The sequence below is a fragment of the Streptomyces sp. NPDC032745 genome (assembly GCF_055579465.1).
Genome location: NZ_JBVING010000001.1, coordinates 1 through 41,282, shown reverse-complemented (window position 1 = coordinate 41,282; position 41,282 = coordinate 1). Strand labels below are relative to the sequence as shown.

The following is a 41,282-nucleotide window of genomic DNA, read 5'->3' as shown; positions in this document are numbered from 1 at the left end:
CGCGGACAGCCCTTAGCTCACGGCGAGCTTGGCGGCGAAGCCGAGGAACAGCACGCCCGCCGCGGAGGTGGCCCCGGCCGAGAGCCGCTTGCGGCGCCGGAAGGCGGCGGACAGCCGGGTGCCGCCGAAGATCAGCAGGGTCAGGTACAGGAAGCTGCCGAGCTGGAGCAGCACGCCCAGCAGGAGGAACGAGAGCGCCGGGTAGGCGTACGAGGGATCCACGAACTGCACGAAGAAGGAGACGAGGAACAGGATCGCCTTGGGGTTGAACAGGCTGATCAGCAGCGCCCGCCGGTACGGCCGCTCACCCTCGGCCGGGGCTGCGTCCGGGGCCGACGCCTCGGCCCGCTCGGCCCGCTCGGCCCGCGAACGCCACAGCGCCCACGCACCGCGCATCATCCCGACGGCGAGCCAGGTCAGGTACCCGGCGCCGAGCAGCTTGACGATGCCGAAGGCCACCGGACTGGCCTGGAGCAGCGCCCCCGCCCCGGCGGCGGCGAGCACCATCAGCACGGCGTCGCCGGTGAACACCCCGGCGGCGGCCTTGTAGCCGGTCCGCACGCCGCGGCGCGCCGCGACGGACAGCACGTACAGCGAGTTCGGCCCCGGCAGCAAAATGATCAGTATGAGCCCGACGAGATAGGTCGGCAGATCGGTGACACCCAGCATGAGCAGGAGTGTCCCATAGGGATGCACCTGTCGTGGCTCGATTTCACCATGTGGAATCCGCCGGTTCGTACGTCCCCCACACCTCCCGCAGGGCGTTGCAGACCTCGCCCACCGTGGCGCGGGCGCGCAGGGCCTCCTTCATCGGGTAGAGGACGTTCGCCGTGCCGGCCGCCGCCTCGCGGAGCGCGGCCAACGCCGTCGACAACGCCTCCGCGTCGCGGCCCGCGCGCAGGGCGGCCAGCGCCTGCCGCTGGCGGTTCTCGATCGCCGGGTCGACGCGGAGCGGCTCGTACCGCTCCTCCTGCTCCAGCGTGAACCGGTTGACCCCGACCACCACGCGCTCGCCGTCGTCCGTCTCCCGCGCGATGCGGTACGCGTTCCGCTCGATCTCCCCCTTCTGGAAGCCGGCCTCGATCGCGGCCACCGCCCCGCCCAGGTCCTCGACGCGTCGCATCAGCGCGAGCGCCGCCGCCTCGACCTCGTCCGTCATCCGCTCCACCGCGTACGACCCGGCGAAGGGGTCGACGGTGTGCGGCACGTCCGTCTCGTACGCCAGCACCTGCTGCGTCCGCAGCGCCAGCCGCGCCGATTTCTCCGTCGGCAGGGCGATCGCCTCGTCGAAGGAGTTGGTGTGCAGCGACTGCGTGCCGCCCAGCACCGCCCCGAGCGCCTGCACGGCCACCCGGACGAGATTCAGCTCCGGCTGCTGCGCCGTCAGCTGGACCCCCGCCGTCTGGGTGTGGAAGCGCAGCATCAGCGACTTCGGGTTCCGGGCCCCGAACTCCTCGCGCATGACCCGGGCCCAGATCCGCCGTGCGGCCCGGAACTTCGCGACCTCCTCCAGCAGCGTGGTGCGGGCGACGAAGAAGAAGGAGAGGCGCGGGGCAAATTCGTCGACCTCCATCCCGGCGGCCAGCGCGGTCCGTACGTACGCGATGCCGTCCGCCAGCGTGAAGCCGATCTCCTGCGCGGGCGAGGCCCCGGCCTCGGCCATGTGGTAGCCGGAGATGGAGATGGTGTTCCAGCGGGGGATCTCGGCCTTGCAGTACCGGAAGGTGTCGGCCGTCAGCCGCAGCGAGGGTTCGGGCGGGAAGATGTACGTGCCGCGCGCGATGTACTCCTTGAGCACGTCGTTCTGGACGGTCCCGGTCAGCTGCCCGCCGTCGATGCCGTGCTCCTCGGCGACCAGCTGGTACATCAGCAGCAGCAGCGCCGCGGGGGCGTTGATCGTCATGGACGTGGAGACCCGGTCGAGCGGGATCCCGTCGAACAGCACCCGCATGTCCTCGACCGAGTCGATCGCGACGCCGACCTTGCCGACCTCCCCGTGCGCGAGCGGCGCGTCGGAGTCGTGCCCCATCTGCGTCGGCAGGTCGAACGCGACGGACAGTCCGGTGCCGCCGCCGGCGATGAGCTGCCGGTACCGGGCGTTGGATTCGGCCGCGGTCCCGAACCCGGCGTACTGCCGCATCGTCCACGGCTTGCCGGTGTACATCGTCGGGTAGACCCCTCGCGTGTACGGATACGCCCCTGGTTCACCCAGTTTGCCCTCAGGATCCCACCCCGTCAGATCGCCGGGCCCGTAGACGGGTTCGATCGGAAATCCGCTCTCAGTACTCGCCATGTGACGAAGCCCTCCATAGAGCAAACGGCCCCGGGGCTGATAAAACCTCCCCGCGACGGCCCCGGCCGTCCCCTGACGGCCGCTGGTCACAATGGCGCAACATCCCTGGATCGTCTGCAACTCTCCACGCCCGCCAGGCATCACCTAGATACACGACGCATGAATCGGGGGACAACGATGCACCGCCAGAGAGTCATAGTCCGCACGCTCGGGGTGGCCACCGCCGTCGCGCTCGCCGCGACCGCCTGCGGGCCCCAGAAGACGGAGCCGGCCGGCTCCGCCTCTTCGGTTCCGTCCGCGTCCGCGGCGGGTTCCACCCCCGAGAGCTCCCCGTCGACGGACAACAAGCCCGCCGACGCCTCGCCCTCGCCTTCCGCCTCGCAGTCGGCCTCGCCGTCCGCGTCCCCCTCGCCCACGGTCAAGGCCGTCATGGCGAACGGCGACGAGAGCGAGCAGGTGCGCGAGCTCCAGGCCCGCCTGAAGCAGCTCAAGTACATGACGGTCGCACCCACCGGCTTCTACGGTTCGAAGACGACCACCGCGGTCAAGGCCTTCCAGGCGAAGAACGGCCTGACGGCGTCCGGTGCGGTCGACGAGGCCACCTGGAAGAAGATCCAGAGCCTCAGCAAGAAGCCCACCGACGACGAGCTGCGCCCGCCGACCGTCAACGAGGTCGACGCGCCGGACCCGCGCTGTATGACGGGCCGCGTCATGTGCATCAGCAAGGAGAGCCGCACGCTCGCCTGGATGATCGACGGCAAGATCGTCTCCACCATGGACGTCCGCTTCGGCTCCGAGAACACCCCGACCCGTGAGGGCGAGTTCAAGGTGGAGTGGAAGGCCAAGGACTGGACGTCGACCATCTACCACACGCCGATGCCGTACTCGATGTTCTTCAGCCAGGGTCAGGCGGTGCACTACTCCGCCGACTTCGCGGCCCGCGGGTACGCCGGCGCCTCGCACGGCTGCGTGAACGTCCGGGACAAGGGCAAGCTCGCGTCGCTGTTCGAGCAGGTGCACGTCGGCGACAAGGTCGTCGTCTATTGGTGATCCGGGTGACGCCGGTGGTCCCTGGGCGATTCCGGGGATCCCTGTCATCCCGGTGATCCCGGTGATCCGGTCGAAGAAGTAGAGGGCGCGGGCAGGGCCGGGGGAACGAACCCCGCCCGCGCCGGGTGCGCAGAGCCCAGGGGTACGGGGGGAACCCCGGCTCATGCGCGGCCGATGACCAGTCGGCTCGTTATGTACTGCGCCGCAGGTTCGAAAAGTGTTACAGCCCGTTCACGCCGCCGCTCGGAACCCGCTCGAGGAGTGTTCGCGGACCACCCGAAGGAACGCCTGACAGCTGTGGCGGCAGCCGTCAGCGCGGCGTGCGGGCCGATGCGGACGCGACCGGGCTCGCCGGGACGAACGTCGGGGCCTTGAGTGCGGGGCTCCCGTCGTCGGCCGTGCGCGGAACGGTCGGCGCGCCGCTCCGGATGGGCCCGTCGAGCAGCGCCTCGCAGAAGTGCGGGATGCGGGAGAGCCCTTGCGCCAGCTTCGAGAGCCGGTCCCGGCGGTCGGAGGTCATGTGACCCGACCGGTAGGCCTCGCACAGGTCCACCGCCTTGAGGCGGCTCTGCTTGTCCGTGTCCTTCAGCGAGGTGGTCCCGCCGGCGAAGGTGTCCTTGCCGTCCTTCGTGCCCGTGCCGCCCGCGTCTTCCTTGCCGGCGCTGCCGCCGGACGAGGTGCCGGGTCCGGTTCCGAATCCCTGTATCGCGCCCGCGCCCGCGTCCGCGCCCGGCGTCTGCGCCGTACCCGGGCTGGGCGCCGAGCCGTCGGTGCCGCGGAGCGGGGTGGGGCGCAGCTGCGGTGCGAGGGTCGGGCCCGCGGTGTCGCCGGCCGTCGTCGGGTTCTCGTCGGCGCTGAGGGAGACCGCCGGTGCGGGCCCCGCCGTGTCGTTCGTGTCCCGGTCCAGCAGACCGGCCCCGGCGGCGACCGCCAGGCTGCCGACGGCGACGCCCGCCAGGACGGCGACCAGGGCGAAGCGCCCCGGGCGGCCGCGCCGGGGCGCGGCGACGGTGAGGGGGAGGGCGGCCGTGCCGAGTTCCACGAGGGGCGTGGTGTCGGCGCCGACCGGTACGGACGTCCCGGCCATTGCGGACACCCCGGGCGCCGAAAGTCCCGCGGACACCCCGGGCGCCGAAGCCACCCCGGACGTCCCGCCCGCGACGGCCCCGCCGCGCGCCGCGCGGAAGGCGGCCACGGCGGCGGCCTCGCCGGGCAGTTCCACCCCGGCGTGCTGCTGCGGCGCGGCCAGCATCTCGAGAGCGGCCCGCAGCCGGGCCTCCGCTTCGCGGGCGCGCGGGTCGGCGCCAGGTGCGGCCGGGCCGCCGCGCAGCACTCGTTCCGCCGCGGCCTTGTCCAGCCACCTGTTGCGCTCGTCGGCCATCACATGTCCTTCTGCGTCCGCCAACGTGAATGCGTCACACCGGTTTGCTCTACGAGGCCACTGCCCCGGCCACGCTGAGCGGGTACGGCGTCGAGATCCCTCCCGCCCCTGCCGTCCCGCGCCTGGCCACCGGCATTATGGCCGACCGGGCCCGCCGGATCCGACCCCGGATCCAGGTCCGGCTCGAAGCCGCCCTCCTGGCCGAGCAGCTCGGCCAGTTTCTTCAGGCCCCGATGGGCTGCCGTGCGTACCGCGCCGGGGCGCTTGCCCAGGGTCTCGGCCGCGCTCTTGGCGTCCAGGCCGACCACGACGCGGAGCACCACGGCCTCGGCCTGGTCCTGCGGAAGCTGTGCGATCAGCGCCATGGTCCGGCCGGTCGACAGGGCCTCCATCGCCTCGCCGGCGGTGTCGCTGTCGGCGGCACGGCCCGTCAGTTCGGTCTCGTCACCGCCGATGGCGGGGCGGCGCCCGCGCATGCGGATGTGGTCGAGGGCCCGGTTGCGGCCGATCCGGGCGGCCCAGCCGCGGAAGCGGTCGGCGTCGCCGGTGAAGGAGTCGAGGTCGCGGGCGATCTGCAGCCAGGCCTCGGAGGTCACGTCCTCGGCGTCGGCGTCCCCGACGAGCGTGCGTACGTAACCGAGCAGGCGTGGGTGCACGGCGCGGTACACAGCACGGAATCCGCTCTCGTCGCCGCCCTGCGCCGCGAGCACCGCGGCGGTCAGCTCCGCGTCGTCCCCCAGCAAAGTCCCCAACCCGTTCACTGTCCTGTACGTGTGGCGCAAATCAGCACGTTACGGCTTTCAAGTACCTTCGTCCACGTGGTGTACGGGGAGCAACCAATCGTGCGCGAAGCGGGGTGTGACACAAAACGCACTCGCGGCGCTGACAGAGGTACGGGCTTGTCGCACGAGCCCGTACGGACGGCGACCGGGGCCTCTCCTGTGGGGGGTGGCGGCCTCGGTCGCCTTCCTCATCTCCCGCCGCCCCTTCCTGCACCGCCGCTGCTCCCGGCCTTCCGGCGCGCCGCCCGTCATCACGTCATCCTTTCGGCTCACTTCCGGGTGAAAACCTCGGATGGGTACGACACACCCGGCCCGGCGTCGCTAGCGTGGCGGTACACCCGCGCCACGCCCCGAGGAGCCCCCCGCTGTCCAGCCACCTTCCGGCACAGGCCCGCGGCGGCTCCGATCCTTCTCACGGCTCCGGGCTGGCGCGGTTCAACGCCCTCTCCCCCGAAGCCGCCGAGGCCGTCCTGCTGCACTGCTGCGGGAGCCGGCGCTGGGCCCAGCGGGTGGCGACCCACCGCCCCTATCCGGATCCCGCCGCGCTGCTGGCCGCCGCCGACGAGGCCTCGTACGACCTCTCCCAAGCGGACCTGAGCGAGGCACTGGCCTCGGAGTTCCCGGTGGAGCTGGACCACGGGGCCTCGTACGCCGCGCTCCTGGCGCTCGACGCGGCCCATGCGGAGTACGAACGCAAATTCGGCCACGCCTTCGTGATCTGCCTGGACGGGCATCCGCCGGAGGAGCAGGCGGACCAGCTGCTGACCGCGATCCGGCGGCGGATGGAGCTCGAGGCGGACGAGGAGCGGTCGATCTCGGCGGACGAGCTGCGCCGCCTCGCCCAGGTCCGGCTCGCCGACCTGACACATTGGCTGACCTCGCCGGACGGGGTTTCTGCCGCGGATTCCGGGCTATTCGCCCCTGTGGGATAGTCCGTCCGTGCCTGTTTGATCACACCGATGGACCCGGCGCGAGGGAACCGACAAAGCGTCGCTACGATGTCCGGGGCCGGAGGACCGTACCCGGCCGGGCCCGACCGACAAAGAAGCCGGCTGGCCCCCGCCCCGCTTCCGGAGGGTTTTCCGTGCCGGCTGGAACGTTGTACCGCGGCCGGGAAGGAATGTGGTCCTGGGTGGCTCATCGAGTCACCGGCGTCCTCATCTTCTTCTTCCTGTTCGTACACGTCCTCGACACCGCTCTCGTCCGCGTCTCCCCCGAGGCGTACGACGATGTCGTGGCTACCTACAAGACTCCGATCGTCGCGCTGATGGAGTACGGCCTCGTGGCCGCCATCCTGTTCCACGCGCTCAACGGTCTCCGTGTGATCGCCGTGGACTTCTGGTCCAAGGGTCCCCGTCTCCAGAAGCAGATGCTCTGGGGCGTGATGATCGTCTGGATCATCCTGATGGCCGGGGCCCTGTACCCCGTCCTCGGTCACGCAGCTGCTGAACTGTTCGGGAAGTGACACGCGCCATGTCTTCGAACAACACGGTTTCTGACACTTCTTCCGCCCAGGCCATCGGCGACGTGGAGGGCGTGAGCCTCTACGACGTCGACAACCCGGCGCCGTACATCGAGGCCCCGCGCAAGCGCACGGGCAAGACCCCGCGCTCGACCCGCGGCAACTTCGAGATGGCCGCGTGGCTCTTCATGCGCCTCTCGGGCGTCGTCCTCGTCGTCCTGGTCATCGGCCACCTCCTCATCCAGCTGGTGCTGGACGGCGGCGTCTCCAAGGTCGGCTTCGCCTTCGTGGCCGGCCGCTGGGCGTCCCCGTTCTGGCAGGTCTGGGACCTGCTGATGCTGTGGCTGGCCATGCTGCACGGCGCCAACGGCCTGCGTACCGTCATCAACGACTACGCGGAGCGCGCCAACACGCGGCTGTGGCTGAAGGGCCTGCTCTACACCGCCACGGTGTTCACCATCCTTCTGGGCACGCTGGTGATCTTCACCTTCGACCCGAACATCCGCTAGGCAACGGGGCTGAGGCGAATCCAATGAAGATCCACAAGTACGACACCGTCATCGTCGGCGCAGGTGGCGCCGGCATGCGCGCCGCCATCGAGTCGACGAAGCGCAGCCGCACCGCGGTGCTGACCAAGCTCTACCCCACCCGCTCCCACACGGGTGCCGCGCAGGGCGGCATGGCCGCCGCGCTGGCGAACGTGGAAGAGGACAACTGGGAGTGGCACACCTTCGACACGGTCAAGGGCGGTGACTACCTGGTCGACCAGGACGCCGCCGAGATCCTGGCGAAGGAGGCCATCGACGCGGTCCTCGACCTGGAGAAGATGGGCCTGCCGTTCAACCGCACCCCGGACGGCACCATCGACCAGCGCCGCTTCGGCGGCCACTCGCGCAACCACGGCGAGGCCCCGGTCCGCCGGTCCTGCTACGCCGCGGACCGCACGGGCCACATGATCCTCCAGACGCTGTACCAGAACTGCGTCAAGGAGGGCGTGGAGTTCTTCAACGAGTTCTACGTCCTGGACCAGCTCCTGGTCGAGGAGGACGGCGTCAAGAAGTCGGCCGGTGTGGTCGCGTACGAGCTCGCCACCGGCGAGATCCACGTGTTCCAGGCGAAGGCCGTCATCTACGCCTCCGGCGGCACCGGCAAGTTCTTCAAGGTGACCTCCAACGCGCACACCCTCACGGGTGACGGCCAGGCGGCCTGCTACCGCCGCGGCCTGCCGCTCGAGGACATGGAGTTCTTCCAGTTCCACCCGACGGGCATCTGGCGCATGGGCATCCTGCTGACGGAGGGCGCCCGCGGTGAGGGCGGCATCCTCCGCAACAAGGACGGCGAGCGCTTCATGGAGAAGTACGCGCCGGTCATGAAGGACCTCGCGTCCCGTGACGTCGTCTCGCGCTCCATCTACACGGAGATCCGCGAGGGCCGCGGCTGCGGCCCCGCCGGCGACCACGTGTACCTGGACCTGACGCACCTCCCGCCGGAGCAGCTGGACGCGAAGCTCCCGGACATCACGGAGTTCGCGCGTACGTACCTGGGCATCGAGCCGTACACGGACCCGATCCCGATCCAGCCCACCGCGCACTACGCCATGGGCGGCATCCCGACGAACGTCGAGGGTGAGGTCCTCAGCGACAACACCACCGTCGTCCCGGGCCTGTACGCGGCCGGCGAGGTCGCCTGCGTCTCCGTGCACGGCGCCAACCGCCTCGGCACCAACTCGCTGCTGGACATCAACGTGTTCGGCAAGCGCTCCGGTATCGCCGCGGCGAAGTACTCGCAGGAGAACGACTACGTCGAGCTCCCCGAGAACCCGGCGCAGCAGGTCGTCGACCTGGTCGAGCACCTGCGCAACTCCACGGGCAAGGAGCGGGTCGCCGACCTGCGCCTGGAGCTCCAGGAGACGATGGACGCCTGCGTGATGGTGTTCCGTACGGAGCAGACCATCAAGACCGCGGTCGAGAAGATCGCGGAGCTGCGCGAGCGCTACAAGAACGTGTCCGTCCAGGACAAGGGCAAGCGCTTCAACACGGACCTGCTGGAAGCCATCGAGCTGGGCAACCTGCTCGACCTGGCCGAGGTCATGGCCGTGTCCGCACTGGCGCGCAAGGAGTCCCGCGGCGGTCACTACCGCGAGGACTACCCGAACCGCGACGACGTCAACTTCATGCGCCACACCATGGCGTACCGCGAGGTCGGAGCCGACGGCTCGGACTCGGTCCGGCTCGACTACAAGCCGGTCGTGACGACCCGCTACCAGCCGATGGAGCGTAAGTACTGATGGCTACCCCCACCCTGGACAAGATGGAAGAGGCGGCCGCGGCCTCCCCGTACATCACGGTCACGTTCCGGATCCGCCGCTACAACCCCGAGATCTCGGACGAGGCGCAGTGGCAGGACTTCCAGATCGAGATCGACCCGAAGGAGCGCGTGCTCGACGGTCTCCACAAGATCAAGTGGGACCTCGACGGCACGCTGACCTTCCGCCGGTCGTGCGCGCACGGCATCTGCGGCTCCGACGCGATGCGGATCAACGGCAAGAACAGGCTCGCCTGCAAGACGCTGATCAAGGACATCAACCCGGAGAAGCCGATCACCGTCGAGGCCATCAAGGGCCTCACGGTGATGAAGGACCTCGTCGTCGACATGGACCCCTTCTTCCAGGCGTACCGCGACGTCATGCCGTTCCTGGTCACCAAGGGCAACGAGCCGACGCGTGAGCGTCTGCAGTCGGCCGAGGACCGCGAGCGCTTCGACGACACGACGAAGTGCATCCTGTGCGCGGCGTGCACCTCGTCGTGCCCGGTGTTCTGGAACGACGGCCAGTACTTCGGCCCGGCGGCGATCGTCAACGCCCACCGCTTCATCTTCGACTCGCGTGACGAGGCCGGCGAGCAGCGGCTGGAGATCCTGAACGACAAGGACGGCGTGTGGCGCTGCCGCACGACCTTCAACTGCACCGATGCCTGCCCGCGCGGCATCGAGGTCACGAAGGCGATCCAGGAAGTCAAGCGCGCCCTGATCACGCGCCGCTTCTGACCGCTTCGCGGTCGCCCGTACGAGGGCCCCGCTCCCCGGATTCCGTTCCGGGGAGCGGGGTCCTCGCCGCGTTCACCCCCAGGGGTGGATACCGCCTGGATGAACCTTTCATCACACAGGCCGTCTGGTCCGAAGGCAGTACGGTCGTCGGCGTCGCTTGTACCCGAGTGTCGTCCGCACCCACACTGAGAGAAGGAGGTGCTTTCCATGTCCGCTCTCGCTCATGAGACCCCGTGCGACCCGGGACTCGATGAGGTCCTCTGGCAGGCCTGGAAGGCGATGGACCTTCCGGAGGGCTACCGGGCCGAGATCATCGAAGGGTCCATCGAGGTGTCTCCCACCGGCCGCCGCCGCCACACCGTGCTCGTCCACCGCTTGCGCAGGGCTCTGGAAGGCCGGCTCACAGACAGCGGCCTCGACGTCTACCAGGACGGCAACATCATCCGCGGCCGAAAGGTCTGCATCCCCGACCTGTTCGTGGGCCCGGAAGACCTGGACGAGATCCCTGACGAAGAGGGGCTCGGCGTGGACGCCACCCGCGTCCCCCTGGTCGCAGAAATCGTCTCCCCCGGCAAGGAGGCCCACCGCCGGGACCACATCCGCAAGCGCCGCTGGTACGCCCAGGCCGGGATTCCCGTGTACCTCGTCATCGACGACTTCGACGACGAGGGCACGGTGACCGTGTTCAGCGCCCCGGACCCGGAGAAGGGCACGTACGCCACCAAGACCAGCGTCGGATACGGCACTTCCGTCGTCATCCCCGACGGGCCCGCCAAGGGCCTCACGATCGGCGAGGAGCTGACCCGGGCCTGAGGATCAGGGTATGGGAGCGGGGGCGGCTGTGGAAAGATCGAGCGCATGAGCGACCAGCAGCCGAATCCGTACGCGAGTGACAACGGGGCTCCGGGGAGCCCTGGTTATGGCTATCCGCAGCCCTATCCGGGGGCCCCGGGCGGCGCCGGGTACGGGTATCCGGCCACTCCGCCCGCGCCGGGCTACCAGCCGACCGTCGGCGGCGCGGGCATCCCCGCCCAGGCGCAGCCCCCCGCCATGCCTCCCGTGATGCCGCCGGCGCAGCCCCCGGCCTACCAGGCCGCCCCGCAGGGCGCCGGCGGATCCGGCCTGGCCCTCGGCGACATCACCATCGCCGGGGACCAGATCATCACCCCCTCGGGCGCGATGCCGCTCAAGGGCGCGATGTGGAACGCCTCGGACTTCTCCCGCACCGAGACGAAGATCCCGGCGCACGCCATCGTGCTCGCGATCGTCTTCTTCCTGTTCTGCCTGCTCGGCCTGCTCTTCCTCCTCATGAAGGAGAAGACCACCACCGGCTACATCCAGGTCACCGTCACCAGCGGCGGCCGCCACCACTCCACGATGATCCCGGCGGTCGACGCGGGAACGTTCCCCTGGGTGATGAACCAGATCAACTACGCCCGTTCCCTCAGTATCTGACGGGTGATGGTCGGGTCGGTGATGCCGGCGTCGTCCGCCAGCATCATCGCCTTGCTGAGGATCAGGGCGAGCGTCCGGTCCCCCTCGAAGGGCAGGTAGCCGGTCTCCGTCCCGGGGGCCGCGCGCCCCGCCGGGACGATGCACAGGTACTGGTCGCCCGGGTCCATGAGGATGTTCCCCGACCCGAGGTGGATCCGGTACGTGCGCAGCTCGCCCCGCACGTGCAGGAACCGCCCCTCGATCCGGCACCGGTCGGCGACGGCCAGCCTCGGGACCAGCCGCTCCAGCAGGAGCCGGCGGGTCTCGGCGCTCTGGTTCAGCTCGCCGAAGCCGTACGAGGTCCAGTAGTCCCGGAAGCGGCCCGCGGGGCCGCCGTCCTGCCAGGCCGGGTCGTTGCCGACGCTGGCCACGCCGACGAACAGGTCGACGTCGCGCAGGACTTCGCTGAGTACGAGGGCGGGGACCCCGGCCAGCGGCAGCGGTTCGACCGGGTCCTCGCCGTCCCTGAGCCACATCGTGTACTCGCCGCCGCAGGCGTGCGCCGAGTTCTGCGGGGCGCCGATCGGGTAGAAGCGCACCTGGTCGGTGCGTAGCCGCAGGAAGCTGCCCGAGTCGGTGATGTCCTCGTAGCGGTCGTCCCCGGTGTCGCCCTCGATCCAGTACTCGGCCCGCAGCCCCCACTGCGGCAGCTCGCGCACGGCGGGCGGCGCGGTGTCGTCCACGGCGAGGCGCAGCTTGTTGCGCCAGCCGCGGACGGCGGCCAGCGAGTGGAACTGGTGCTGGCGCAGGAAGTGCGCGGCGAACCGGTTGGAGTACGTTCCCGTGCGGAGCTCGGCGTCGGTGAGCGGGTACACCTCGCGGTGGGCCTGTTTGAACGGCTGGGTGATGCCGTGCCGTTCGAGCCAGTCCTGCCAGGCCGCGACCTCGGCCGGCTCGCGGTCGATGGGATGCCAGAGGGTCACCTCGGCGCCCTCGGTGACGGGTCCGTCGGTGAGGGTGCGCGCCTCCCCGTCGGCGAAGCCGACCGGGGTGCCGTCCACCACCCACAGCAGGCGGCGGGCGAGGGTGCCGACCAGGGGGTGGTCGAGGTAGCGCTCGCGCCACTGCCCGTACGTCCAGGTGCGCCGGGCGAGGAACTGCCGGTCCAGCCGCTCGGCCTGCGCCCCGAGCATCTTGTCGATGTCCTTCACGGCCGCCTTGAGCTCCTTGAGCTCTTCGGCGTGGTCGCGGCGCACGGCCGCCGGCACGCCCTTGACCGCCTTGCCCGTGGCGCTGCGCCAGGAGAGCGCCGCCTTGGAGCCGCAGACCTCCACGAGGGCGGTGGTCCCGCCCAGTGCGTACTCGGCCCGCCCGACGCGCGTCAGCCCGTACGCAGGCACGGCGAGCTCCTCGATCTCCTCCCGGCCCAGCCCGAGCGCGGTGGCCCGCGCCTCCAGGGCGGAGTCCAGCATCTTGAGGGTGCCCTTGAACGTCACGCGGGTGGCGAGCCGGGCCAGTTCGGCGAGGGCGGCCTCGCTGTCGATGCGGGACAGGGCGGTGACTCCGGCGTTGGCCACCTTGGGGCCCCGCGGGCCGAGTCCTGCGACCTTGCGCAGCGAGCTCTCGACGAGCGCGCCGAGCGCCCGCGCGATGTCCGGGTGCGGGGGCAGGAAGGACAGCAGCCAGGCAAGTCCGCGCAGCGCGTTGGCGTTGTACGTGTCCCACACGTCGTTCGGGTTCGGCCCGTACCGCTCCTCGTCCAGGGCGAGGGTGCGGGGCGCGCCGACGAGCCGGAGCCAGCCGAGGAGCTGCTCGCGTACGGCGTCCTCCCCGGCCTCCTCGATCAGGGCCCGGCCGGCCTTCTCCCACTTGCCCGTGGGCTTGGCTGCGGTCGCGGTCACCGCGTGGGCGAGCAGGGCGTGCCAGTGGTTCCCGTCCGCCAGCGCCCGGTCCGCCCATGCCTCGCCGACGTTGAGGACGGGCTCCGTCAGCCGCGGCGCGAGCTCGACGACCGGCCGGTACCCGTACGCGACGAGGGCGCTGCGGCGCAGGGTGGCGACGGCGGCCGGCGGGATCGTGCGGCCCGCGTCGAGCTCGGCGAGGACCAGCTCCGCGGCCCATCCGTAGTAGTGGACCTGTCCCATCCGGCCGAGCTCGTCGAATTTGCCCTGCCGTTCGGCGGGGAGCGGGTCGCCCGCGGGCAGCTGCCGTCCGGCGGCGGCGATGAGGGCCAGCGCGTTCTCCCGGGCCGGGGAGTCCTCCGCGAGGGAGCGGAAGGTGTCGGCCAGCCGGTCCACGAGCCGCTGCCGGAACTCCACCGGCCGGGCGCGGACGGCGCCGATCAGCTCGGCCGCCTCCCCGTTGCCCCAGTGGCCGCTGTAATGGATGGCGGCCTTCAGCAGCGCGGTGGCAAGCTCTGGGGCGTTCTCCTCCTCCAGGGCGCGGTGGACGGCGTCGGCGTAGCCGTTGTTCCGGTTCCGGTTCCCGTTCCCGGCCATGTCAGCCACCCACCAGGGCGACGAGCTTCAGGAACGTGACCTCCGTGCCGAGGGGCAGGTCGACGACCTCGTCGAGATCGGTGACCTGGCGGTCCCCGACGAGTACGAGAAACCCGTTGCGCCCGAAGGCGGTGAGCGCGAGCCCGGCCTGTTCGTGGGCATCGGGCCGGCTTCTCTGCGGTACGAGGGCGGCGGCGCCCCGCTCGGCGACCTCCTGGAACACCCGCCGCCGGATCAGCTCGCGCAGCGCGAGCCGCTCCTCGGCCACCTCGAACTCCCAGCCGTCCCCCCGGCCGCCCGCTGTCGTCTCGTCGACGAAGGTCACCATTCCCATGACCAGGAGCGTAAGGGGGCCCTCTGACAGCGGATCGCCTGCCCGATATCCAGGGGCGGTTGGCCCGCGGGTCGGACAGGATGCCCTCATGACTCCCACGAACCCCGCGAACCCCCTCCTTGCCCATGACGTCGCCGGTCCGGCGGACGGCCCTGCGCTGGTCCTCCTGCACTCCTCCGTCTGCGACCGCCGGATGTGGGAGCCGCAGTGGGGCCCGCTGGCCGAGGCCGGGTACCGGGTCGTCCGGGCCGACTTCCGCACCTGCGGGGACTCGCCGCCGGCCGTCGCGCCCTACCGCGACGCGGACGACGTACTGGACCTGCTGGACTCCCTCGGCATCGAACGGGCCGCCTTCGCCGCGTCCTCGTACGGCGGCCGCGTCGCCCTGGGGATCGCGGCCCTGCACCCGGAGCGGGTGTCCGCACTGGCCCTGCTCTGCTCCGCCGTTCCCGCGCAGCAGCGCGGCCCGGCCCTCCAGAAGGTCTCCGACGCGGAGGACGCGCTGCTCGAGGCGGGGGACATCGCGGGGGCGGTGGAGCTGATGGTGGACACCTGGCTCGGCCCGTCGGCGGACGAGGAGGCCCGCGCGCTCGTACGGACCATGCAGCGCCGCATCTTCGACGTGGCGCTGACCGTGGAGGACGGCCACGAGCTCCCGGAGCACGAGATCGACCTGGCGGCCGTCGCCGCTCCGACCCTCGCGATCGGCGGCGCCCACGACGTCGAGGACTTCCGCGACATCGCCGCCGACCTCGCGCACCGCATCCCCGGCGCCCGCCACCTGGAACTCCCCTGGGCGGGCCACCTCCCGTCCCTGGAACGCCCGCAGGACACCACGGCCCTGCTGCTGGACTTCCTGCGGTGATGCCGGCCTGGATCGCCGAAGTGGCCACCGAGCCGCTCGTACTGGACCCCGCGGACCGGGCGGCGGAACGGGAGACCAACACCTGGTGGCTGGGCCCCGGGCCCGATGACCGGTCCCTCTCCGCCGCGGAGGTGACCGCCGCCTTCGAGCGCACCGCCGCCGCCCTCGGCACCCGGGTCCGCGAGCTCGGCCACCGCGGGCCCGCCACCTTCTACGTCTGGCACGACGAGCAGGCCGGGCAGCTGCGCTGCTCCACCGCATCCCTGCCCGCGCACGCGCTCCCCTTCGGCGGCGCGTACGCACTGACCGACGACCTCGTCCCGATCGTCGAGGCCTACCTGTCCGATGAGACTCCGGGTGTCCTCCCGTGGACCGGACTCCACGAGCCGGAGCCGGACGAAGCCCCGCACCCACCCGCGCCGCCCCTCCTCGTCTGGGCCCGCGCCCTGGGCGCGCGCCCGCAGGGTCCCGGCGCCGGGTGACCGGTCACTGCTGGCAGCGGCCGAACGTCACGACGTAGGTGCCGGCCTGGCTCGCGCCGGCTCCGGCGCGGTCCGCCGCGCCCGGCTGGGCCCAGGCGCCGATCTCCCGCATCGACGGGTCGAGGACGATCTGCCGGTGGCCGTACGTGCTGACGTTCACCCACCAGTTGACCGCGGCGTTCGGGGTCCCCGAGCCGCCCCAGCCCGTGTACGTGATCTCGGCGTAGCCCCACGACCTGGGGTTCGGGCAGTAGCCCGCGGCCGTGATCCGGGTCCCCGGTGTCGAACCGGTCTGCGGGTTGGTGTGCGAATCCCTGCCCGGCCCCCACCACTTCAGCTGCACGGCGGCGGCGGAGTGCTGCTGCGCCGCATTCGTCAGGGCCTGGTTCACGGTGAGGGCCGGCAGCCCCCGCTGCGTGCGCTGGGCGTTGATGAGGCAGATCACCGCGTTCCGCGCGGCGCTGTCGTTGCTGCTGGTCGGGGCCCGGGCGGCGGCCGCGGCGTCGCACGTGGCGGCCGTCGCCGGCGCCGCCGAGACCGGTACGAGTGCGGCCGACAGGATTCCGGCCACGGCCAGGGTCCGTGCGGTTCGGATGAGTGAAGCGTGCCTGTTCAAGGAGGTCCACCTCCCCTTTCGCGCCCCCGCCCCTCCAGGCTGCCACCGGCCCCGCCGTCCCGCCATCCGGGCACCGCCGCAGGCGCACGGCCCGGCGCATCGACACCGGCCCCGCCCGGCGGGACCATACCCCCCGTGACGAGGCACTCGCACTCCAAGAGCACGTATCCGGACCACAGTTCCCACCACCTCGGGCGGCGGACGTTCCTCACCGCCATGGGCACCGCCGCAGCCACCTTCGCCACCGGCATCCCCGCGCACGCCAGCGACCACGCGCGCGACGCCGCCTCCGCCGTCGAGTACGTCGACGTCCAGCTCCTCAACATCACCGACCTGCACGGCTACCTCCAGGCCGCCCCCGGCAGCAACGCCACCATCAGCGGGAACGGGGGCCGTACCTACACCGTCGGCGGCGTCGCCTACATGGGTGCCCACCTCGCCCGCCTCCGCGACGGCCGGCTGAACTCGCTCTTCTTCACCCCCGGAGACGCCTTCTCCGGCTGGGAGTTCGACGCCGCCGCCTTCGCCGACGAGCCGACCGTCGAGGCCCTGGGCCGCATGGGCCTCGACTTCGCGACCGCCGGGAACCACGAGTTCGACAAGTCCCCGGCCTTCCTCCAACGGCACATGGAGCAGGGCGTCCCCTTCCCCGTCGAGGGCCGCGATGCCACCTTCACCGACTCCTCCGGCGCCCGCTTCCACGGCTCCGGCTTCCGCTACTACAGCGCCAACGTCGTCTGGGAGGCCGACCAGCGCACCGTCCTGCCCGCGTACAGCATCGAGAAGGTCCGTACCGCCGCCGGCCAGGAGCTGCAGATCGGCTTCATCCACCTCACCGCCCTCGGCACCGAGCTGTTCCCCGGCTCCTACCAGCCCGGCCTCGCCACCCTCGACGAGGTGGCCACCGCCGACCGGTACGCGGCGCTGCTCAAGGCCCAGGGTGTCAACGCGATCGTGCTGAGCATGCATGACGGGGCGGTCGCGGGCGGCGACTTCAACAGCGGCACCGACCCGTCCGGCCCGGCCCTCGACCTGGCGCTGCGCGTCTCCCCCGACATCGACGCCATCGTCACCGGCCACTGGCACACCCGGTTCAACATGATGGTCCCGGACCCGGACGGCGTCCCCCGCCCCTTCGTCGAGGCCGGCTGCTACGGCCAGCTCATCAACGAGATCAACCTCCGCCTCGACCCGGCCACCGGCAAGGTGATCCGCGAGCTGACCGTCTCGACGAACCACCCCAACACCCGTGACGTCACCCCCGATCCGGCCCTCAAGGAGGTCGTCGACTACTGGGCCGGCCAGGCCGCGGCGCGCGACACCACCCGCATCGGCAAGCAGACCGGATCGTTCGTGCGCACGCGGAACACCGCGGGCGAGAGCACCATGGGCGACCTGGTCGCCGACTGGGCGCTGTGGGCGGGCCGCAGGCCGACCGACCCGGAGAACGACGCCAACGTCCATCCCAACGTCCCGGCCCAGCTCGCCCTGGTGGCGGCGGCACCACGGGTCGGCCAGGCCGTCATCGCGGGCGACCTGGTCCGCGACACGGCCTCGGGTGGCGCCGTCACGTTCGGCCGGGCCTGGAAGGCCGTCGGCTTCGGCGACCCGATCGTCAGCGCGACGGTGACCGGGCAGCAGATCCACGACGCCCTCGAGCAGCAGTGGACGATCGCAGCGAGCGGGGAGCTGCTGTTCGCACCCTTGGCCGTCTCCGGGAACGTCCGCTACACCTTCAACGCCCTGGGCAGGGCCGGCGACCGCGTGAACCCGGCGGACGTGTTCATCGACGGCGCCGCGCTCAGCCTCACCGGCACCTACCGCCTCGCGTCCCCCTCGTACACGTTCCTGGCGAACGACGGCTACGGCGCACTCACCGGCTTCCAGGCGCCGTACCGCCACCAGCGCGACTTCGAGAGCTTCGTCGCGTACGTCCGCGAGACGCAGACCCTGACCCCCGCCCCTCTGAACCGCGTCACCGCCGCCAACACCACCCGCCGCGGCGCCGACGTCGGCATCGTCCTGGAACCCGCCCCCCTCCTCCTCCCCGACGGCACCCCCGTGCCCCGCCCCGAGGCCGCGATCGTCTCGGCGGACCGCCCCCACACCGACCGCAACGGCCTCCGGCCGCCCTGCTGATCCACCCGCGCTCCCCTGAGGCCCCGGATCTGCCGGAAAAGGGGACCGGGGCGTGACGGTCCCGCCGGTAGCGTCGCCCGGATGTACCGAGAGCGACTCACGGCGTACTCCGCCGTCTCCGCCCGCCTGTCCCTGCTGAGCGACCACCGGCTGCGGGCGCTGGCGGCCGCCGCCGCTCCCCTGGGATCCGGTATCGGCGGCCGGACAGCCGAGTTGGACGTCGACGGGACGCGGGTCTTCGTCAAGAGGGTCCCGCTGACGGACATCGAGCTGCTGCCGGGCAACGTGCGGTCCACCGCGAACCTGTTCGGGCTGCCGCTTCACTACCAGTACGGGGTCGGCTCGGCCGGGTTCGGGGCGTGGCGGGAGCTGGCCGTGCACACGATGACCACCGGGTGGGTGATCGAGGGCGCGTACGAGGGGTTTCCGCTGATGTACCACTGGCGGGTGCTGCCCGACTCCCCTCCCGGGGACGAGGGCGTCGAGGCGGCCGTCGCCCGGTGGGAGGGTTCGCAGGCCGTGCGCCGCCGGCTGGAGGCCATCGGGCGGGCCTCGTACAGCCTGGTGCTCTTCCTGGAGCACGTGCCGCACCGGCTCGGCACCTGGCTGGCCGGGCACCCCGCGTACGGCTGGGCGGACGAGGCCCTGCGGCGCGGGGCGGAGTTCATGGCCTCCCGCGGGCTGGTCCACTTCGACGCCCACTTCCACAACGTTCTGACGGACGGCGAGCTGGTCCACTTCGCGGACTTCGGGCTCGCGCTCAGCACCCGCTTCGAGCTGGAGCCCGACGAGGCCCGGTTCCTGTCGGAGCACCTGGGCTACGACCGGGCGTACACGGCGAGCCATCTCCTGCGGTACCACCTGCCCGGCGCCGACGAGCGGGACGACCTGGAGCACGAGGCGTTCCTACGGGGGTGGATCGCCGGGCGCGGGCGCGGCGGGGTGCCGGCGGAGGCGGCCGCGCTGCTCGACCGGCACGCGGCGACGGGGCTCGTGATGGCGGGTTTCCACCGGCGGCTGGTGGGCGAGAGCAAGCGGACGCCGTTCCCGGCCGGGGAGGTCGCGCAGGTCTCGAAGTAACTCTTCCCAGAAAGCTTGAACCTGTTCAAAAAGAGGTCTACAGTCAGTCCTGCCAACAAGTTGAACACGTTCAAGGGGGGCGAGGGCATGGACCTCACCGTCGTCGCATACGTCATCTACCTGCTCATCAGCATCGCGCTGACCGTCTGGGTGGCCCGCACGCTCAGCCGCAACGGGCGCATCTTCATCGCCGACGTCCTGCACGGGAACGAGAAGCTCGCGGACGCCGTGAACCACCTCCTGGTGGTCGGCTTCTACCTCGTGAACATCGGCTTCGTGACGCTCTACCTGCGCTCGGACGTCGGCATCGACACGGCCCGCCAGCTCTTCGAGGCCCTGTCGGTCAAGATCGGTGTCGTCCTGCTCGTCCTCGGCGTCATGCACCTCGGCAACGTCTGGGTGCTGAACAAGATGCGCCGCCGCGGGATCATGGAGCGTCAGCAGACCCCGCCGGTCGCCCCGCAGGGGTGGACCGCTCCGGCCGGGGCCTGACCGATGGCCACGGCAACGACGGCCACGCAGCACCTGACCGTGCTGTACGACGCCGACTGCCCGCTCTGCGTCCACATCCGGCACTGGCTCCTCGGGCAGCGCTGGCTGGTACCGCTCCGGCTGATCCCGGCCGGGTCCTACGAGGCGCAGCGGCGCTACCCGCAGCTCGACCATGCGGCGACGCTCCGCGAGATCACCGTCATCGGGGACTCGGGGCAGGTGTGGACCGGGACCGACGCGTTCATCGTGTGCCTGTGGGCGCTGGTGGAGCACCGGCCGAAGGCGAACTGGCTCGCCACCCCGGCGGGCCGGCCCTTCGCCCGGGCGGCCATGTACACGGCCTCGGCATGGCGGCAGGCCGTACGCACCGGGCCCGGGCCGGAGGGTGAAGTGGAGCCGGAGGCACCGGCCTGTGACGACCACTGCGCCGTACCCGGATAGGCTCGTACACCGTGACTGATCAGAAGGCTCCCAAGAGCGAGCAGACCCGCACGCTCATCCTCGAAACCGCGCTCCGTCTCTTCCAGGAGCGCGGCTTCGACAAGACGACCATGCGGGCCATCGCCAAGGAGGCAGGGGTCTCGGTCGGCAACGCCTACTACTACTTCGCGTCGAAGGAACACCTCGTCCAGGGGTTCTACGACCGGATCGGCGCCGCGCACCAGGCGGCGGTCCGGCCCATCCTGGACAGCGAGACCGATCTGCAGAAGCGGCTCGCGGGCGTGCTGACGAGCTGGCTGGACATCGCGGCGCCGTACCACGAGTTCGCCTCGCAGTTCTTCAAGAACGCGGCGGACCCGGAGAGCCCGCTCAGCCCCTTCTCCCCCGAATCGGAACCTGCGCGCAAGGCGGCGATCGACATGCACCGCGAGGTGCTGGCGGGCGCGAAGACGAAGGTCCCGGACGAGCTGGCCGACGTACTGCCGGAGCTGATGTGGCTCTCGCAGATGGGGCTCGTCCTGTACTGGGTCTTCGACCGGTCCCCGAACAGCGAGAAGACGCGGCGGCTCGCGGAGCGCGGCGCGCAGCTGACGACGCGGGGCATCGTCCTGGCCCGGTTCCGGGTGCTGCGGCCACTGGTTCGCGAGGTCCACGAGCTGTTCGCGGACTTCCTGCCGGGCATGGCGCAGACGGTGGTGTCGAAGAAGAAGCGGGCCTCCGACCCGGACCCCGGGCCGGCGTAGGCGTCGAACGCACCGGTCGCGTAGGCCTTCTGGAAGCCGGCCCATGGAAATCGGGCCCCGGGAAGGCCGGTTCGCGGCGGATCGTTACCGGTTGCGGCCGGTCAGGCCTGGTACGAGGCGAGTTCGACGACCGTGATGTCGGACGGTGCGCCGACCCGGACCGGGGGTCCCCAGGCGCCGGCGCCACGGGAGACGTAGAGCTGCGTGTCGCCGTAGCGCTCGAGGCCGGCGACGGTGGGGTTGGCGAGCTCGGCGAGGTAGTTGCCCGGCCAGAGCTGGCCGCCGTGGGTGTGCCCGGAGAGCTGGAGGTCGACGCCGTGACGGACGGCGTCGTGGATGACCACGGGCTGGTGGGCCATGAGCACGGCGGCGCGGGCCCGGTCGCGGTCGCCGAGGGCGGCGACGAAGTCCGGGCCGTGCCCCTCGGTCTCCCCCTGCACGTCGTTGACCCCCGCGAGGTCGAAGTGCGGCAGCGCCCGGCGGGCGTTCTCCAGGGGCGTGAGGCCGAGCTCGCGGACGTGGTCGATCCACTGCTGGGCGCCCGAGAAGTACTCGTGGTTGCCGGTGACGAAGTACGAGCCGTACCGCGCGCGGAGCAGGCGCAGCGGCTCGGCGGCGCTGCCGAGGTCGTGGACGTTGCCGTCCACGAGGTCGCCGACGACGGCGATGAGGTCGGGCTGCGTGCGGTTGACCGTCTCGACGATGCGGGTGGTGTGGGCCCGGCCGAGGACCGGGCCGAGGTGGATGTCGCTGACGACGGCGATCCGGAAGCCGTGCGCGGCGCGGGGGAGTTTGGCGAGGGGGACCTGGACGCGCTTGACGCGCGGGCCGCGGAGGACTCCGTACGTGCCGGTGGCTACGGTCCCTGTTGCCGCGAGGGCGGCTGCGCCGCCGACCGCTCGGGCCACGAACTGGCGCCGGGTCGCCCCTGCGGGGTCCTGGGCCGCCGGGCTCTGCCTCTCCCCGGGCGGGGGCGGGTCGTCGAGGGCGGTCGCAGGGCCCTGCGGGGCTTCTCCCCCACCCGCCCTTCCGCCGTTCCTCCCCCAGCTGCCGCCGGGGGTGCCCCCAGGGGCTCCGCCCCAGGCCCCGCGCCTCAAACGCCGGCGGGGCCGGGCCGGACGGACGGGCTGGACGTCCCCGGCGGCGGGGTTCGCCCGGCGGAGGATGAGGACCCGGACGGGTTCGGCGACCAGCATCGCCAGCGTCAGGTACAGGAGGACCGCGAGCCACATGTAACCCGGCCAGGCCACGGACTGTTGGAGCCAGAAAGGTGCGCCGGCGCGGCCCGTGGTGAGGGCGGCCAGCGAGAGGAGCGGCAGGGTGAACGCGAGGGTGGTGCCGATCCGGCGGGCCGTGCCGCGCGGGCCCGTCGTATCGCGGACCAGACGGATCCACAGCCAGCGGTGGACCAGCACCAGCAGGGCCAGGACCAGCGCCGCGATCACCGCGAACAGCGCGGTCTTCACGCGTCCGGACCCGCGTCCGGACCCCGGCGTGATTCCCGCCGCAGCGCGAGGACGCCGCGCAACCCGATCACACCAACGGCCGTCCCCAGGAGAAAGGAGGCGATGGCCAGGAGAAGGTGTACCCAGAAGTAGGCCGTCGGCTCGCCCGCCGCGTCGAATGCCAGACCGCTGGCGTCCTTCCACAGGTTCCGGACGAAAGTTGCCCAGATGAACCAGCTCCACACTCCGAAGGCGAGCAGGAACCAGGAGACGGCACGGCTGAGTTTCATGCCCCCAGTATCGGTTCGGTCCCCAGGACGGACGCGCCGGGGTGGGCTGTACCGGCGGTGGTTCGGACAAGTTGGCCGGTCCCGGGCTGCAGACAGCCGATCGGGATGTACTTTCACCTGCGTGTCTGCCAAGAAGACCGCGCTGACGGTCCTTTCCGCCGGGCTGCTGGTCCCCGCGATGCTCGTGGTGCCCGCGCACGCCGCGCCCACCCCGCTGCCGGACGGGAAGGGGCAGCCGCCCAAGGCCCCGGCCGCGGCCGGGCCGCCGGCGTCGATGTCCACCGTCGGCGGAGCCCTGCTCGGCAAGCCGGGGGTCCAGGTGAATCCGCTGGCCGGCGCCCCCGCCCTGCCGACGAACCTGACGGGGCGTTCGTGGATCGTGGCCGACGCCGAGACCGGCGAGGTGCTGGCCGCCAACAACGCGCACTGGCGGCTGCCCCCGGCCTCCACCCTGAAGATGCTCTTCGCGGACACCGTGCTGCCCACCCTCCCGAAGGACCGGGTCCACAAGGTCACCGACCAGGACATGGAGGGCGTCGGCGCGGGCTCCAGCCTGGTCGGGGTCAAGGAGGACCACGAGTACTCCGTGCACGACCTGTGGCTCGGGGTGTTCCTGCGGTCCGGGAACGACGCCGTGCACGTGCTCGCCGCCATGAACGGCGGCATCGACAAGACCGTCAAGGACATGCAGGCGCACGCCGAGGAGCTGCAGGCCCTCGACACCCACGTCGTGTCCCCGGACGGGTACGACGCCCCGGAGCAGGTGTCGAGCGCGTACGACCTCACCCTCATCGCCCGCTCCGGCCTGCAGAAGCAGGACTTCCGCGAGTACTGCGGGACTGCGGAGGCGAAGTTCCCCGGCCTGCAGGGGCCCGGGAAGCCTCGTGAGTACTTCGAGATCCAGAACACCAACCGGCTGATGACGGGTGCGAGCGGCCTCTCCCCGTACAAGGGCATCGCCGGGGTGAAGAACGGCAACACGACCATGGCCGGCTCCACCTTCACCGGCGCGGCGCAGCAGGGCAACAAGAAGCTGCTGGTCACGGTGATGAACCCGAGCGCGGGCGGCCTGAACTCCGTCTACGAGGAGACCGCCGGCCTCTTCGACTGGGGCTTCGCGGCGATCGGGAAGGTCAAGCCGGTGGGCGAGCTGGTCCCGCCGAAGAGCGCGGACACCTCCTCGCTCGGCTCCCCCGCCCAGTCGCACGAGAACAGCCACTCGGCGGCCGGCGAGGGCGCGGGCGGCGGTGTCGGCACCGCGCTCGGCGTCGCGGGCGGGGCGCTGGCCGTGATCGCGGGCGGGGCGTACGCCGTCAACCGCCGCTGGCCGCGCAGCCCGCGCGGCCGCCGCAGCGGCGGCGGGGACCAGGCGTCCTAGCCTCCTGGGTCGTGGTTCGCGGGCTCCTCGGGGTCCGCCGCGCCGTCGCCGGCCGCGGCGGCCCGGGTGGCCGTCCAGGCCGAGCAGTACAGCAGCAGCTTCGCCATCAGGTTGATCCAGATCAGCAGGGCGACCGGCACGCCGAAGGCCCCGTACATGCTCTTCGCGGCGACCCCGCGCATATAGCCGCTGAGCAGCAGTTTCAGCAATTCGAAGCCGGCCGCGCCGAGGAGGGCCGCCTGGATGAGGTGGCGGCGCGGCGGTTCGACGCCCGGCAGCAGGGTGAGCACGTAGAGCAGGAGCAGGAAGGCCGCCACGACGCCGACGAGGAAGGCGCCGGCCCGCAGGAGCGCGCCGCCCGCGCCGTGCTGCGGCACGCCCAGCCAGCTGCCGAATTTGCCGACCGCGCTGGAGCCGAGGATCGAGGCCGCGGCCGAGCACAGGCCCACGGCGCCGAGGCCGACGAGCACGAGCGCGTCCTTGCCCTTGCGGACGACGGGGTTGCCCAGGTCCTCGTCGTCCTTGTCCCACACCGCGCGCAGGCAGTCCCGCATCGAGCCGACAAAGCCGACGCCGGTGACGAGCAGCAGGGCGGAGGCGACGAGCCCGACCGTGCCCGCGTTGGCGACGAGGCCGTTGATGTCGAGCTGCCCGGAGATGCCGGGGACCTGCTCGGCGAGGTTCTTCTGGAGGCGGTCCAGCTGCTCCTGGCTGAGCAGCGCCGCGCCGATGACCGCGGCCACGGTGATCAGCGGGAAGAGCGCGAGGAAGCTGATGAAGGTGATCGCGGCGGCGAGCCGACTCCAGTGGACCCGGTCGAGGCGTTCGTAGGCACACCACGCGTGCGTCCGCATCAGCCGGACCGCGAGTGGCCCGATCACCGGGAGTTTCGTGAGCCAGTCCATGAGGTCACCGTAAAGGAGCCGACGGAAATAGCCGGGATTGCCGCTTTTGGGCACTACGGTCGTCGATTGTGACTTTTCGCGAAGCGCGTCCGATGGACGACCGTCCGTTCCACACCCTGGTCCTGCGCACGCTCCGGTTCCACGCCCGCCAGACGCTCAGGCCGCGCCGTCAGGAGCGCCGTACGGCGGTCTCGGCCGCACCGGCCGCCCCCGCGGCCTCGTCGACCGGTGACCCGAGCTGCGCCGGGACGCCGGTGACCGGGCCGCTGCCGAAGGGGTACTCGCGCAGCTTGCGCCAGACCCCGTCCGAGCCCTGCTCGTAGAGCGCGAACCCCGTGCAGGTCCACTGCGCCGCGTACTCGGCGAGGGTCGTGAACGCCAGGTCCATCGCCTCCTCGGAGATCCCGTGGGCGACCGTGACGTGCGGGTGGTACGGGAACGCCAGCTCCCGGTCGAGCGGCCCGTCCGGGGCGCGGACCAGGCCCTGGAGCCGGGTGCAGCCCGTACCGCCCTCGACGACCCGGACGAAGACGACCGGCGAGAGCGGGCGGAACGTGCCGGTGCTGGCCAGCCGCATCGCGAAGGGGCCGAATGCGGCCGCGACCTCGGTCAGGTGGGCCCTGATCTCCGGCAGCCGGTCCGCCTCCACCTCGGTGGGCGGCAGGAGGGTGACATGCGTGGGGATGCCGTGCGCGGCAACGTCCCCGAAGCCGGCGCGCAGCTCCTGGAGCTGGCTGCCGTACGGCTCCGGGACCGCGATCGAAACGCCGAGCGTTACGGTCCCCACGTATGTCTCCTCCGTCGTCTGGTGCGTACAGGTTGCGTACGGGTCCTGCCGACCCAGTGTGGGGCCAGCACCCCCCGGATTGCCAGAGCCTCTTTCGCTGACCGATTTGTCAGCCCCGGGTCAGTGCTTGGCGGGGACCAGTCCGAGGCGGTCGTAGGCCTGCGCCAGGGTCTCGGCGGCGACCGCGCGGGCCTTCTCCGCGCCCTTGGCGAGGATGGAGTCCAGCGTCTCCGGGTCGTCCAGGTATTCCTGGGTGCGCTGCTTGAACGGTGTGACGAAATCGACCATCACACCGGCCAGGTCCGTCTTCAGCGCGCCGTAGCCCTTGCCCTCGTACTTGGCCTCGAGGGCGGGGACCGACTCCCCCGTGAGGGTGGAGTAGATCGTGAGCAGGTTGCTGACGCCGGGCTTGTGCTCGGCGTCGAAGCGGACCTCGGCCTCGGTGTCGGTGACCGCGCTCTTGATCTTCTTCTCGGTGACCTTGGGCTCGTCGAGGAGGTTGATCAGGCCCTTGGGGGACGACGCGGACTTCGACATCTTGATCGACGGGTCCTGGAGGTCGTAGATCTTCGCGACCTCCTTGACGATGTGCGCGGCGGGGAGGGTGAAGGTCTGGCCGTAGCGCTGGTTGAAGCGCTCGGCCAGGTCGCGGGTCAGCTCGATGTGCTGGCGCTGGTCCTCGCCGACGGGGACGGCGTTCGCCTGGTAGAGCAGGATGTCGGCGACCTGGAGGATCGGGTACGTGAACAGGCCGACGGTGGCGTTGTTGACGCCGCCCTTGGCGGACTTGTCCTTGAACTGGGTCATCCGGCTGGCCTCGCCGAAGCCGGTGATGCAGTTCATGACCCAGCCGAGCTGCGCGTGTTCCGGGACGTGGCTCTGGATGAAGAGCGTGCAGCGCTCGGGGTCGAGACCGGCGGCGAGGAGCTGCGCGGCGGAGAGCCGGGTGTTCGCGCGGAGATCCTTCGGATCCTGCGGCATGGTGATCGCGTGCAGGTCGACCACCATGTAGAAGGCGTCGTGCGTCTCCTGCAGGGCGACGTACTGGCGGATGGCTCCGAGGTAGTTCCCGAGGTGGAACGAACCGGAGGTGGGCTGGATACCGGAGAGCGCGCGAGGACGATCAGAAGCCATGGCTCCATTCTCTCAGGTGCCGGAGCCGTGACGGGCCGCGCCTGACCGATTCCCGGGCTCCGCCCCGGACCTGCCCCCGGACGGAGTCCGGGGGCAGGTCCGCGCCTCGTCCGGGGTCAGGACAGGGGGAGGCCAGGTGCCGGGTAGGCCGAGAGGAGGTCCGCCACCTCGGCGCGGATCGCGGACAGGGCCGGCTCGTCCGACTTGGACGCGGCGTCCACCGCCCGGGAGATCCAGTCCGCCACCACCGGCATGTGCTCCACAGCCAGGCCCCGCGAGGTCAGCGACGGAGTGCCGATACGGATGCCCGACGGGTCGAACGGCTTGCGCGGGTCGAACGGGACCGTGTTGTAGTTCACGACGATCCCCGCCCGGTCGAGCGCCTTGGCCGCCACCTTGCCCGGGACCCCCCGCGAGGTCAGGTCCATCAGGATCAGGTGGTTGTCCGTGCCGCCCGAGACCAGGTCGAAGCCCCGGGAGAGCAGGGCCGCCGCCAGCGCCTTCGCGTTCGCCACCACCGCATGCGCGTACGTCACGAACGACGGCTGCGCCGCCTCGTGCAGCGCCACCGCGATGCCCGCCGTCGTCTGGTTGTGCGGACCGCCCTGCAGGCCCGGGAACACCGCCTTGTCGATGGCCTTCGCGTGCTCCTCCCGGCACATCAGCATCGCGCCCCGCGGGCCGCGCAGCGTCTTGTGCGTGGTGGTGGAGACCACGTCCACGTGCCCGACGGGCGACGGGTGCGCCCCGCCCGCGATCAGGCCCGCGATGTGCGCCACGTCCGCGACCAGGATCGAGCCCGCCTCCTGCGCGATCGAGGCGAACGCCGCGAAGTCGATCGTGCGCGGGAGCGCCGTACCACCACAGAAGATGATCTTCGGGCGCTCCGTCAGGGCCAGCTCGCGCACCGCGTCGTAGTCGATCAGGCCCGTCTCGGCGGACACCCCGTACTGCACGCCCCGGAACCACGACCCCGTCGCCGAGACCCCCCAGCCGTGCGTCAGGTGCCCGCCCATCGGCAGGGCCATGCCCATCACCGTGTCGCCGGGCTTCGCGAAGGCCAGGTACACCGCGAGGTTCGCCGGCGAGCCGGAGTACGGCTGGACGTTCGCGTGGTCCACCCCGAACAGGCCCTTGGCCCGCTCGACGGCCAGCGCCTCGACGCGGTCGATGTTCTGCTGGCCCTCGTAGTAGCGGCGGCCCGGGTAGCCCTCGCTGTACTTGTTCTGCAGCACCGTGCCGGAGGCCTCGAGCACGGCGGCGGACACGTAGTTCTCACTGGGTATCAGACGCAGGGTCTGCGCCTGCAGGGATTCCTCGGCGGTGACGTAGGACGCCAGCTCGGGGTCCGTGGCGAGAAGGGCGGGGTGGCGGCTCGCGCTCATGGCGGCTCCTCCGGGGTCGATGTCAGATCTCGTCCCCGCGAGGCCCAGGCGAGCGGCCCTGAATGCGGTCGTGCGCGCACGACTCCCCCGGAGTTGGTTCTCCGTACGCCAGTCGCCGTGCGTGCCGCCCACCTTAGCGGGCGGTCCACAGGAAAGGTTTCCCCGTCCGGTATACGAGCGACGTATAGCCGTATACAAGGTGATGTGACGCCGGTGGCACCACCCTCGTCACCCCTGTCACCCGGCCCGCCTGACCGACGATCGGAGACCCCGTGTCGACAACTGCTGATGCCATGCGTTCCGCCGAGGCCCACAGTGCGCACAACTACCACCCGCTGCCCGTCGTCGTGGCGTCCGCGGAAGGCGCGTGGATGACCGACGTGGAGGGCCGCCGCTACCTGGACATGCTCGCGGGCTACTCGGCGCTCAACTTCGGCCACGGCAACCGGCGTCTGCTCGACGCCGCCAAGGCCCAGCTGGAGCGGGTCACCCTCACCTCACGGGCCTTCCACCACGACCGGTTCGCCGACTTCTGCACCGAGCTCGCCGCGCTCTGCGGCAAGGAGATGGTGCTGCCGATGAACACGGGTGCGGAGGCCGTGGAGACGGCGGTCAAGACGGCGCGCAAGTGGGGCTACGAGGTCAAGGGCGTCCCGGACGGGCAGGCCAAGATCGTGGTCGCGTCCGGCAACTTCCACGGCCGGACGACGACGATCGTGAGCTTCTCGACGGACCACGAGGCCCGCGACCACTACGGGCCCTACACGCCGGGGTTCGAGATCGTGCCGTACGGGGACCTCACCGCGCTGGCCGCGGCCGTCACGGCGAACACCGTGGCGGTGCTGCTGGAGCCGATCCAGGGCGAGGCGGGGGTGCTGGTGCCGCCCGCCGGGTACCTGCGGGGCGTACGGGAGCTCACGCGCGAGCGGAACGTGCTGTTCATGGCGGACGAGATCCAGTCGGGGCTGGGCCGGACCGGGAAGACGTTCGCGTGCGAGCACGAGGAGGTCGTGCCGGACGTGTACGTCCTCGGCAAGGCACTGGGCGGCGGCGTGGTCCCGGTCTCGGCCGTCGTCGCCGACCGGGACGTGCTCGGGGTGTTCCGGCCCGGCGAGCACGGCTCCACCTTCGGCGGCAACCCGCTGGCCTGTGCGGTCGCCCTGGAGGTGATCGCGATGCTGCGCACCGGCGAGTACCAGCAGCGTGCCACCGAGCTCGGCGACCACCTGCACCGGGAACTGAACCTGCTGGTCGGCGGGGGTGCGGTGACCGCCGTCCGCGGGCGGGGGCTGTGGGCCGGCGTCGACATCGACCCGGGGCACGGCACGGGCCGGGAGATCTCCGAGAGGCTGATGGAGCTGGGCGTGCTGGTCAAGGACACGCACGGGTCGACGATCCGGATCGCGCCGCCGCTGGTGATCAGCAAGGAGGACCTGGACTGGGGTCTGGACCAGCTGCGGTCCGTGCTCGCGGCCGGCTGACCCCGGCTCCGCCGCGGGCGCGGCCGGCGGCCGAGCGGGTCCCGGCCGCGCCCGCGGGCAGACGGGCCGGGCCGGGCCGGCGGCCACCGGACGCGGCTACAGGATGACGTGCGGCAGGAAGCGGGCGTACTCGTCGGTGACCGGGCCCGCCGACTCGCGGATGCCGAGGCCCGCCGCCTCCTCCTCGACGACCCACGCGCCGAGCACCACGCGGTTGCCGTCGAAGTCGGGCAGCGGGGCCAGGCCCTGGAAGACGTACGTCTCGTCCTCGTCCGGTACGAACGGCTCGCCGCCGGCCGGGTGCAGGGTGACACCGGCGCCCTCGCGGCCCAGCAGGGGCTTCGCCGCGTACCCGGTGGTCTGCGCGAGCTCGCGCGGGCCGTCGAGGTAGGCGGGCAGCAGGTTCGGGTGCTCCGGGAAGAGCTCCCACAGGATCGCCAGCAGCGCCTTGTTGGACAGCAGCATCTTCCACAGCGGCTCGATCCAGGTGGTGGTCCCGGAGCCGCCGCCGTGGTCGTACGTACCGAGGACCTGCGGGCCGAACGCGTCGGTGGCCAGCCATTCCCACGGGTAGAGCTTGAAGCAGCTGCGGATGAAGCCGAGCTTCTGGTCCACGAACCGGCCCGACAGGCTGTCCCAGCCGATCTGCTCGACGGACAGCGCCTCGGTCTCCAGGCCCGCCTGCTCGGCGGTCTCCTGGAGGTAGGCGACCGTCATCAGGTCCTCGCCGAGCTCGTCGGTCTCGGAGTGCGCGAAGTGCAGCGGGCCGGGCGGCAGCAGCTCCGCCTGCCGGCGCCAGGCCTCGACGAGCCGCTCGTGGAGGGAGTTCCACTGGTCGGCGCCGGGGAAGCGCTCCTCCATCCAGAACCACTGCGGACTGGCCGCCTCCACGAGGGAGGTGGGGGTGTCGGCGTTGTACTCCAGCATCTTGGCCGGGCCGCCGTCGCCCTCGTAGCGCAGGTCGAACCGGCCGTACAGGGACGGCTGTTCGGCGCGCCGGCGCCAGGACTCGGCGATGCGCTCCGCGAGGCGCGGGTCGGTGATGCCGAGGTCCGCGAAGCGGTCGTGCTCGACGATGTGCGCGGCCGCGGCCAGGCACATGGCGTGCAGCTCCTCGACGACGTTCTCCAGCGCCTCGACCTCGGGCAGCGAGAAGGAGTAGTACGCGCTCTCGTCCCAGTAGGGGCGCAGGGAGTCGTCGGGGTAGCGGGTGAGGGGGTAGACGAGCCCCTGCTCCTCGACGGTCTTCTGCCAGTCGGGGCGCGGCTCGATGGTGTGACGGCGCACTCGGGGTCAGCCGCCGCTGGAGCTGGAGTGGCCGCCGATGCCGCCGCGGGTGACGGCCGACTTGTCGAAGCTGCCTCCGCTGACCCGGTTGTTGGAGACGCTGCCGCCGTAGTAGTACGTGCCGCGGCTGCTGCTGCTTCCGCTCTTGCACTCCTTGCTGTTCAGCTTCTCCATGGTGGCGCGGTCCACGCAGCGCTTGTCGGGCTCGCTGCTGCTGCCGCAGGCCACGAGGGCGGCGGCGAGCAGGCCCATGCCGCCGAGGGCGACGCTGCCGGAGCGCATGCGGCGTCGGGTGGTGGTGCTTCTACTGCTGTCGTCCATGGCGGACAGACTAGAACGGGGCACCGAAGCGATGGAATCCGGCCGCCGAAACCCTCTCATCACCTCCATGACCTAGAGTCAATTCGTGCTTCTTGGGATGGTTTGCGCGCTCGGTGCGGCGGTCTGCTTCGGCACGGCGTCGGTCCTGCAGGCGATGGCCGCGCGGGCGGTGGAGCCGGGCACCGGGTCGGGGGTGGACACGGCGCTGCTGCTGCGGGCGGCACGGCAGTGGCGGTACGTGCTGGGCCTGGGGCTGGACGCGGCCGGGTTCGTCCTCCAGATCGTGGCGCTGAAGAACATCCCGATCTACACGGTGGGGGCGGCGCTGGCGGCGAGCCTCGCGGTGACGGCGGTGGTCTCGGCGTGGCTGCTGCACGTACGGCTGAGCGGGGCCGAGTGGGGCGCGGTGGGGGTGGTGTGCGCGGGGCTGGCGATGCTGGGGCTGGCGTCGGGCGAGGAGGGCTCGGGGACGGGTTCGTTCGCGCTGCAGCTGGGGCTGCTGGTGGTGGCCGGGCTGGTGCTGCTGGTGGGGGCCGTGGCCGGCGGGCTCCCGGACCGCTCCCGGGCGCTGGTCCTCGGCCTGGCGGCGGGGACGGGCTTCGGGGTGGTGGAGGTGGCGGTCCGCCTCATCGACGACATCTCGTTCAGGTCGCTCACGAACCCGGCGCTGTACGCACTGCTGCTGGGCGGGGGCGCGGCGTTCCTGCTGCTCACCTCGGCGCTGCAGCGGGGCTCGGTGACGACGGCAACGGCGGGCATGGTGATCGGCGAGACGATCGGCCCGGCGGTGGTCGGGGTGGTCTGGCTCGGCGACCGCACCCGTGAGGGCCTGACCTGGCTGGCGGTCCTCGGCTTCGCGGTCTCGGTCGCCGGAGCCCTCCTCCTGACCCGCTTCGGTGAACCCCCGGCAGAACCCAGCCCTGCCGGCGTTTGAGGCGCTGGGGGTCCCCCCGGCGCAGCGAGGGGGAGGGTTCGGGGGCGGAGCCCCCGACAGCGGCGGCGCGCGGACGCACCGGCGTCACGGCAGAGCGGAAAGCAGGGCCGCCAGCGTCGGGGACCATGCGCTCGTCGACGGGGTCCCGTAACCCACCACCAGCGCCTCGCGGGGCGGAAGCCCTGCCTCCGGGTGGGTGTAGCGGGACAGGGTCTCCAGGGCCAGGTCCTGCCAGGCCGCCGCCCGCAGCACCGAGGCCTGCGTCCCCGCCGGGAGGTCCAGCACCGCGTGCAGGCCCGCAGCGATGCCCGACACCGCCACCCGGCCGGAAACGGCCGCGACCAGCTCGTCCCGGCGCCTGCGGTACCGCAGCCGCATGCCGCGCACATGCCGGTCGTACGCCCCGGACCGGATGAACTCCGCGAGCGTCAGCTGGTCCAGCGCACTCGACGTCCAGTCGATCGGCCCCTTCGCCGCGACGACCTCGTCCAGCAGCCCCGGCGGCACCACCATCCACCCCATCCGCAGCCCCGGCGCGAGCGACTTGCTCGCCGTGCCGAGGTACACCACCCGGTCCGGGTCCAGTCCCTGCAACGCCCCCACCGACTGGCGGTCGTAGCGGAACTCCCCGTCGTAGTCGTCCTCCAGGATCAGCCCGCCCGTGGTCCGGGCCCAGTCGACCGCGGCCGCCCGCCGGGCCGGGGTCAGCGCCGCCCCGGTGGGGAACTGGTGGGCGGGGGTCAGCAGCACCGCCCCCGCCTCCGCGGACAGGTCCGGCGTCCGCGCCCCCGAGGCGTCCACCGGCAGCGGCCCGGTCCGCAGCCCCGCCCCCGTCAGCAGGTCCCGGTGCAGGTCGAGGCTGTACCCCTCGACCGCCACCTCCCGTACCCGCCGCGCCCGCAGCACCCCCGCCAGCAGCGTCAGCGCATGCACGAACCCCGCGCACAGCACGATCCGCTCCGGGTCCGCGTACACCCCGCGCGCCCTGGCCAGGTACCCCGCGAGCGCCTCCCGCAGCTCCACCCGGCCGCGCGCGTCCGCCGCGTACCCGAAGGCATCGTTCGGCGCGTCCGTCAGGGCACGCCGGGCCGCCGTCAGCCAGGCGGCGCGCGGGAAGCCGCCCGGGTCCGGGGTGCCGGGCAGCAGGCTGTACGAGGGCCGCCGCCGCTCGGGACGCCGGACCCGGGCGGCGCCCGCGGGCCGCCGCGGGCGGGCCCGTTCCGCGACCCGCGTGCCCGAGCCCTGCCGGGCCGTCAGCCAGCCCTCGGCGACGAGCTCGGCGTACGCCTCCGCGACCGTGTTCCGCGCGATCCCGAGGTCGGCGGCGAACGACCGCGACGACGGCAGCCGGGTCCCGGGCGCCAGCCGCCCGCTGCGCGCGGCCTCGCGCAGCGCGTCGACGAGACCGGCCCGCAGACCTCGCCCGGCGGAGAGGTCCAGATGCAGGTCGGCACCGAAAGTGGCCCATGATTCCGTCATGGATATGGACCATATCGGCGGGCCGCCTGCTGCCTACGGTGGGGACATGACCACCACGCACGAACACACCGCCGCACACGCGCCCGAGCACACCCCGCGCATGGGCTGGGCCCAGCACGTGCCCGACGTCTACAAGGCCATCGTGGGCCTGGAGACCGCCTCGAAGAAGGGCCTGGACCCGGTCCTGGTCGAGCTCGTCAAGATCCGCGCCTCGCAGATCAACCACTGCGCCTTCTGCCTGGACATGCACGCGAAGGACGCGCTCGCCGCGGGCGAGAGCGTCGAGCGGATCGTCCAGCTCGCCGCCTGGGAGGAGTCGCGCCACTTCTACACCGAGAAGGAGGCCGCGGCGCTCGAGCTGACCGAGGCCGTGACCGTCCTGACCGACGGTTTCGTTCCCGACGAGGTGTACGAGAAGGCCGCGAAGCACTTCGAGGAGAAGGAGCTCGCCCAGCTGATCGCCGTGATCGCGACGATCAACGTCTGGAACCGCTTCGCGGTGACCACCCGCATGGTCCCGGGCCACTACACGCCGGGCATGTTCAAGTAGGAACCGGCCGGGCGGGACCGGCCGTCAGTCCGGCCGGAACGAGCCCAGGGCCGCCGCCATGCGGGTGCGGACGGCCTTGGCCTCGGCGGCCGGGCCGAAGGCCATGAGCACCCACCGGCTGCCGTCGGAGGCGACGGTGAGCCGCCCGATGCCGTGTCCGGTCCCGTTCGCGTCCGTGTCGGGGAGCTCGTAGACGAGCTCGCAGCCGGTGCTCTCCACCGATTCGAGCGAGAGCCGCCGGTAGCCGTCCCGGGCACTCAGCCCGCTGGTGCCCTCGTGCAGGACCTCGCACGGATCGCCGGGGCCGCCGGTGACCTTGAGGACCTGGAGCAGGCTGCCCCGGCCCTGTCCGGGGCGGAACACCGTGCCCGCCTCGGTCCCGGACTCGGACGTGCTGAGCTGCCAGTCGTCGGGGACCGCGACCTGGAAGCCCGATCCGGCACTGCGCAGCACCTTGTAGCCGGCCGGCAGCCCCGCCGGTTCCCCCGGTACGAGCACGACCGCCAGCGCGGCCCCGCCGAGGACCACCGCCAGGCCGCCGGCGACGGCCACCCGCGGCCACAGGCTGCGCGCCGTGCGCTGCACGGCCGGTACGCCGTCCGGAGCCTCCCGGCCGGCCGGGGTGTCCGGATCCCCCGGCTCCCCCGGCCGGACTGCGCCCGGCGGGTAGGCGGGCTTCGGCGGCGGCTGCGGGCCCGACGGGTGCGGCGGCCCCTCGGACCCCGGCGCCGCCTCTTCCCACTCCTCCCACTGCTCCCACTGCTGCGCCTGCGGGTTCCAGCGGACGGGGCCGCTCTCCGGGGCCACGGATCACCCCCCGAACGACGTCAGCAGGGCGGCCAGCGCCGTGGCCGCGCTCACCGAGTCCACCAGCGGGGCCCACCGCTCCAGCACCCCGCGCAGCCGGGCGGCCAGGCCCGGCCGGACCTCCTCACCGGGTCCCGCCAACTCCTCGGCCGCCGCGTCCAGTTCGGCGTCGAGTGCAGCCCGCCCGTCACTGCGGGGCAGCCGCACGAGGGCGGCGCGGAGGTCGCGTACGGCCTCCAGCAGCTCCTGCGCGGCCGGGCCGTCCGCACCCGTGCCCGGGCCCGTACCGGCGTGGTTGACCGTGCTGTTGCTGACGTCCGCGCCGCCGATGCTGAAGGCGCTGCCCTGCACGTCGCCGATCCGCACCGAGGGCAGCGGCTGCCCGGCGTCTGCGCTACTTGCCACTTCTGCTCTCCTTGCCCGCGCCCACGCGCCCGTCCTTGCGTTCCGCCTTGTCCGTCGTCCCGTTGTTCACCGTGCTGTTGTGGCTCACGCCGTGGATCCCGAAGGCGCTGTTGCTCACCGACTGGATGAACACCCCGCCCTCCGCGACGTTGACGGCACGCTCCGCGAACTCCTCGGTGTGCCAGCCCGCGTCGTGCAGCGCCAGCGTCACGCCGCCGACGATCCGCTCCTGGATCGTCTTCAGGTACCGGTCCAGGTCCATCAGCTGGAACAGCGATCCGTCCTCCTGCGAGGCCAGTTCGCGTACGGAGGCGGCCGGTCCCGCCGCGTACGCGACACCGTGCCCGGCGGTCGCCAGCCGCCACGGGACCCGGCAGGCCCCGCCCAGCGTCGCGAGGGCCACGCCGAGGGAGCCGGGCGCATGGGTGAGGGCCAGGAGCACCTTGGCCACGGGGGTGTTGCGGTGGTACCGACGGGCGATGTCGTCGGCTCCCTGGAAATCGGGCCGCACCGGCAGCAGCACGTGCGGCGCGACCTCCAGCATCAGCATGCCGCCCTGCGTGTGGACCCGGATGAAGACGGTGATGACGAGGTTCTCGTCCCAGCCGCCGATCCGGACGCGCAGGAAGTGCCGGCGCCGCTCGCCACCCTCCTCGACCGCGGCGGCGCGGTGCTCGGCGAAGGCCTCCGCGGACAGGTCCACCGCGTCCACGTCGGGCACTCCGGCGGCCGGCAGGAACACGCACTCGTCGACGACCAGCTCGCGCAGCCGGTCCAGTACGGCGTCTTCCGCCGCCTCGGAACCGCGCGGCGAGGGGGTCCGCAGGGCCTCCAGCCTGGGCCGGATCTGTTCGATGATCCGCTCGTTGTCGAGGCGCCGGGCTCCCGCCGCGGTGCGCGGGCGCAGCTCCACGGTGAGCTGCCACGGCAGATGGGCCTTGCCGGCGCCGCAGAACGGGTTGCCGACGTCGTACAGGACCAGCGGCGCGTGCTGGGCGCGCTCGATGTCCTCCCGGGCCCGCTGGTAGCGCCGGCCCGCCGCGGGGTCGCCGGACCGGTCCTCGTACTGCGCCCGGCTGAGTGAGGAGCGGATGATCTGCGCGAAGTGGCCGCGCTGCAGGCCGACGAGCACCGTGACCAGCACGGCGATCAGGACGACCGTCCACGAGTAGGCCTCCCCGTAGACCTGGCCGATCCTCGGGATCTCCAGGAAGAGGCCCAGCGGGTCGGTCTGCAGGACGTGGGCCAGGTACGCGCCGAGCTCCCTCAGGTCCAGGCCTTCCCCGTTGCCCGCGTCGTCCGCGAAGAACCCCCGGAGCACCCCCCACAGGATGCGGCCGAGGAGGAAGCAGGCGCAGCCGCGCAGGATCCACTCGAAGACCCGGCCGCCGCCACGGCCGGTCCGCTCGCGGCGCTTCTTGATCCGCCCGGCCCCGCTCAGGAGCAGCGCCGGGACGAGCAGGAAAACGAAGAACGCGCGAGTGAGGAACAGGCCGAGGCCCCACGCCGCGACGATCGCCGCCGACCAGGCCACTTCGGTGCGCAGGGCACGCAGGGCGTGGGCGAGGACGCGGGCCGCGTCGAACCCGTACGAGGGGGCGGGGAACCGTTCCTCGTGGACGTACAGCTCCTCGATCACCCGGTCGCGGTAGACGGCGTCGAGGTAGGTGCCGGCGCACAGGAGACGTCCCGCCTCCGATACCGCCGGGTCCACGGGGGTCCTGCCGTCCGGTGTGCCGCTCACGAGTTCCCCTCGGTCAGGAGGAGGGAAACCGTACGGGGCGGGTGCGGTGAGGGACAGGGCGGTTCACGCCAAAAGGCCCCGGCGCGCAGTGCGCCGGGGCCTTTCAGGCGTTTCGGACCGGACCGGCCGGATGATCGGCCGGATCGGATCAGATCAGGCCGAGCTCGCGGACCGCGTCGCGCTCCTCGACGAGCTCGGCGACCGAGGCGTCGATGCGGGTGCGGGAGAACTCGTTGATGTCCAGGCCCTGGACGATCTCGTACTTGCCGTCCTTGCAGGTGACCGGGAAGGAGGAGATCAGGCCCTCCGGGACGCCGTAGGAGCCGTCCGACGGGATGCCCATGGAGGTCCAGTCGCCCGCGGCGGTGCCGTTGACCCACGTGTGGACGTGGTCGATGGCGGCGTTGGCGGCCGAGGCGGCCGAGGACGCGCCACGGGCCTCGATGATCGCGGCGCCGCGCTTGGCGACGGTCGGGATGAAGGTGTCGGCGAGCCACTGCTCGTCGCTGACGACCTCGGCGGCGTTCTTGCCGGCGATGTCCGCGTGGAAGATGTCCGGGTACTGGGTCGCCGAGTGGTTGCCCCAGATGGTGAGGCGCTTGATGTCGGAGACGGCGGCGCCGGTCTTCTGCGCGAGCTGCGAGATCGCGCGGTTGTGGTCCAGGCGGGTCATCGCGGTGAAGCGCTCGGCCGGTACGTCCGGGGCGGCGGCCTGCGCGATGAGCGCGTTGGTGTTGGCCGGGTTGCCCACGACCAGGACCTTGATGTCGTCCGCGGCGTGCGCGTTGATCGCGGCGCCCTGCGGCTTGAAGATGCCGCCGTTGGCGGAGAGCAGGTCACCGCGCTCCATGCCCTTGGTGCGCGGGCGGGCGCCCACGAGCAGGGCGACGTTCGCACCCTCGAAGCCCGCGTTCGGGTCGTCGAAGATGTCGATGCCCTTGAGCAGCGGGAAGGCGCAGTCGTCGAGCTCCATGGCAGTGCCCTCGGCGGCCTTCATGCCCTGGGGGATCTCCAGAAGACGGAGCTTGACCGGCACGTCCGCGCCGAGCAGGTGACCGGAAGCGATGCGGAAGAGCAGCGCGTAGCCGATCTGGCCGGCGGCGCCGGTGACGGTGACATTCACGGGAGTGCGGGTCATGGCCTTCTCCGTTAGACAGCTGGCGGTGGGGCGTCCCCGCCCCATGTGCTGGCGGACGCCGCTTCCCTGCGAATCTTGACGTGAAGAGACATCCGGCGTCAGGCTATCCGACCTTCGAGCGGCCCAACCCCCCGGTCCGTGTGGTGCACGGCACACGGACCGGGAGTTCGAAGGTGCGGAGGGGGATTTCCCCCCGTTTTTCAGCCGTCCGGTACCGCCGGACGGGTGTCGCGCAGGCGAACGAAAGGCTCGGCGGGCCTCCGTGGCCGCCTCAGCGGACCGTGAAGCGGACCGCGCTCTCCAAGAACGGGATCTCCAGCCACGGCTTGGGCTCCATCACCAGCGTGAGCAGCGTGATCGCCACCCCCAGCAGCCCGTACGTGACCATGTCCGTGAAGCGGGAGCGCACCGCGAGCATCCCCACCGACGGCAGCACGCGCCGCAGTACGGAAGCCGTGATCAGGGCCACGCCTATCACCAGGCAGCCGAGCTTGGGGTGTCCCAGCGCGGTCAGGAGCAGTCCGACCGCGGTGGCGGCGAGCACGCTGAGCATCGGCCACTGGCGGGCCGCGAGGGCGTCGCCGGGCGCGGCCCGGCCGTGACCCTCGGGGCGGGCGGTGTCCTTGGTGATGGAGGGGAAGCGGCGCGACTTGGCGGCGTCGGGGGCGGCGGCTTCGCCGCCGACCTCGGCTCCGGCCCCGGCCCCGGCTCCGGCTCCGCCGGTGCCGGCCGCGGTCCCGGCGCCGGGCTCCGCGCCGGTCCCCGCTTCCGCTTCGTGCTCAGCCTGCACTGGTCGACGTCCGTTCCGCCGCCTCGACGACGTTCACGAGCAGCTGCGCGCGGGTCATCGGGCCGACTCCGCCCGGGTTCGGGGAGATCCAGCCGGCCACCTCGGCGACGCCGGGGTGCACATCGCCGACGATCTTGCCGTGCTCGTCGCGGCTGACGCCCACGTCCAGGACGGCCGCGCCGGGCTTCACGTCCTGCGGCTTGACCAGGTGCGGGACGCCGGCCGCCGCGACGATGATGTCCGCCTGGCGCAGCTGGGCGGGCAGGTCGCGGGTGCCGGTGTGGCACAGGGTCACGGTGGCGTTCTCCGACTTGCGGGTCAGCAGCAGGCCCATGGAGCGCCCGACGGTGATGCCGCGGCCCAGGAGCACGACGTGCGCGCCGTTGATCTCGACGCCGTGGTGGCGCAGCAGCTGGACGATTCCGTACGGGGTGCAGGGCAGCGGGCCCGGCTCGTTCAGCACCAGCCGGCCGAGCGACATCGGGTGCAGGCCGTCGGCGTCCTTGGCCGGGTCCATCAGCTCCAGGACCCGGTTGGTGTCGATGCCCTTGGGGAGCGGGAGTTGGACGATGTAGCCGGTGCACTCCGGGTTCGCGTTCAGTTCCCGTACGACGGCCTCGATGTCCTCCTGGGAGGCCGTCGCGGGCAGTTCGCGCTGGATGGACGCGATGCCGACCTCGGCGCAGTCCTTGTGCTTGCCGTTGACGTACCAGCGGCTGCCCGGGTCGTCACCGACCAGCAGGGTGCCGAGGCCGGGGGTGATGCCCCGGGCCTTGAGCTCCGCCACGCGGGCGGTCAGTTCGGACTTGATCGCGGCGGCGGTGGCCTTGCCATCGAGAATCTGGGCGGTCATGGACCCATCCTCCCGGATGGGACGGTCCCGGTTCCAGTCGTGGGGGGGGTCGCCGCGGGTTCGTCACAGCCTTGAACCATTCATTGCACTTGCACAACAAGTGACGGTCCGGTCGCGCCGCGGCTGGACAACTCCGGCCCGATCGGACCACGATGACCGAAAGAGTGCCGCGGGCAGTGCCGGGGGGCGGACCGCAGATCGCAGTATTTTCCTCCGTGCGTGCCGTGCGTCCCCGCACTTCCACGGAGGAACACCCCAAGATGAGCTTCGGCGACCCGAACAACCCGTACGGGCAGCAGCAGCCGGCCCCGCAGGGGCAGCCCGGCTACGGCTACCCGCAGCAGGCACCGCAGAGCGTCCCGCCGCAGGGCGGCTACGCCTACCCGCAGCAGGCACCGATGGGCTACCCGAACCAGGCTTACCCGGCGGGTCCCGGCGGATACCCGGGTGCCCAGATGCCCATGCCCGGCGGGGTGAAGGCCGCCCGCGTCATCCTGTTCATCGTCGGTGGTCTCCAGGTCCTGGGCGGGATCGTCGTCCTCATCGGCGGGGCGCTGTTCGCCTCGCTGTTCGCGGACTCCTCCAGCTCCTCGGACTACGGCTCCTCGGCGAGCGACGCGGGCGCGCTCGCCGGCGGCGTGATCGTCGTCGCCGGCATCTTCGCCCTGGCCCTGTCGCTGTGGCCGATCCTGACCGCCGCCAAGCTGGGCAAGGGCCGCGGCGGTGTCCGGGTCTCCGGCATCATCTACGGCTCGCTGATGACCCTCTTCTCCGGGATCGGCGTGCTGGCCAACTTCGTGGCGCTCAGCAGCGACACGGCCGCGGGCGCCGTCGTGTTCTCGCTGATCCTGGGCCTGGTCGAGTTCGGGCTGGCCCTCTGGGTCCTCGTCGGCCTGGCCAACTCGGCCGCCGGCGCGTACTTCCGGCGCCCGCAGTACTAGGGAGTGTCGTCAAAGTAGCGTCGGCCGCCCGGAAGGGCGGGGCTGGCGGGGTCTGGTGCGTGCGATCGCAAGGCGGAGGAGGGAAGCGACG

At 71.8% G+C, this 41,282-nt stretch carries 42 protein-coding genes and 1 riboswitch; of the genes, 20 read left to right on the top strand and 22 right to left on the bottom strand.

The genetic code is table 11. The features are described 5' to 3' along the window. Window positions 1-12: 12 nt before the first annotated feature. Entirely contained in the window at window positions 13-669 is a 657-nt protein-coding gene (gene leuE / locus ACZ5WG_RS00210) for a leucine efflux protein LeuE (RefSeq protein WP_468719529.1), read from the bottom strand. 43 nt (window positions 670-712) lie between these two features. Next, window positions 713-2,293 carry an acyl-CoA mutase large subunit family protein gene (locus ACZ5WG_RS00205; RefSeq protein ID WP_468719527.1) on the bottom strand — a complete coding sequence of 527 codons (1,581 nt, stop codon included), beginning with the start codon at window positions 2,291-2,293 and terminating at the stop codon, window positions 713-715. A 177-nt stretch (window positions 2,294-2,470) separates the two neighbouring features. Between ACZ5WG_RS00205 and ACZ5WG_RS00200 the strand changes: the two genes are divergently transcribed. Beyond that, window positions 2,471-3,343: a L,D-transpeptidase family protein gene (locus tag ACZ5WG_RS00200; RefSeq protein WP_468719525.1), complete on the top strand. Its 873-nt coding sequence runs from the start codon at window positions 2,471-2,473 to the stop codon at window positions 3,341-3,343. Window positions 3,344-3,653: 310 nt separating this feature from the next. Here the strand turns inward: ACZ5WG_RS00200 and ACZ5WG_RS00195 are convergent, their stop codons facing one another. Beyond that, entirely contained in the window at window positions 3,654-4,724 is a 1,071-nt protein-coding gene (locus ACZ5WG_RS00195) for a serine/threonine-protein kinase (RefSeq protein ID WP_468719524.1), read from the bottom strand. Further along, window positions 4,724-5,467 carry an RNA polymerase sigma factor gene (locus tag ACZ5WG_RS00190; protein ID WP_468720455.1) on the bottom strand — a complete coding sequence of 248 codons (744 nt, stop codon included), beginning with the start codon at window positions 5,465-5,467 and terminating at the stop codon, window positions 4,724-4,726. Before ACZ5WG_RS00190 ends, ACZ5WG_RS00195 begins: the two co-directional genes overlap by 1 nt. 365 nt (window positions 5,468-5,832) lie before the next feature. On the opposite strand from ACZ5WG_RS00190, the gene ACZ5WG_RS00185 reads away from it, so the two are divergent. From ACZ5WG_RS00185 to ACZ5WG_RS00155, 7 genes are all read left to right on the top strand, one after another. Further along, window positions 5,833-6,438 (top strand): 2-oxo-4-hydroxy-4-carboxy-5-ureidoimidazoline decarboxylase, encoded by a 606-nt coding sequence (locus tag ACZ5WG_RS00185; RefSeq protein ID WP_468719523.1) that lies wholly within the window; start codon window positions 5,833-5,835, stop codon window positions 6,436-6,438. A 152-nt stretch (window positions 6,439-6,590) separates the two neighbouring features. Continuing rightward, window positions 6,591-6,971 (top strand): succinate dehydrogenase, cytochrome b556 subunit, encoded by a 381-nt coding sequence (gene sdhC / locus ACZ5WG_RS00180; RefSeq protein WP_078987295.1) that lies wholly within the window; start codon window positions 6,591-6,593, stop codon window positions 6,969-6,971. An 8-nt stretch (window positions 6,972-6,979) separates the two neighbouring features. Next, window positions 6,980-7,477 (top strand): succinate dehydrogenase hydrophobic membrane anchor subunit, encoded by a 498-nt coding sequence (locus tag ACZ5WG_RS00175; protein ID WP_468719521.1) that lies wholly within the window; start codon window positions 6,980-6,982, stop codon window positions 7,475-7,477. Between the two features lie 23 nt (window positions 7,478-7,500). Next, window positions 7,501-9,255, top strand: a complete 1,755-nt coding sequence (gene sdhA, locus ACZ5WG_RS00170) for a succinate dehydrogenase flavoprotein subunit (RefSeq protein ID WP_030865239.1) — start codon at window positions 7,501-7,503, stop codon at window positions 9,253-9,255. Continuing rightward, window positions 9,255-10,013, top strand: coding sequence for a succinate dehydrogenase iron-sulfur subunit (locus ACZ5WG_RS00165; protein WP_468719520.1), 759 nt, complete (start codon window positions 9,255-9,257; stop codon window positions 10,011-10,013). Before sdhA ends, ACZ5WG_RS00165 begins: the two co-directional genes overlap by 1 nt. Window positions 10,014-10,220: 207 nt before the next feature. Next, window positions 10,221-10,826: a Uma2 family endonuclease gene (locus ACZ5WG_RS00160; RefSeq protein WP_468719519.1), complete on the top strand. Its 606-nt coding sequence runs from the start codon at window positions 10,221-10,223 to the stop codon at window positions 10,824-10,826. Window positions 10,827-10,871: 45 nt separating this feature from the next. Beyond that, window positions 10,872-11,468 (top strand): hypothetical protein, encoded by a 597-nt coding sequence (locus ACZ5WG_RS00155; RefSeq protein ID WP_468719518.1) that lies wholly within the window; start codon window positions 10,872-10,874, stop codon window positions 11,466-11,468. Here ACZ5WG_RS00155 and ACZ5WG_RS00150 read toward each other — a convergent pair. Both ACZ5WG_RS00150 and ACZ5WG_RS00145 read right to left on the bottom strand, forming a co-directional pair. Continuing rightward, complete coding sequence (locus ACZ5WG_RS00150; protein WP_468719517.1) at window positions 11,444-13,945, bottom strand: DUF4132 domain-containing protein; 2,502 nt, start codon at window positions 13,943-13,945, stop codon at window positions 11,444-11,446. The two genes, ACZ5WG_RS00155 and ACZ5WG_RS00150, sit on opposite strands and share 25 nt — an antisense overlap. A 1-nt stretch (window position 13,946) precedes the next feature. Further along, window positions 13,947-14,279, bottom strand: a complete 333-nt coding sequence (locus tag ACZ5WG_RS00145) for a hypothetical protein (RefSeq protein WP_468719516.1) — start codon at window positions 14,277-14,279, stop codon at window positions 13,947-13,949. 88 nt (window positions 14,280-14,367) lie between these two features. On the opposite strand from ACZ5WG_RS00145, the gene ACZ5WG_RS00140 reads away from it, so the two are divergent. Both ACZ5WG_RS00140 and ACZ5WG_RS00135 read left to right on the top strand, forming a co-directional pair. Further along, window positions 14,368-15,144 carry an alpha/beta fold hydrolase gene (locus ACZ5WG_RS00140; RefSeq protein WP_468719514.1) on the top strand — a complete coding sequence of 259 codons (777 nt, stop codon included), beginning with the start codon at window positions 14,368-14,370 and terminating at the stop codon, window positions 15,142-15,144. After that, complete coding sequence (locus tag ACZ5WG_RS00135) at window positions 15,144-15,626, top strand: hypothetical protein (RefSeq protein WP_468719513.1); 483 nt, start codon at window positions 15,144-15,146, stop codon at window positions 15,624-15,626. The genes ACZ5WG_RS00140 and ACZ5WG_RS00135 overlap by 1 nt, the downstream gene beginning before the upstream one ends. Window positions 15,627-15,630: 4 nt before the next feature. On the opposite strand, the gene ACZ5WG_RS00130 is transcribed toward ACZ5WG_RS00135, so the two are convergent. After that, window positions 15,631-16,197 carry a CAP domain-containing protein gene (locus ACZ5WG_RS00130; protein WP_468719511.1) on the bottom strand — a complete coding sequence of 189 codons (567 nt, stop codon included), beginning with the start codon at window positions 16,195-16,197 and terminating at the stop codon, window positions 15,631-15,633. Between the two features lie 261 nt (window positions 16,198-16,458). Between ACZ5WG_RS00130 and ACZ5WG_RS00125 the strand changes: the two genes are divergently transcribed. The 5 genes from ACZ5WG_RS00125 to ACZ5WG_RS00105 all read left to right on the top strand — a co-directional run bounded on the left by ACZ5WG_RS00125 (window position 16,459) and on the right by ACZ5WG_RS00105 (window position 21,137). Further along, window positions 16,459-18,381 (top strand): bifunctional metallophosphatase/5'-nucleotidase, encoded by a 1,923-nt coding sequence (locus ACZ5WG_RS00125; RefSeq protein ID WP_468720453.1) that lies wholly within the window; start codon window positions 16,459-16,461, stop codon window positions 18,379-18,381. Window positions 18,382-18,462: 81 nt separating this feature from the next. After that, window positions 18,463-19,461 carry a protein kinase family protein gene (locus ACZ5WG_RS00120; protein ID WP_468719509.1) on the top strand — a complete coding sequence of 333 codons (999 nt, stop codon included), beginning with the start codon at window positions 18,463-18,465 and terminating at the stop codon, window positions 19,459-19,461. An 87-nt stretch (window positions 19,462-19,548) separates the two neighbouring features. Further along, on the top strand, window positions 19,549-19,953 hold the full coding sequence (locus ACZ5WG_RS00115; RefSeq protein ID WP_468719507.1) for a hypothetical protein: 405 nt from the start codon (window positions 19,549-19,551) through the stop codon (window positions 19,951-19,953). A gap of 3 nt (window positions 19,954-19,956) precedes the next feature. Beyond that, window positions 19,957-20,394, top strand: coding sequence for a thiol-disulfide oxidoreductase DCC family protein (locus ACZ5WG_RS00110; RefSeq protein ID WP_468719505.1), 438 nt, complete (start codon window positions 19,957-19,959; stop codon window positions 20,392-20,394). 11 nt (window positions 20,395-20,405) lie between these two features. Next, entirely contained in the window at window positions 20,406-21,137 is a 732-nt protein-coding gene (locus ACZ5WG_RS00105) for a TetR family transcriptional regulator (RefSeq protein WP_266664557.1), read from the top strand. Between the two features lie 101 nt (window positions 21,138-21,238). Here ACZ5WG_RS00105 and ACZ5WG_RS00100 read toward each other — a convergent pair whose 3' ends face one another. After that, on the bottom strand, window positions 21,239-22,603 hold the full coding sequence (locus tag ACZ5WG_RS00100) for a metallophosphoesterase (protein WP_468719504.1): 1,365 nt from the start codon (window positions 22,601-22,603) through the stop codon (window positions 21,239-21,241). After that, window positions 22,600-22,872 (bottom strand): SCO4848 family membrane protein, encoded by a 273-nt coding sequence (locus ACZ5WG_RS00095; RefSeq protein ID WP_383505529.1) that lies wholly within the window; start codon window positions 22,870-22,872, stop codon window positions 22,600-22,602. Before ACZ5WG_RS00095 ends, ACZ5WG_RS00100 begins: the two co-directional genes overlap by 4 nt. 121 nt (window positions 22,873-22,993) lie before the next feature. On the opposite strand from ACZ5WG_RS00095, the gene ACZ5WG_RS00090 reads away from it, so the two are divergent. Then, on the top strand, window positions 22,994-24,250 hold the full coding sequence (locus ACZ5WG_RS00090) for a D-alanyl-D-alanine carboxypeptidase family protein (RefSeq protein ID WP_468719503.1): 1,257 nt from the start codon (window positions 22,994-22,996) through the stop codon (window positions 24,248-24,250). Here ACZ5WG_RS00090 and ACZ5WG_RS00085 read toward each other — a convergent pair. The 4 genes from ACZ5WG_RS00085 to ACZ5WG_RS00070 all read right to left on the bottom strand — a co-directional run bounded on the left by ACZ5WG_RS00085 (window position 24,247) and on the right by ACZ5WG_RS00070 (window position 28,461). After that, window positions 24,247-25,155 (bottom strand): YihY/virulence factor BrkB family protein, encoded by a 909-nt coding sequence (locus ACZ5WG_RS00085; RefSeq protein WP_468719501.1) that lies wholly within the window; start codon window positions 25,153-25,155, stop codon window positions 24,247-24,249. The genes ACZ5WG_RS00090 and ACZ5WG_RS00085 overlap by 4 nt on opposite strands. 169 nt (window positions 25,156-25,324) lie before the next feature. Then, window positions 25,325-25,942: a 2'-5' RNA ligase family protein gene (locus ACZ5WG_RS00080; RefSeq protein WP_468719500.1), complete on the bottom strand. Its 618-nt coding sequence runs from the start codon at window positions 25,940-25,942 to the stop codon at window positions 25,325-25,327. A gap of 120 nt (window positions 25,943-26,062) precedes the next feature. Beyond that, window positions 26,063-27,076, bottom strand: a complete 1,014-nt coding sequence (gene trpS, locus ACZ5WG_RS00075; protein ID WP_468719499.1) for a tryptophan--tRNA ligase — start codon at window positions 27,074-27,076, stop codon at window positions 26,063-26,065. A gap of 116 nt (window positions 27,077-27,192) precedes the next feature. Further along, window positions 27,193-28,461, bottom strand: a complete 1,269-nt coding sequence (locus ACZ5WG_RS00070) for a serine hydroxymethyltransferase (RefSeq protein WP_468719497.1) — start codon at window positions 28,459-28,461, stop codon at window positions 27,193-27,195. Window positions 28,462-28,496: 35 nt separating this feature from the next. Beyond that, window positions 28,497-28,587: riboswitch (ZMP/ZTP riboswitch) on the bottom strand. A gap of 146 nt (window positions 28,588-28,733) precedes the next feature. On the opposite strand from ACZ5WG_RS00070, the gene rocD reads away from it, so the two are divergent. Then, a complete protein-coding gene (rocD, locus tag ACZ5WG_RS00065; RefSeq protein WP_468719496.1) occupies window positions 28,734-29,942 on the top strand; it encodes an ornithine--oxo-acid transaminase in 1,209 nt (402 codons plus the stop codon). A 96-nt stretch (window positions 29,943-30,038) separates the two neighbouring features. Here rocD and ACZ5WG_RS00060 read toward each other — a convergent pair whose 3' ends face one another. Continuing rightward, window positions 30,039-31,229: a glutathionylspermidine synthase family protein gene (locus ACZ5WG_RS00060; protein WP_468719495.1), complete on the bottom strand. Its 1,191-nt coding sequence runs from the start codon at window positions 31,227-31,229 to the stop codon at window positions 30,039-30,041. 6 nt (window positions 31,230-31,235) lie between these two features. After that, window positions 31,236-31,550, bottom strand: a complete 315-nt coding sequence (locus tag ACZ5WG_RS00055) for a hypothetical protein (RefSeq protein WP_468719494.1) — start codon at window positions 31,548-31,550, stop codon at window positions 31,236-31,238. 97 nt (window positions 31,551-31,647) lie between these two features. On the opposite strand from ACZ5WG_RS00055, the gene ACZ5WG_RS00050 reads away from it, so the two are divergent. After that, window positions 31,648-32,484, top strand: a complete 837-nt coding sequence (locus ACZ5WG_RS00050; protein WP_468720452.1) for a DMT family protein — start codon at window positions 31,648-31,650, stop codon at window positions 32,482-32,484. A gap of 84 nt (window positions 32,485-32,568) precedes the next feature. Here the strand turns inward: ACZ5WG_RS00050 and pdxR are convergent, their stop codons facing one another. Further along, window positions 32,569-33,963 carry a MocR-like pyridoxine biosynthesis transcription factor PdxR gene (gene pdxR, locus ACZ5WG_RS00045; protein ID WP_468719493.1) on the bottom strand — a complete coding sequence of 465 codons (1,395 nt, stop codon included), beginning with the start codon at window positions 33,961-33,963 and terminating at the stop codon, window positions 32,569-32,571. A gap of 46 nt (window positions 33,964-34,009) precedes the next feature. On the opposite strand from pdxR, the gene ACZ5WG_RS00040 reads away from it, so the two are divergent. Next, complete coding sequence (locus ACZ5WG_RS00040) at window positions 34,010-34,513, top strand: carboxymuconolactone decarboxylase family protein (protein WP_468719491.1); 504 nt, start codon at window positions 34,010-34,012, stop codon at window positions 34,511-34,513. Window positions 34,514-34,537: 24 nt separating this feature from the next. Here ACZ5WG_RS00040 and ACZ5WG_RS00035 read toward each other — a convergent pair whose 3' ends face one another. The 6 genes from ACZ5WG_RS00035 to ACZ5WG_RS00010 all read right to left on the bottom strand — a co-directional run bounded on the left by ACZ5WG_RS00035 (window position 34,538) and on the right by ACZ5WG_RS00010 (window position 40,250). Further along, entirely contained in the window at window positions 34,538-35,320 is a 783-nt protein-coding gene (locus ACZ5WG_RS00035; RefSeq protein ID WP_468719489.1) for a hypothetical protein, read from the bottom strand. 3 nt (window positions 35,321-35,323) lie between these two features. Further along, complete coding sequence (locus ACZ5WG_RS00030; RefSeq protein WP_468719487.1) at window positions 35,324-35,725, bottom strand: hypothetical protein; 402 nt, start codon at window positions 35,723-35,725, stop codon at window positions 35,324-35,326. Continuing rightward, window positions 35,715-37,469, bottom strand: coding sequence for a hypothetical protein (locus ACZ5WG_RS00025; RefSeq protein ID WP_468719485.1), 1,755 nt, complete (start codon window positions 37,467-37,469; stop codon window positions 35,715-35,717). Before ACZ5WG_RS00025 ends, ACZ5WG_RS00030 begins: the two co-directional genes overlap by 11 nt. Before the next feature lie 148 nt (window positions 37,470-37,617). Further along, complete coding sequence (locus ACZ5WG_RS00020) at window positions 37,618-38,607, bottom strand: malate dehydrogenase (protein WP_468719484.1); 990 nt, start codon at window positions 38,605-38,607, stop codon at window positions 37,618-37,620. A gap of 271 nt (window positions 38,608-38,878) precedes the next feature. Next, the gene (locus ACZ5WG_RS00015; RefSeq protein ID WP_468719482.1) at window positions 38,879-39,397 is read right to left on the bottom strand and encodes a DUF3017 domain-containing protein; all 519 of its coding nucleotides are present in this window, start codon (window positions 39,395-39,397) and stop codon (window positions 38,879-38,881) included. Then, a complete protein-coding gene (locus ACZ5WG_RS00010; RefSeq protein ID WP_468719480.1) occupies window positions 39,387-40,250 on the bottom strand; it encodes a bifunctional methylenetetrahydrofolate dehydrogenase/methenyltetrahydrofolate cyclohydrolase in 864 nt (287 codons plus the stop codon). Before ACZ5WG_RS00010 ends, ACZ5WG_RS00015 begins: the two co-directional genes overlap by 11 nt. A 260-nt stretch (window positions 40,251-40,510) precedes the next feature. On the opposite strand from ACZ5WG_RS00010, the gene ACZ5WG_RS00005 reads away from it, so the two are divergent. Beyond that, window positions 40,511-41,191 (top strand): hypothetical protein, encoded by a 681-nt coding sequence (locus ACZ5WG_RS00005; RefSeq protein WP_468719478.1) that lies wholly within the window; start codon window positions 40,511-40,513, stop codon window positions 41,189-41,191. Window positions 41,192-41,282 lie beyond the last annotated feature (91 nt).

Coding starts and splice junctions, on each gene's coding strand:
- leuE (WP_468719529.1), bottom strand. CDS start 669: ATGCTGGGTGTCACCGATCTGCCGACCTATCTCGTCGGGCTCATACTG.
- ACZ5WG_RS00205 (WP_468719527.1), bottom strand. CDS start 2,293: ATGGCGAGTACTGAGAGCGGATTTCCGATCGAACCCGTCTACGGGCCC.
- ACZ5WG_RS00200 (WP_468719525.1), top strand. CDS start 2,471: ATGCACCGCCAGAGAGTCATAGTCCGCACGCTCGGGGTGGCCACCGCC.
- ACZ5WG_RS00195 (WP_468719524.1), bottom strand. CDS start 4,724: ATGGCCGACGAGCGCAACAGGTGGCTGGACAAGGCCGCGGCGGAACGA.
- ACZ5WG_RS00175 (WP_468719521.1), top strand. CDS start 6,980: ATGTCTTCGAACAACACGGTTTCTGACACTTCTTCCGCCCAGGCCATC.
- sdhA (WP_030865239.1), top strand. CDS start 7,501: ATGAAGATCCACAAGTACGACACCGTCATCGTCGGCGCAGGTGGCGCC.
- ACZ5WG_RS00165 (WP_468719520.1), top strand. CDS start 9,255: ATGGCTACCCCCACCCTGGACAAGATGGAAGAGGCGGCCGCGGCCTCC.
- ACZ5WG_RS00160 (WP_468719519.1), top strand. CDS start 10,221: ATGTCCGCTCTCGCTCATGAGACCCCGTGCGACCCGGGACTCGATGAG.
- ACZ5WG_RS00155 (WP_468719518.1), top strand. CDS start 10,872: ATGAGCGACCAGCAGCCGAATCCGTACGCGAGTGACAACGGGGCTCCG.
- ACZ5WG_RS00150 (WP_468719517.1), bottom strand. CDS start 13,945: ATGGCCGGGAACGGGAACCGGAACCGGAACAACGGCTACGCCGACGCC.
- ACZ5WG_RS00145 (WP_468719516.1), bottom strand. CDS start 14,279: ATGGGAATGGTGACCTTCGTCGACGAGACGACAGCGGGCGGCCGGGGG.
- ACZ5WG_RS00140 (WP_468719514.1), top strand. CDS start 14,368: ATGACTCCCACGAACCCCGCGAACCCCCTCCTTGCCCATGACGTCGCC.
- ACZ5WG_RS00135 (WP_468719513.1), top strand. CDS start 15,144: ATGCCGGCCTGGATCGCCGAAGTGGCCACCGAGCCGCTCGTACTGGAC.
- ACZ5WG_RS00125 (WP_468720453.1), top strand. CDS start 16,459: ATGGGCACCGCCGCAGCCACCTTCGCCACCGGCATCCCCGCGCACGCC.
- ACZ5WG_RS00120 (WP_468719509.1), top strand. CDS start 18,463: ATGTACCGAGAGCGACTCACGGCGTACTCCGCCGTCTCCGCCCGCCTG.
- ACZ5WG_RS00115 (WP_468719507.1), top strand. CDS start 19,549: ATGGACCTCACCGTCGTCGCATACGTCATCTACCTGCTCATCAGCATC.
- ACZ5WG_RS00110 (WP_468719505.1), top strand. CDS start 19,957: ATGGCCACGGCAACGACGGCCACGCAGCACCTGACCGTGCTGTACGAC.
- ACZ5WG_RS00095 (WP_383505529.1), bottom strand. CDS start 22,872: ATGAAACTCAGCCGTGCCGTCTCCTGGTTCCTGCTCGCCTTCGGAGTG.
- ACZ5WG_RS00085 (WP_468719501.1), bottom strand. CDS start 25,155: ATGGACTGGCTCACGAAACTCCCGGTGATCGGGCCACTCGCGGTCCGG.
- trpS (WP_468719499.1), bottom strand. CDS start 27,076: ATGGCTTCTGATCGTCCTCGCGCGCTCTCCGGTATCCAGCCCACCTCC.
- ACZ5WG_RS00070 (WP_468719497.1), bottom strand. CDS start 28,461: ATGAGCGCGAGCCGCCACCCCGCCCTTCTCGCCACGGACCCCGAGCTG.
- ACZ5WG_RS00055 (WP_468719494.1), bottom strand. CDS start 31,550: ATGGACGACAGCAGTAGAAGCACCACCACCCGACGCCGCATGCGCTCC.
- ACZ5WG_RS00050 (WP_468720452.1), top strand. CDS start 31,648: ATGGTTTGCGCGCTCGGTGCGGCGGTCTGCTTCGGCACGGCGTCGGTC.
- pdxR (WP_468719493.1), bottom strand. CDS start 33,963: ATGACGGAATCATGGGCCACTTTCGGTGCCGACCTGCATCTGGACCTC.
- ACZ5WG_RS00040 (WP_468719491.1), top strand. CDS start 34,010: ATGACCACCACGCACGAACACACCGCCGCACACGCGCCCGAGCACACC.
- ACZ5WG_RS00020 (WP_468719484.1), bottom strand. CDS start 38,607: ATGACCCGCACTCCCGTGAATGTCACCGTCACCGGCGCCGCCGGCCAG.
- ACZ5WG_RS00010 (WP_468719480.1), bottom strand. CDS start 40,250: ATGACCGCCCAGATTCTCGATGGCAAGGCCACCGCCGCCGCGATCAAG.
- ACZ5WG_RS00005 (WP_468719478.1), top strand. CDS start 40,511: ATGAGCTTCGGCGACCCGAACAACCCGTACGGGCAGCAGCAGCCGGCC.